The organism is Klebsiella sp. GN_Kp190, assembly GCF_040061795.1.
Taxonomy (GTDB): domain Bacteria; phylum Pseudomonadota; class Gammaproteobacteria; order Enterobacterales; family Enterobacteriaceae; genus Klebsiella; species Klebsiella michiganensis.
Map to the genome: position 1 here is coordinate 112,145 of NZ_JBEAFN010000029.1, position 57,671 is coordinate 169,815.

At 51.9% G+C, this 57,671-nt stretch carries 51 protein-coding genes (1 of these 51 cut by a window edge); 24 read left to right on the forward strand and 27 right to left on the reverse strand.

The window, feature by feature from the left end; translation table 11 throughout:
• Window positions 1-293: 293 nt before the first annotated feature.
• Window positions 294-1,202 carry a kdo(2)-lipid IV(A) palmitoleoyltransferase gene (lpxP, locus tag ABLU67_RS18345; RefSeq protein WP_040107972.1) on the reverse strand — a complete coding sequence of 303 codons (909 nt, stop codon included), beginning with the start codon at window positions 1,200-1,202 and terminating at the stop codon, window positions 294-296.
• A 202-nt stretch (window positions 1,203-1,404) separates the two neighbouring features.
• The gene (locus tag ABLU67_RS18350) at window positions 1,405-1,677 is read right to left on the reverse strand and encodes a hypothetical protein (RefSeq protein WP_016247220.1); all 273 of its coding nucleotides are present in this window, start codon (window positions 1,675-1,677) and stop codon (window positions 1,405-1,407) included.
• 409 nt (window positions 1,678-2,086) lie between these two features.
• Here ABLU67_RS18350 and ABLU67_RS18355 point away from each other — a divergent pair, with 409 nt between their 5' ends.
• Entirely contained in the window at window positions 2,087-2,320 is a 234-nt protein-coding gene (locus tag ABLU67_RS18355) for a hypothetical protein (RefSeq protein WP_004132711.1), read from the forward strand.
• A 19-nt stretch (window positions 2,321-2,339) separates the two neighbouring features.
• Here the strand turns inward: ABLU67_RS18355 and ABLU67_RS18360 are convergent, their stop codons facing one another.
• The 3 genes from ABLU67_RS18360 to cspF all read right to left on the reverse strand — a co-directional run bounded on the left by ABLU67_RS18360 (window position 2,340) and on the right by cspF (window position 11,536).
• Window positions 2,340-10,922, reverse strand: coding sequence for a glucoamylase family protein (locus ABLU67_RS18360; protein ID WP_348852440.1), 8,583 nt, complete (start codon window positions 10,920-10,922; stop codon window positions 2,340-2,342).
• Window positions 10,923-11,077: 155 nt separating this feature from the next.
• On the reverse strand, window positions 11,078-11,248 hold the full coding sequence (locus ABLU67_RS18365; protein WP_305955329.1) for a YnfU family zinc-binding protein: 171 nt from the start codon (window positions 11,246-11,248) through the stop codon (window positions 11,078-11,080).
• A 75-nt stretch (window positions 11,249-11,323) separates the two neighbouring features.
• Window positions 11,324-11,536 (reverse strand): cold shock-like protein CspF, encoded by a 213-nt coding sequence (gene cspF / locus ABLU67_RS18370; protein WP_001446195.1) that lies wholly within the window; start codon window positions 11,534-11,536, stop codon window positions 11,324-11,326.
• A 278-nt stretch (window positions 11,537-11,814) separates the two neighbouring features.
• Between cspF and ABLU67_RS18375 the strand changes: the two genes are divergently transcribed.
• The 3 genes from ABLU67_RS18375 to ABLU67_RS18385 all read left to right on the forward strand — a co-directional run bounded on the left by ABLU67_RS18375 (window position 11,815) and on the right by ABLU67_RS18385 (window position 14,355).
• Window positions 11,815-12,033 carry a cold-shock protein gene (locus tag ABLU67_RS18375; protein ID WP_012543040.1) on the forward strand — a complete coding sequence of 73 codons (219 nt, stop codon included), beginning with the start codon at window positions 11,815-11,817 and terminating at the stop codon, window positions 12,031-12,033.
• A gap of 268 nt (window positions 12,034-12,301) precedes the next feature.
• Entirely contained in the window at window positions 12,302-12,529 is a 228-nt protein-coding gene (locus tag ABLU67_RS18380; RefSeq protein ID WP_010434226.1) for a hypothetical protein, read from the forward strand.
• Window positions 12,530-13,116: 587 nt separating this feature from the next.
• Window positions 13,117-14,355 carry an IS110 family transposase gene (locus ABLU67_RS18385; protein ID WP_348852441.1) on the forward strand — a complete coding sequence of 413 codons (1,239 nt, stop codon included), beginning with the start codon at window positions 13,117-13,119 and terminating at the stop codon, window positions 14,353-14,355.
• A 70-nt stretch (window positions 14,356-14,425) separates the two neighbouring features.
• Here the strand turns inward: ABLU67_RS18385 and ABLU67_RS18390 are convergent, their stop codons facing one another.
• Window positions 14,426-15,169, reverse strand: coding sequence for an SDR family oxidoreductase (locus tag ABLU67_RS18390; protein WP_319822760.1), 744 nt, complete (start codon window positions 15,167-15,169; stop codon window positions 14,426-14,428).
• A 302-nt stretch (window positions 15,170-15,471) separates the two neighbouring features.
• Between ABLU67_RS18390 and ABLU67_RS18395 the strand changes: the two genes are divergently transcribed.
• The 9 genes from ABLU67_RS18395 (at window position 15,472) to ABLU67_RS18435 (ending at window position 20,657) form a co-directional block, all read left to right on the forward strand.
• A complete protein-coding gene (locus ABLU67_RS18395) occupies window positions 15,472-16,347 on the forward strand; it encodes a GTPase family protein (protein ID WP_348852442.1) in 876 nt (291 codons plus the stop codon).
• Between the two features lie 310 nt (window positions 16,348-16,657).
• A complete protein-coding gene (locus tag ABLU67_RS18400; protein ID WP_348852443.1) occupies window positions 16,658-17,131 on the forward strand; it encodes a hypothetical protein in 474 nt (157 codons plus the stop codon).
• 92 nt (window positions 17,132-17,223) lie between these two features.
• On the forward strand, window positions 17,224-17,697 hold the full coding sequence (locus ABLU67_RS18405; protein WP_049033293.1) for a hypothetical protein: 474 nt from the start codon (window positions 17,224-17,226) through the stop codon (window positions 17,695-17,697).
• 120 nt (window positions 17,698-17,817) lie between these two features.
• Window positions 17,818-18,639, forward strand: a complete 822-nt coding sequence (locus ABLU67_RS18410) for a DUF932 domain-containing protein (protein WP_348852444.1) — start codon at window positions 17,818-17,820, stop codon at window positions 18,637-18,639.
• A gap of 30 nt (window positions 18,640-18,669) precedes the next feature.
• A complete protein-coding gene (locus ABLU67_RS18415) occupies window positions 18,670-19,113 on the forward strand; it encodes an antirestriction protein (RefSeq protein WP_348852445.1) in 444 nt (147 codons plus the stop codon).
• Between the two features lie 12 nt (window positions 19,114-19,125).
• Complete coding sequence (gene radC / locus ABLU67_RS18420) at window positions 19,126-19,668, forward strand: DNA repair protein RadC (RefSeq protein WP_348852446.1); 543 nt, start codon at window positions 19,126-19,128, stop codon at window positions 19,666-19,668.
• Window positions 19,665-19,886 (forward strand): DUF987 family protein, encoded by a 222-nt coding sequence (locus ABLU67_RS18425; RefSeq protein WP_348852447.1) that lies wholly within the window; start codon window positions 19,665-19,667, stop codon window positions 19,884-19,886. The genes radC and ABLU67_RS18425 overlap by 4 nt, the downstream gene beginning before the upstream one ends.
• A gap of 25 nt (window positions 19,887-19,911) precedes the next feature.
• The gene (locus ABLU67_RS18430) at window positions 19,912-20,268 is read left to right on the forward strand and encodes a type IV toxin-antitoxin system YeeU family antitoxin (protein ID WP_057101183.1); all 357 of its coding nucleotides are present in this window, start codon (window positions 19,912-19,914) and stop codon (window positions 20,266-20,268) included.
• A 20-nt stretch (window positions 20,269-20,288) separates the two neighbouring features.
• A complete protein-coding gene (locus ABLU67_RS18435) occupies window positions 20,289-20,657 on the forward strand; it encodes a TA system toxin CbtA family protein (protein WP_152405753.1) in 369 nt (122 codons plus the stop codon).
• Window positions 20,658-21,612: 955 nt separating this feature from the next.
• Here the strand turns inward: ABLU67_RS18435 and ABLU67_RS18440 are convergent.
• From ABLU67_RS18440 to ABLU67_RS18450, 3 genes are all read right to left on the reverse strand, one after another.
• Window positions 21,613-24,702 carry an efflux RND transporter permease subunit gene (locus ABLU67_RS18440; RefSeq protein WP_224385128.1) on the reverse strand — a complete coding sequence of 1,030 codons (3,090 nt, stop codon included), beginning with the start codon at window positions 24,700-24,702 and terminating at the stop codon, window positions 21,613-21,615.
• On the reverse strand, window positions 24,699-25,805 hold the full coding sequence (locus tag ABLU67_RS18445; protein ID WP_110197033.1) for an efflux RND transporter periplasmic adaptor subunit: 1,107 nt from the start codon (window positions 25,803-25,805) through the stop codon (window positions 24,699-24,701). The genes ABLU67_RS18440 and ABLU67_RS18445 overlap by 4 nt, the downstream gene beginning before the upstream one ends.
• Before the next feature lie 75 nt (window positions 25,806-25,880).
• Window positions 25,881-26,495: a TetR/AcrR family transcriptional regulator gene (locus tag ABLU67_RS18450; RefSeq protein WP_101827555.1), complete on the reverse strand. Its 615-nt coding sequence runs from the start codon at window positions 26,493-26,495 to the stop codon at window positions 25,881-25,883.
• A gap of 88 nt (window positions 26,496-26,583) precedes the next feature.
• On the opposite strand from ABLU67_RS18450, the gene ABLU67_RS18455 reads away from it, so the two are divergent.
• The 3 genes from ABLU67_RS18455 to ABLU67_RS18465 all read left to right on the forward strand — a co-directional run bounded on the left by ABLU67_RS18455 (window position 26,584) and on the right by ABLU67_RS18465 (window position 29,781).
• Window positions 26,584-28,047 (forward strand): efflux transporter outer membrane subunit, encoded by a 1,464-nt coding sequence (locus tag ABLU67_RS18455; protein WP_211743968.1) that lies wholly within the window; start codon window positions 26,584-26,586, stop codon window positions 28,045-28,047.
• Window positions 28,048-28,135: 88 nt separating this feature from the next.
• Window positions 28,136-28,918, forward strand: a complete 783-nt coding sequence (locus ABLU67_RS18460; RefSeq protein WP_324725750.1) for a pyrroline-5-carboxylate reductase — start codon at window positions 28,136-28,138, stop codon at window positions 28,916-28,918.
• Between the two features lie 77 nt (window positions 28,919-28,995).
• Window positions 28,996-29,781 (forward strand): SDR family oxidoreductase, encoded by a 786-nt coding sequence (locus ABLU67_RS18465; protein WP_101827558.1) that lies wholly within the window; start codon window positions 28,996-28,998, stop codon window positions 29,779-29,781.
• 216 nt (window positions 29,782-29,997) lie between these two features.
• Here the strand turns inward: ABLU67_RS18465 and ABLU67_RS18470 are convergent, their stop codons facing one another.
• The gene (locus tag ABLU67_RS18470) at window positions 29,998-30,657 is read right to left on the reverse strand and encodes a TetR/AcrR family transcriptional regulator (protein ID WP_224385130.1); all 660 of its coding nucleotides are present in this window, start codon (window positions 30,655-30,657) and stop codon (window positions 29,998-30,000) included.
• Window positions 30,658-30,777: 120 nt separating this feature from the next.
• Between ABLU67_RS18470 and ABLU67_RS18475 the strand changes: the two genes are divergently transcribed.
• From ABLU67_RS18475 to ABLU67_RS18500, 6 genes are all read left to right on the forward strand, one after another.
• Window positions 30,778-31,671: an NAD(P)/FAD-dependent oxidoreductase gene (locus tag ABLU67_RS18475; protein ID WP_060619494.1), complete on the forward strand. Its 894-nt coding sequence runs from the start codon at window positions 30,778-30,780 to the stop codon at window positions 31,669-31,671.
• 55 nt (window positions 31,672-31,726) lie between these two features.
• Window positions 31,727-32,107: an antibiotic biosynthesis monooxygenase family protein gene (locus tag ABLU67_RS18480; RefSeq protein ID WP_110197036.1), complete on the forward strand. Its 381-nt coding sequence runs from the start codon at window positions 31,727-31,729 to the stop codon at window positions 32,105-32,107.
• Window positions 32,108-32,519: 412 nt separating this feature from the next.
• Window positions 32,520-34,370: an AAA family ATPase gene (locus ABLU67_RS18485; protein WP_224385131.1), complete on the forward strand. Its 1,851-nt coding sequence runs from the start codon at window positions 32,520-32,522 to the stop codon at window positions 34,368-34,370.
• A gap of 226 nt (window positions 34,371-34,596) precedes the next feature.
• Window positions 34,597-34,824: a hypothetical protein gene (locus ABLU67_RS18490; RefSeq protein WP_224385132.1), complete on the forward strand. Its 228-nt coding sequence runs from the start codon at window positions 34,597-34,599 to the stop codon at window positions 34,822-34,824.
• 304 nt (window positions 34,825-35,128) lie between these two features.
• Window positions 35,129-36,829, forward strand: a complete 1,701-nt coding sequence (locus ABLU67_RS18495) for a hypothetical protein (RefSeq protein ID WP_224385133.1) — start codon at window positions 35,129-35,131, stop codon at window positions 36,827-36,829.
• A gap of 18 nt (window positions 36,830-36,847) precedes the next feature.
• Window positions 36,848-38,074, forward strand: a complete 1,227-nt coding sequence (locus ABLU67_RS18500) for an MFS transporter (protein WP_224385134.1) — start codon at window positions 36,848-36,850, stop codon at window positions 38,072-38,074.
• 208 nt (window positions 38,075-38,282) lie between these two features.
• On the opposite strand, the gene ABLU67_RS18505 is transcribed toward ABLU67_RS18500, so the two are convergent.
• From ABLU67_RS18505 to nac, 9 genes are all read right to left on the reverse strand, one after another.
• Window positions 38,283-38,672 carry a hypothetical protein gene (locus tag ABLU67_RS18505; RefSeq protein WP_224385135.1) on the reverse strand — a complete coding sequence of 130 codons (390 nt, stop codon included), beginning with the start codon at window positions 38,670-38,672 and terminating at the stop codon, window positions 38,283-38,285.
• Window positions 38,673-38,817: 145 nt separating this feature from the next.
• On the reverse strand, window positions 38,818-39,243 hold the full coding sequence (locus ABLU67_RS18510; protein ID WP_224385136.1) for a hypothetical protein: 426 nt from the start codon (window positions 39,241-39,243) through the stop codon (window positions 38,818-38,820).
• A gap of 602 nt (window positions 39,244-39,845) precedes the next feature.
• Entirely contained in the window at window positions 39,846-41,456 is a 1,611-nt protein-coding gene (locus ABLU67_RS18515; protein ID WP_224385137.1) for a hypothetical protein, read from the reverse strand.
• A 1,386-nt stretch (window positions 41,457-42,842) separates the two neighbouring features.
• A complete protein-coding gene (locus ABLU67_RS18520; protein ID WP_048331620.1) occupies window positions 42,843-43,580 on the reverse strand; it encodes an amino acid ABC transporter ATP-binding protein in 738 nt (245 codons plus the stop codon).
• Window positions 43,581-43,589: 9 nt separating this feature from the next.
• The gene (locus ABLU67_RS18525) at window positions 43,590-44,351 is read right to left on the reverse strand and encodes an amino acid ABC transporter permease (protein WP_032753693.1); all 762 of its coding nucleotides are present in this window, start codon (window positions 44,349-44,351) and stop codon (window positions 43,590-43,592) included.
• Between the two features lie 5 nt (window positions 44,352-44,356).
• Complete coding sequence (locus ABLU67_RS18530) at window positions 44,357-45,052, reverse strand: amino acid ABC transporter permease (protein WP_004222853.1); 696 nt, start codon at window positions 45,050-45,052, stop codon at window positions 44,357-44,359.
• A 23-nt stretch (window positions 45,053-45,075) separates the two neighbouring features.
• The gene (locus tag ABLU67_RS18535; protein WP_224385138.1) at window positions 45,076-45,828 is read right to left on the reverse strand and encodes an SDR family oxidoreductase; all 753 of its coding nucleotides are present in this window, start codon (window positions 45,826-45,828) and stop codon (window positions 45,076-45,078) included.
• A 113-nt stretch (window positions 45,829-45,941) separates the two neighbouring features.
• Entirely contained in the window at window positions 45,942-46,373 is a 432-nt protein-coding gene (locus ABLU67_RS18540; protein WP_224385139.1) for an acetyl-CoA carboxylase biotin carboxyl carrier protein subunit, read from the reverse strand.
• A 117-nt stretch (window positions 46,374-46,490) separates the two neighbouring features.
• Window positions 46,491-47,414: a nitrogen assimilation transcriptional regulator NAC gene (nac, locus tag ABLU67_RS18545; RefSeq protein WP_004222846.1), complete on the reverse strand. Its 924-nt coding sequence runs from the start codon at window positions 47,412-47,414 to the stop codon at window positions 46,491-46,493.
• 355 nt (window positions 47,415-47,769) lie between these two features.
• Between nac and ABLU67_RS18550 the strand changes: the two genes are divergently transcribed.
• Window positions 47,770-48,972, forward strand: coding sequence for a pyridoxal phosphate-dependent aminotransferase (locus ABLU67_RS18550; protein WP_101856806.1), 1,203 nt, complete (start codon window positions 47,770-47,772; stop codon window positions 48,970-48,972).
• A 223-nt stretch (window positions 48,973-49,195) separates the two neighbouring features.
• On the opposite strand, the gene ABLU67_RS18555 is transcribed toward ABLU67_RS18550, so the two are convergent.
• Genes ABLU67_RS18555 through ABLU67_RS18570 form a run of 4 tightly spaced genes read right to left on the reverse strand, consistent with a single transcriptional unit; the run spans window position 49,196 to window position 52,509 of the window.
• Window positions 49,196-49,966: a 5-oxoprolinase subunit PxpA gene (locus tag ABLU67_RS18555; RefSeq protein ID WP_021312346.1), complete on the reverse strand. Its 771-nt coding sequence runs from the start codon at window positions 49,964-49,966 to the stop codon at window positions 49,196-49,198.
• Between the two features lie 10 nt (window positions 49,967-49,976).
• Window positions 49,977-50,963, reverse strand: a complete 987-nt coding sequence (locus ABLU67_RS18560; protein ID WP_021312347.1) for a biotin-dependent carboxyltransferase family protein — start codon at window positions 50,961-50,963, stop codon at window positions 49,977-49,979.
• Window positions 50,960-51,667 (reverse strand): 5-oxoprolinase subunit PxpB, encoded by a 708-nt coding sequence (gene pxpB / locus ABLU67_RS18565; RefSeq protein ID WP_048994187.1) that lies wholly within the window; start codon window positions 51,665-51,667, stop codon window positions 50,960-50,962. Before pxpB ends, ABLU67_RS18560 begins: the two co-directional genes overlap by 4 nt.
• A 2-nt stretch (window positions 51,668-51,669) precedes the next feature.
• Window positions 51,670-52,509, reverse strand: a complete 840-nt coding sequence (locus ABLU67_RS18570) for a transporter substrate-binding domain-containing protein (protein ID WP_004222836.1) — start codon at window positions 52,507-52,509, stop codon at window positions 51,670-51,672.
• A 297-nt stretch (window positions 52,510-52,806) separates the two neighbouring features.
• Here ABLU67_RS18570 and ABLU67_RS18575 point away from each other — a divergent pair, with 297 nt between their 5' ends.
• Window positions 52,807-53,727, forward strand: a complete 921-nt coding sequence (locus ABLU67_RS18575; RefSeq protein WP_348852448.1) for a DMT family transporter — start codon at window positions 52,807-52,809, stop codon at window positions 53,725-53,727.
• Window positions 53,728-53,787: 60 nt separating this feature from the next.
• On the opposite strand, the gene ABLU67_RS18580 is transcribed toward ABLU67_RS18575, so the two are convergent.
• From ABLU67_RS18580 to ABLU67_RS18595, 4 genes are all read right to left on the reverse strand, one after another.
• Window positions 53,788-55,059 carry a Glu/Leu/Phe/Val dehydrogenase gene (locus ABLU67_RS18580; RefSeq protein ID WP_064323859.1) on the reverse strand — a complete coding sequence of 424 codons (1,272 nt, stop codon included), beginning with the start codon at window positions 55,057-55,059 and terminating at the stop codon, window positions 53,788-53,790.
• An 80-nt stretch (window positions 55,060-55,139) separates the two neighbouring features.
• A complete protein-coding gene (gene accC / locus ABLU67_RS18585; RefSeq protein WP_064323858.1) occupies window positions 55,140-56,486 on the reverse strand; it encodes an acetyl-CoA carboxylase biotin carboxylase subunit in 1,347 nt (448 codons plus the stop codon).
• A gap of 8 nt (window positions 56,487-56,494) precedes the next feature.
• On the reverse strand, window positions 56,495-56,950 hold the full coding sequence (gene accB / locus ABLU67_RS18590) for an acetyl-CoA carboxylase biotin carboxyl carrier protein (protein WP_032414556.1): 456 nt from the start codon (window positions 56,948-56,950) through the stop codon (window positions 56,495-56,497).
• Between the two features lie 353 nt (window positions 56,951-57,303).
• Window positions 57,304-57,671 carry the 3' portion of a helix-turn-helix domain-containing protein gene (locus ABLU67_RS18595; protein ID WP_063266891.1) on the reverse strand. 1 nt of this gene lie beyond the right edge of the window, so 368 of the gene's 369 nt are visible here — the last part of the coding sequence; its start codon straddles the right edge of the window (only 2 of its three bases are visible, at window positions 57,670-57,671); its stop codon occupies window positions 57,304-57,306.

Below are 57,671 nucleotides of genomic sequence, written 5' to 3' on the forward strand. Positions count from 1 at the left end.
CGTTAGGTACAGAGCACATACTGTTAAAGATTAATATGGCGGGGTATGGACGTCGGAGCTGTGCCTGCCTTTTAGATCGTTTGCTTCTGACTCGAAGCTTACAAGCTAGCTGATCTGAAGGTCCGCTGTGAGCGAAAAACGGACCTTCAAATCCGAACAGGTTCAATTGATTAACCTTGGTTGTCAGTTACGCCATCGTTAACATGAAGCCGATCGAATAATCCCCTGTCCCATTTTTTACAAATACGCAGTGGCAAGAAAGATAGATTCTGGCTCATGACAAGTTGAGTGGTTCATTTGTATAAAGAGACTTCGCCTTCAGGACGCGTTTTGAACCTGCGATGCATCCACAGGTATTGCTCAGGGGCACGGAGAATTTCACGCTCGATGATCTTGTTCATATAAGCCGCTGCGGCGACCTTGTCCTCCCCTGGATAGCCTGACAGCGGATTGCTGATATACATGTGATAACCTTTTTTATCGCTACGTCGAATCATGCTAAGTGTGAGCAAGTCTGCACCAGCGAGTTTTGACAAAGCATACGTTCCGTTCGTCGTGGCTGCTTTTTTTACCGAGAAAAAAGGTGCAAAAACGCTTCCCTTAGACCCATAATCCTGGTCTGGTGCAAACCACACGGCTTCACCAGCTTTTAGCGCATGAACAAAACCTGATAAATTACGTCGATTAATCATAGCCTTATTTGAACGCATACGTCCTTTTGTCTGTACCCATTCCATTAATGGATCATTGTGTGGGCGATACGTTGCCATCATAGGATGGCATAACCCCATTACTCTTCCACACAATTCAAGGGACATAAAATGTATCCCGACAACCATTACCCCTCTGGTCGCACCGGTCAGGTTTTCAAGCCCTTCGACATCAAACCATTTTTTGACTCTCGCATCGCTCCAGAACCAGGCCATTCCTGTTTCCATCAGTCCCAGTCCGAGAGAAACAAAGTTTTTATTGACCATCTGGCTCCGGGCAAACGGTGTCATCTCGGGAAAGCAAAGTTCGATATTTCTACTCGCAATCCCTTCCCGGCGTTTCAGAAAGGGTCTGGATATTTTTCCAAGACCAGAGCCCAGAATATGTAAAACCGGGTAAGGAAGCTGAACGAGAAGCCACAGCAGACCCAAACCAGACCAGGTAAGCCAGTGGCGAGGATGAAGTAAATTATGAGTAAAAGTCTGTGCCATAAATTTCCTTAATGCTAATGAAGGTTATAACGCAAAAGGGTAACAATGAGGCAATTCGTCTTTAGCGATACATTTTGTTTTAGATAATTTAAATTCATCTAAATTCAGGAAAAAATATTTCCCAATGACTGGTGAATAATTTAAAGAACCAGGGGTGAATTGTAAGCCAGCAAATTTATTCTGTTATAAATCTATGGTTTTATCATTGATACTCAAGGAATTGTCTTCTTGATTCATCATCATCAAGGTACTCAAAAGAAAGAAGCCGAATTTTGGTAAGTTTATAAAACCACTCACAATCGTTTCGTTGAATAATTTCGCCTGGTTTGAAACATATCCCGGATGCCACCCGAATAATCGCATATTTACCATTACTAAACCTGACCCGGTGAATACAGAAAGGTTGGCCAGGCTGTCCGTGACAGCTGTTCGACATGATATGCCCTTCAATAAAAACAGATTTTTTAGATTTCATTATCATACCCTCGACAACAGCAGTACAGGAGGAATGTTGTCATTTTCCGACATCACTGACGTTAAGTGGCAGAAGCTGATCAGCCGCCGATACACCAGCATTCTGAAGGTCTGAACAACAGTCCGCAGGCAGGGCACTCAAGAACCGCATCTTTTCTTAGTTTACCTGCTTTCTGATCGGCTCTGTGTGCACATACCGGGCAGGCAACATGAACCGGTCTTTCTTTAAAATACCTGAGCCCATTTGTATAAGACATAAATAATTCTCTGAGGAATACAGTAATTATTATACGCTTTAATATAAAAATAACTGGCATAAGTTATGTTAAGTTGTGTCTGAATCAGGATATCAGATATTGAAAATTGAACGTCTTATTTATGATACACTACCCTTCCGTGAGAAATTTAAGATGAAATCAGAAGACACCCTTGACTGGTATCCGGCACAACTACCGCCTGTGAAAATTATTCTTGGCGAAGCCGTGCTGGCTGTGGGTAAACAGGGCCGACCGATTAATACCCGCACCTTGCTGGAATACCTTCAGGTCATGCAGGACAAACAAAAAAGGCGGGATGACAAAATCGCCATGCAGACTGCGATTGATGTTCTCAGGGATAATCAGCGCATTAACGGCAGACGTTAATGCACCTCCGGGATCAGTGTCAGTTCTGCATGATCTCAACCGTATGGTTTTGTCCATCATCCTTCAGCGGTATTCTGTCATCAGGGAGGAGAACACCATCCAGCGTCACGCAATATTCTGCATCGCCGCGTGAAACACTAATCTGATAATGGCTTTCACCATATTGATATGCCATAGAAAAAGACGACCACTCATCCGGTAACCTGGCATGAACACTAAAGTCAGTGCCGGAACGTTTTATCCCCAGTAATTCCTCGGTAAGTAAACGCCAGGCCCAGCCTGCGGAACCGGTATACCAGCTCCACCCTGCACGTCCGGTATGGGGAGCGACGCTGTAGACATCAGCACTCATGACATAAGGCTCAGCTTTATAAATCCCGACAGAGTCCGCATTCAGGGTATGATTGATAGGGTTGAGCATTGACCAGAGTTGCCAGGCTCGTTCGGCATTCCCCATTCGGGCAAAGGCCATCACGGCCCAGATGGCGCCATGCGTATACTGCCCTCCGTTTTCCCGCACGCCGGGCAGGTACCCCTGTATGTAGCCCGGATTTGGACCGTGTCCGTCGAAAGGAGGCGTTAACAGTTTGATCAGCCCTCCTTCGTTATCCACAAGGTGCTTATCCAGCGCCTGCATGGCCTTTGCGCACCGTCCCGGGCTCGCGGCGCCGGACAATACAGACCAGCTCTGCGCAATCGCATCAATCCGGCAGTCCTGTGAGGTTTTCGATCCCAGGGGAGTACCATCGTCAAAATACCCGCGCCGGTACCATTCCCCATCCCAGGCGTGGGCTTCGAGATTACTTTGCAGGCGCAGAGCCTGTGAACGGCACATCGCGGCGACGCTTTCATCCAGCCTGCGCTCCGCCAGAGCTGCAAACCGCTGCAAAATGTCGTAGAGGAAGAAGCCCAGCCAGACGCTTTCACCTTTGCCTTCGATACCCACCCGGTTCATCCCGTCATTCCAGTCACCAGCCCCCATCAGCGGCAGGCCATGCTCCCCGAAGCGAAGTCCATAGTGAATAGCTTTGACGCAGTGTAACCAGAGTGTCTCTTCGGTGCCGCTGATGACCGGCGTGTCATAGACAGACTCTTCACCAGGCTGAAGCGAGCGTCCCTCCAGATAAGGAATGCGTATTTCCAGTGCATCCATATCCCCCGTCGTTTCAACATAGTGGCAAACAGCAAGCGGCAGCCAAAGATAGTCATCGGAACAGCGGGTACGCACACCGTTGCCGTGTGGCGGGTGCCACCAGTGCTGCACATCCCCCTCGATAAACTGCCGTGATGCACAGAGTATTATCTGTTCACGCATCCGGTCAGGAGCAGCGTGGCTCAGAGCCAGCGTATCCTGCAGCTGATCGCGAAAACCAAATGCACCGCCAGACTGATAGTAGCCACTCCGGGCCATAAGACGGCAGGCGACCGTCTGATACAACAGCCAGCCATTAACCAGTAAATTTACGGACGTGTCGGGGGTGTTAACTACGATTTTATCGAGAACATTGTGCCAGTGATTATGAATCCGGTTCAGCTCCTGGCGGACCGTATCCTCGTTCATGTAGCGGGCCAGCGTCTCCTGAGCACAAACATCATTCTCCTCTGCGCCGAGGATAAAAATAAACGTCCTCTGGTCCCCGTCAATTAATGTAACCGCCGATTGCACCGCTCCGCAGGGATCCAGACCGGCCCCCGTCTTACCAGAAAGCTTTTGCAGTTTCATGGCCGAAGGGGCGTGAAGGGAACCATTACGGCCAATAAACTCCCGGCGGTCCCCTGTCAGAGAACAGTCATTACCGCTGACGGCAAAAAATGCAGTTCGGCCGCCACCATTATCACCATAAAAGTTATTCGCAAGCACCCCGCAGCCGCCGGGCGTTCTGGCCACATATGTCACAATGTGAGGGGCTGAGCGCGTTCGTGTTTCTCCGAGCGTCCACTCTACATAGCCTGTGACGGAAAGTTGACGTGTCCGTCCCGAAGAGTTACTGAGCGTCAGGAGCACCAGTTTAACCGGATCTTCTTCAGCAACCAGGACCGTCAACTCGCTGTCTATACCACTCTCACGATGGGCAAAAACGCTGTAGCCAAAACCATGGCGGGTCAGGTAATCACCGTGTCCGCGAACAGGTAAAGCCGTCGGCGACCAGCACTCCCCGCTCTCTTCATCGCGCAGGTAAAATGCCTCGCCGCTGCGATCGCTCACCGGATCGTTCTCCCACGGCGTCAACCGGTATTCATGGGCATTCTCATACCAGGTATAGGCCTGCCCTGCCTCTGAGATCACACTGCCAAAACGAGAATTTGCCAGTATGTTCGACCAGGGAGCCGGTGTAAGCGCATTTTCCCGAAGCACGATCTGATACTCCCGCCCATCCTGAGAAAATCCACCGTACCCATTGAAATGGCATAACTGACTGGTATCAGGGCTCCAGTCCGTATGTTGATTACGCTCGCGCACAGCACGCGGAATGAATGCCCTTGCCGGCGATTTCAGGGTATGAATACGCTGGTTAAGCTGCTCATTAATACCCCCTGCGCGGTCATCAAGATAAAGACAGGCCACACTCATCAAAAGCAACTTATCCTCAGCGGAGAGATGCTCACCGTTCCGGACAAAAAGCCCGCCCTTTTTATCCAGCAGACTGGCTTCAGACCCGGCATAAATTAACTCCATAATCTGATTTTGTAATCCCTGCTGGTAGCCGCCGGGGCTGTTATTCAGGATAACCAAATCAACATCCAGCCCTTTCTGTCTCCAGTAACGGTGTGCCTGAATCAGTGTGGTCACTGAGGTGATACTTTCCTCGCTGGTTATACTCAGCAGCACTATCGGCAGATCCCCTGAAATTGCCCAGCCCCACAGTCCGGACTGGCCACGCCGGTTGCGGCCGATTGCCTGGCCTTCGGCGCGCAGCTCCTGGACAGGGTAAAGCACAGCGCTGGCGAGACTATTGAACAACGTGGCATCATCTTCACTGGCGTTCATCTGGCGCAATACCACCAGACTGTGAGACCAGGCCAGTTCAAAGACGCGATCGGCGATAGGGTAATCGCGATATTTCTCCAGCAACGCCAGGCTCTGCTGACGGGTCTCGCTGATGCCATAAATGATATCAATCGTAACCGGCTGCCCTGGCTGCAGAATGATGGCGTTGCGAATTGCCAGTATCGGATCCAGCACCGAGCCCGACGTGTTGCCTAGCATCCCTCCCGTCTCTATTGCCTGTGCATTCGCAGGGTTTCTGCCACGTCCAATAAACCTTGCCCTGTCCGTTTCAAACGACACGTTATGTCGGTTATCGCCGTGCACCACCATCATGTGAAACAGGCAAGGGCCCGGTTCATCCGGTGAGCGCGGGCGCCGGTGGCAAAGAATAGCGTCACGCTCAGGAGCCAGCTCAGTCTGAATAAACAAATTGCTGAATGCCGGGTGTGCCAGATCGCTGGCATCAGGTGCCAGTACCACTTCAGCATAGGTTGTCAGCTCCAGAGAGCGAGGCTTACGACCACGATGAATCAGTGTGAGCCGTCGCAATTCAACATCATCCTCCGGAGAGATTACCACCTGAGTTTTGACGCTGAGTCCCCCTAAGCTGCGTCTGAATTCTGCCCCCGCATCGGTGAACAACACTTCCTCGTCCTGTCCGCTGGTGTAGCCTGTTGGTTGCCAGGTATTGCTCCACACATCTCCCGTCTGGGTATCGCGGATGTAGCAGAATGCTCCCCAGTTATCACGGGTGGTATCACTGCGCCAGCGCGTTAGTGCAATATCATTCCAGCGACTGTAACCGCCGCCGCCCGCGGTCAACATCAGATGATAATGGCCGTTGGACAGCAGTTGAATATCCGGGGCGGGGGTATCCACGCTATAGAAAATACGGGGTTCATAGCGAACGGGTTTGACCCTGCCCTCATGAGATTCAAAATGACGGCGAGGACTGTACAGATCGACCGCATCCGGCACGCGCTCCTGTAACAGCAGACTCGCTGACCGGAATACCGTGCTGGACATAAAGCGTTCAGTCATGGGGGCGTCAAGCAGCACATGAGCCAGCGCCTGAAATGCCATACCCTGGTGATGCGCCATCCAGGACTGTACCACCGCATAGAGCTGACCGGTTGCAAGACGTGAGGGGGTATAGTCCAGCGCTTCATAAAAACCGTATTCTCCGCGTGCACCATTTTTTTGCAGCCTGAACAGGTTCTCACAGGCTCTCTGTGGGGAAACCATCAGCGCCAGCAGCGTGGCGTAAGGAGCGACAACCATGTCATCGGCAAGTCCCCTGCGCAGACCGAGCCCCGGTACGCCAAATGCCTGATACTGATAATTATGCTGAACATCAAAAGCATGATAGCCAGACTCTGAAACACCCCATGGTACCCCGCGTTCTTTCCCCCAGTGAATCTGGCGCATAACCGCCGACTGACTCATTTCATCGAGCAGGCTGCCGGGCCAGGTGGGCATCACCAGATTCGGCATCAGATATTCAAACATGGATCCGCTCCATGACATCAGGGCAGTTTCATTATCAATCGTGGTAAACAATCGACCCAGCGCGTACCAGCTTTTAAGAGGCAGCTGATTAGTCGCAATGGCAAGAAAACTGGTCAGGCGGATTTCAGACGGCAGGAGATCGTAGTGGCTCTTGTCAGGCATATTGGTGTCACAGTTATAACCGACGCTGAGCAGACTGGTTGCTTCACTGTACAGAAAGGCGAAATCCATCCGGACATGCTCATCCAGCCGCTGTTCCAGCTCGGTGATAATATTGAGTCGCATTCGGGCCTGCTCCGCCACTGACGCCGGAGGCGTTCCTGTACCGGTTAATGTCGGACGGGCAAGCTCGCTCAGCGTCGGCAGCTTCTGTTCATTCCAGGATGCAGGCAACCAGCCAAGCAACAGAGACCACTCATGGCAAAGCTGAACCAGTTGATGCTCCAGATGTCCAGCCCAGCGCATCTGAAGAGGAGATCCCTGATGACATGCGCTGGTCAGATGGTTGCACTGGGTGCGCATGCTTTTCAGTTCGCTGAAAAGCGCCTGCGGAGAGAGCGACACCGCGTTCAGGCAATGCTTGCGCAGTAGTCTCAGGCTGTCAGGTGGGTTCTTACCCCACTGTTTTTCCAGAATATCCAGCGTATCGTTCAGTCCTGCCAGTATCTGTTGGTTGCTTAAAACAGGCTGATGACGCATGGCGGACAGGCCTGCACGCAGGGTCAATAAATGCCCGGCCATATTGCCGCTGTCGACGCTGGAGATATAGCGTGGACTTAGGGGGACCAGCGTACGGGTGTCATACCAGTTGTAGAGATGGCCCCGGTAGTGCTCCATTTTATCCATCGTGTCGAGCGTGAGCGACACGCGCCGGAGCACCTCTCCGCCAGGCAGGTAGCCAAAGTCCCATGCCGTCAGGTTAGCCATAAGTGAAAGACCAATATTGGTAGGAGAAGTTCGGTGTGCCACCGTCGGTTGTGGTATTTCCTGATAATTATCAGGCGGAAGCCAGTTCTCTTTTGCTGTGGCAAATGTTTCAAAAAAAGCCCAGATTTCACGGCTTGTCTGGCGCAACAGCTGTTTTTGTTCCTGATTAGGCGAAAAAACCTTTCGCACGGGCTGGCGACTCAGCCAGCTCATCAGCAGCGGTGCCACACACCATACCAAACCGATCGGTAACGCAATCCCCAGCAACTGTGGGGCAAATTGTCCGGTCAGTATTGTCAGCGCCACGCCACCGGCAGCGTTCAGCCACATCGCCTGATAAAAACGTGCAACAGTGGGTCTGGCCTGACTGCTGTCCTGGCTGTGGCTGACCCACTGGCTGAGGTGACGCCTGCTTATCCCCAGTCGCCATAGCGTCACGGCGATCGCTTTCAGCGAATATCCGGCTTCGTGCGGCAGTATCGCAAAATTAAGGCTGATACCTGACAGACGCTTTAGCGCGCCCGCCCCCACCAGTAAAAGATGCGGCTTCACGCGGCGACGCAGAGGTTTATGCAGAAGGTCGTGGCTAATGCAGAGGATGGATGGCAACAACCATATCAGCAACAGTATGCCCAGCCAGTAAACCGGATTGGGTACCCAAAGCAGAGTGAAGAACAGCAATACCAGTAAGGAGGGGGCGACCAGACTGCGACGTAGATTATCGAGTAATTTCCAGTAAGAAAGCGCGGTCAGCGGATTCCTGACCCGGGTTCCATCGGCTTTTCTGACGCGTGGTTTTAGCCAGTTAAGCAGTTGCCAGTCACCCCGGATCCAGCGTGAACGTCGTGCAACATCCGACAGATAATTATTAGGGTACTGTTCGTACAGTAACACCTCACTCAGCAGACCCGAACGTGCATAGCATCCTTCAAGCAGATCGTGGCTGAGTACCAGATTTTCCGGGCAGATGTTCGTAGTGGCCTGCATAAAAATATCAACATCGTAAATCCCTTTGCCCACAAACGAGCCTTCCCCAAAGAGATCCTGATAAATATCCGAAGACATCATCGAATAAGGGTTATTGCCCGGTACGCTGCTGCGCAGGGCTGCGTAACGCCCCTGACCGTTACGTGGTATCTCCTCCGCAAGACCGGGCTGTAAAATACCGAATCCTTTGACAACCCTCTGGCGTACCGGATCATACTCAGGCGTATTCAGCGGATGCGCCATCGTCGCGACGAGTTTGTGTGCCGTATCGCGCGGGAGCACCGTATCGCTGTCCAGGGTAATGACGTATTTTATGTGACCCGGTAAAAGGTGGGCAGGCATCTCTGCAACGCTGACGAATTGCGTTCCGGGATGGCGCAACCAGCTGTTCAGTAACGCCAGTTTTCCCCGCTTGCGTTCATAGCCCATCCACGCTCCTTCCGAGGGGTTCCATTCAGGCTGGCGATGTAACAGATAAAAACGTGGTCGGCCGGAGGGGTAGCGGCGATTAAGCGCCTGCGTATCGGCGATAGCCTGTCTGAGCAGCGCGTGACTTTCCGGCGAGGGTTCATTTTCAGAATCAGCAAAATCAGTGAGCAGCGCGAACCTGAGATTTTCGTTTTCATTCCCCAACCAGCAGACTTCAAGACTGGTGAGGAGCTGGCTGAAACTTTCGTGGCTGGTCAACATGCAGGGAATGACTAACATGGTGGCACTGTCAGCGGGAATACCGGCTGAAAAATCCATCCCCGGCAAGGGGCGAGGAACGCGAAAACGGGTGGTTGCATCACTGAGCAAATCGCTCATTAACTGAGTTAATGCGATAATCAGAGGTAATATCACCGCGATCAATAGCCAGTCTGCGCCCTGCATGGCGGTTTCGTGCAATATTGCTGCGGTTGCTGCGGTTGTCAGCAACGCCAGGCTTCCAAGCCATGACAGCAGGGTTATTCTGTTGAAACTGTGCCGCAAGCGTATGAGCCTTGAGGCGTCTGCCAGGAGATGAATATCCAGCGCCTGTCGACCTTCGCCCGCAAGATAATAACCAACATGATGTTCCGGTGTATCAGGCGCTTTTTCCTCTGATAACGCCAGCGCCTTCTCAGCAACCTCAGGCTCGCTGAGACCGCTGTCTCTGGCCAGAACCTCAACTACGTGCCGGTAATGATCCCGGGTATTGAAATGCATCCGGGAATAGATGCCGGCAGGATCATTGCGTAATGCCTGTTCGACAACGCTTATCGTTTCGGCGAAATCAGCCCAGTCCGTTTCACTCAATAAACGCAGGCCCGCGATGCTGTTACTGACGGACAGCTGGCTGGCGGCAAGCTGCTGATTGAAACTATGTATGAGAACGTCAGTGGTGATCCCCTGTTCCCGAAGGCACTGATCAACCCAGGTCAGAGGTAACGACAGCGCGTTGCCATGCCCCTGCAGGCGCCGCACCAGCTCTGCGACAAACGCACTGGTTAACGGAGGTCGGGAGCGCGCCATATCGGCAACCACCATGATTAAATCACCAGGCGCACTCTCTGCGCATTCGACAATCCTTGTTATCCACGTATCAGCAAGGTTTCTGTCCTGCTGCGCTTTTATCACTTCCATACTGATACGACGAAGATTTTCAATCAGCGCAAGGCGCAGCATTCCCGGTAACGCCCAGACTTCACCCAGCGTCAACGGCGTCACCTGTTGATAGGCAGTGAGATAGCTGGTCAGGCTGGCGGCATCCCAGCGGCCATCGCCGTGAGCAATGGCCTCTGATGCAATATGATAAATTCGTGGGCAATTCAACGGCGATACCAGCGACGGAAGACCTTTGCCAAAGCTTTTCGGCAGATGCTGGCGGACAGTGCGGATTTGTTCCTCAATCAGATAATAATTGTCCAGCAGCCATTCACCGGCGGGCATGATACTGGTCTTTTTACCCGCGTTAAGCTCATAGCAGTTTTGGGTAATGACGGCCTCATTGTCGCCAAGCCGTTTCAGAAGATAATAAGGATGCCTATCCGGTGATACTTTATGAGTCCGCGCCAGCTTCTGGCCGTAGCGTTCCATCTGGACGGTCGAAAAGAGTTCTGACCGCGGCGAGCTTTCACCGGCAGGATCGTTCGCCGAAAACGTTATGTTTTCGGCAGCATTAATCAGAATACGGGAGCGGTTAAACCACGCTCTGGGGATCATTTTCATAGCATTGCTCTGATGCGACGTTAGCGCGCAGGAGCAGTTGCGAAATCAGTTCAGAAACGTTCTCTCAGGATGGGCGTCAGGCATCAGGGATTTAACAGCTGCCGGAATCTAACATAAGTATAGGACATGAGCTCTGTTCTGCGATTTTGGTCGAGCTAGCGTCGGGAGATAAACAGAGCCTTACATCCGGGGCAAAGCATGGTTTGGTTGAGCCGGATTTTTGACAACGGTTGTACTGATTTTAAGCCACAAACAGGACAGGCAGCAGTGGCAGTAGACGCACTGCTGAAGAATTTCATTGCGTAATTGATAACAGACATAACCATTAACCTTTCAATGAATGAGCTTCACCGTACCACATGTGGTTAAGTTTTAATCTATCTATTTTGACATACTGAAAATCAGGAAAGATAAATGTTCGCAGCCACAGGCCCCCTGAGACCGTTTATCCGGCAAAACTCTATGCGGCTTCCAGGGATGAGTAATTCTGATTCGCGAGAGTTAACGGCTGAAATGTGAAGCAGAACGTCTTTTCGTCCATCAGATGGGATGATGAGGCCTTTACCACTAAGAATATCAAAGCTTTTGACAATTCCTGTCATTTTATGGGACAAGTCAATTCCTTATTGAAAACACGTAAAGACTATACATTGAAAATGGCATTCAGCCACTTTTATTTTCCCTACAGGACCTCTGGACGGCTAAAAGATAATTTGCTTATATCGATTCCCTGTGCCTTAATGAATCCCATCAGTTCGATGTACTAATGAAAGTTAGAAATTTTCCGGGCAGTTCTCATTACCAGGCGCTATCGTTGATATCCCCTCTTTTGAGTCCATACGTTTAATCTTATACGTTTACTATCAATACAATCATGTATAACGGAGTCAGTATGACCTCTAGAATTATGGGCCTGGTTAAATGGTTTAACGAAGACAAAGGTTTTGGCTTCATCTCTCCTCTTGATGGCAGCAAAGATATCTTTGTCCATTTGTCTGCACTTAATGGCGACAACTTTAAAACTTTATTTGAAGGTCAGAAAGTTGAATTCGCCATTCACCGCGGAGACAAGGGTCCTGCTGCTGCAAACGTAACACTTTGCGATAAATAAATCATTGTGGGTCTGCGATAACGATGAAGGATTATTCCTGAGTAGACAGATCCATAACTTAAATCAGATGAAAGTCGTTTATTCTTAATATCTGATCAGCATATTTTTCAAAATTATGAGTATGCTAAGCGATGTGATGAAGTGCAGTACTACTGCATAAAAAGTCTAAAAGCACAAGCTAACCACATGTTAAATAAGAAGTGCGTAATGGCTTTGGGCTTAATGGCATCTGCCAGTTAATATCCACGAGAGAACAGGGTAATAGAATATGATTAAAGTCCTTGTTTTCTTTAATGCTGAATCCTGTAAAGTCATGACCGTTCTGGAAGGTATCTCCTCTATCAGGCAGGAATATCCAAACGGTGAAGAAACACATCTTCGGATTATGTCTGCAGGTTTTCCTTCCTTAACTGGCGATCATGGCATTGTTTACGTGGCTACTGACAGGGAGTTAACGTCACAGGAGATACTTGATGCGGCCAGGAAATATTTATAGCATTTTTTTCATGCTCTCTGCTTCACGTTTAATTGCAAGCTTATCCTATTTATCAGAATCGAACAAAAAATGAGTTAAAAACATTTATGGCCTGCTAACAACAGGCTTTTTTTTACATTTAACTTTTAGAACCTTCCTCTGAAAAGAGAGAATAATTCACTTTCCTCGGACAAAATGCAGGCTCTCTCGCCCTACCATCTTGCTTTTTGTGCGAAATCTTCCTAAGCGGCAGGGCTAATTAACTTATCGACTCTTCTGCTTTAAGTTCATCAAGTATGACTGATGCAACAAGATATAAAGATGTCCACTTGTGGCACAGAGCGGGCTAACTCACCGAGCATAAAGTCCGCTGTGAGCGAGGTATAGTCATTCGCACCCTGAGAATTACACTTTTAAGTGATTCAGGGTATGCGCTTACTGGTTACGAATATTGAGCGAGAATCACGTGATGATCGCCGCTTTTCTTTCGAGCCAGTAGGTGCTCCACGTTCGCTAACGAATACTCAGGGCATGCAGATAAACTGCTGGCTATATTTCTTTCGAAGAGCGTGGAATGCATACCAATCCCCGATAAAAAGGAGTTGGTGATGACTGCGGTTAATCAATTTGCTGTGCACGTTGGTCTGGACTGGGCAGATAAAAAGCACGATGTCTGTGTTCAGTTTAAAAACGGTGAACGCACATTCCATGTGATTGAGCATACGCCGGAAGCGCTTGATGTCTGGCTTACCGAGTTACACCAGAAGGTAAAAGGCAGGATCGCTATCGCCGTTGAGCTGAAGAAAGGTCCCGTGGTGTATGCTCTTCAGAAATATCCATTTATCACCGTTTTCCCCGTCCACGCTTTGTCTCTGGCTCGTTACCGGCAAGCCTTCTCGCCCAGCGGCGCTAAAGATGATCCGCAGGATGCTGAGCTGGCATTAGAGTTAATGCTGCGTTATCCCCAAAAGATAAAAGCCATTGAACCCGACAATGCCGATATCCGGTTACTCCAGCAACTGGTTGAGCAGCGCCGTCAGCTGGTTGAAGATAAACGCCGTTTTGTGAACCGGATAATCAACACACTTAAACAGTATTATCCTCAGCCACTGGAGTGGTTCTCACATCGGGGTAGCTTACTATTGTGTGAGCTGATTATCCGGTGGCCCAGTCTGCAACAACTGAAACGAGCGAGGCGCGACACGATCCGCAACTTTCTGAATGCCAAAGGTGGCCGCGCAATGGCTCTTACCGAGCAACGTGTTGCGAGTATTGATAACGCGATCCCATTGACTACAGACCCGAGCGTTATAGAGGCTAATGCTTTGATGGCAACAGCACTGGCGACACAAATTAAAGTCGTGAGTGAAATCATCAAAACCTATGACGAACGAATCGAAGCGTTGTTTGATACATTGCCAGATGCGGAGCTGTTCAAATCACTTCCGGGCATGGGGCCGTGTATGGGCCCACGAATGCTTGCTGCACTTGGTGATAACCGTGGCCGGTTTAACAGCGCTGAAGAAATTCAAAACTACGCAGGTATTGCACCGGTGACAGAACGAAGTGGCCAGAAATCCTGGATTCACTGGCGATGGCAGTGTGCCAAGTTCGTCAGGCAGACCTTTGTTGAATGGGCTGCCAAGATGGTTAATTCATCATACTGGGCCAAACTGTATTATCAGGGCCTCAGAGAGAAGGGCAAATCTCATCAGTCTGCGATCCGGGCACTGGCGTTCAAATGGATAAGGATCATTTACCGCTGCTGGAAGGCCAGAACCCAGTACGATGAAGCAAAATATTTGCTGGCTCTCGAAGCGCGACACTCGCCCTTGCTGAAGCCATAAAAAGCTTGTCGAATGTCTCAGGGCGTGAAGCGGACGTTGGCTACACTGTTAAACGTCTCCAGATTCAGCTTCAGACTCCCAGTTTTTCGCGAGTTGGGCCTTCAAAGTAGATGCTCCTGATATGGCAACTACGCGGCTGAGTCAGCACAAAGCGAATTGTTTCCCAGACTGAACGCCCATTCATCAGACGTTCCCCCATTTTGGTCTGGCTATCGACAAAAGTATCTAACCCTGTCAGCTCGAAATCCGGGGGATACAACCCAGTTACACGTATATTTTCTTCGGACAACTGGTACGAGAGTTTAGTTGTAAACCCGCTAAGCCCGTGTTTACTGGCAAAAAAAGCGGGGTGCGCAATTGAATCTGTAAAATTAGGAACCCCACATGAAGATATAATTGAGACGATATCCGCGCTTTGTGAACGTCTTAACCCAGGTAGCAATGCCTGAGTCAGTAGAATAGAACCTGTCAGTCCTGAACTGACGGTATTGATAATTTCTGTGTCTGGTTGATCGTCTAACGTTCCTGAAAGCCACTGAGCAGCATTGAGGATTAAAATGTCTATGGGCTTGTCTGAAGTTAACAACTGTGCAGAAAACTGAGAAAGGGATTCAGGCTGGGTTAAATCACAGAGATGCCCTTTCGCCATTCCGCCCTCAGCCGTGATGACACTGCAAGTTTTTTGAATATCATCAGCGCGCCTCGCGCAAAAATCCACCTCGACGCCTTCTCGCGCCAGCCACACGCTCAGCGCCTGACCAAATCCCGCGCCGCCACCGGTAATTACAGCTCTTTTACCTCTCAGCATCTTCATCCATCCTTATTAATGACTATGGGGGATGTAGATATACATGAGGAAGTAGATTGACATCTTTCAGTTAGTGCCATTTTTTGACGATAGGGAAAAGTTGTACTGCAATATTTCCATAGCGCTCCAGTGGACATGCAACGTCCGCTCCTGGTACTAAACGGGCGTCGTTCAATTTTTGTACTGCACAATTTCCTTTACATGTTAATCTAAATTCCCAAATAATTTCAGACAGATATTATCTCAGTGAATCCCTGCCTTCCTGACTGGAACGCGGGGTTTTTAATTTTTCACGCTGAGACTACTGTATGAATAAACCTGATGGCCTTCAGGCCTTTGAACAACCGCTCGCGTCGCTTCCGCGCACGCTTCGCCAGCTTATTCTTGAACGTATCCAGAACCTGACCCATTACGAGCCGGTGATTGGCATCATGGGCAAAAGTGGTGCTGGTAAATCCTCTCTCTGTAACGAACTTTTCCGGGGCGAGGTGTCCCCGGTGAGTGACGTGAACGCCTGTACTCGCGACGTACTGCGCTTCCGATTGCGCAGCGGTCGTCACAGTCTGGTGATTGTCGATTTACCGGGGGTAGGTGAAAACGGGCGGCGGGATCAAGAATACCGTGCCCTGTACCGTCGAATCCTGCCGGAGTTGGACCTGGTGCTGTGGGTCATTAAGGCTGATGATCGGGCACTGACCGTGGACGAGCAGTTCTGGCACGGTGTGATGCAACCTTGCAAGCAAAAGGTACTGTTTGTGATTAACCAGGCCGACAAAATCGAACCCTCTCATGAATGGGATACCCTCACCAGCAAACCTTCACCGCGCCAACAGGGAAATCTTAAAGCGAAGCAGGCTGCAATTATGGCAATGTTTAAACCGCATCATCCGGTCTGTGTGGTGTCCGCCAGCACTGGATGGGGTATTGAGGATATGGTGGCAACCATGATGCGATGTCTGCCTGACTGCGCCACCAGCCCGGTGGTGACACAACTGCAAGGGAGACTCTGCACAGCGCCGGTAAAGTCGCAGGCCCGTGACAGTTTCGGTGAAGCTGTGAGCCGGGTTTTTGATACGGCTGAGTCATCGTCGTTCCTGCCTGCATCGCTGAAAACGGTGATTCGTACCGTGCGTGATGTGGTGGTGTCCGTCGCCCGTGCCGTCTGGGACTGGATTTTCTTCTGAAACCAGACTTTATACTCCTCCCGGTCAACCGTGGGCATGAGCCTCATTCACAGACCCACTTCTTTTAATCAGAATACCCCGTTTCCACCGCTTCGTGGCACTGGATACCTGAGTCCCTGTTCTGTCACACATTTTCCCCGAAAGGGATGACAACCCTTACCTTTATTAATAGAATGTAACGATCGATATCTATTTTATCGATCGTTATTATCGATCGATAACTAAATGCATCTGCTCAGTCTGCAGCGCGTCAGGTACGCAGTTGCGGGCGCTGACTCCGGATTTTCTGAAATGGCTAAGGAATGAAAAAATGAAAATGAGGTTTGCAGTTCTTGCACTGGTCTTCAGCGTCAGTCTCAGTACCGCGGCCCGGGAACGAGCCGATATTCCGGTGAATACCATCTGGTCATTTAAGGACCCTGGTGGTCGGGTTTTATGGGATGTCTGTGGCGGAAAACAAAGCTCCTGTACCATCGTGTTGGCGGCAACGAACAGGGTAGCCATCGTTAATCGTAAATCCACTAACGGCTGCGCCCTGGGGGATTTTTACGTGGTGGGCAAACCCGAAAAAGCCTGGAACCAGTACGACACGGGGACCTGCAGCAGCAATGCTTACTTCAGTCAGGGGACCATGAACAACGGGCAGTACCGGACTATCGATGTCCGTCTCAACGGGGAACTGGTAAAACGATTCCCGGTGGAATACTGGTCGCTGGTGAAATCCTTTTCGGGTAGCAACCGGCCAAAATGGAAGGACAAGACGACAGACAGACAAGAGCGTTGATGAAGTGAAATAAGGTCGCCCGGGTTCCCGGAGTGCTTCAGCGCGCCCTGACGGATGCCCCTCCCTCTGATATTAATGAAAGGAAATCACTTATGCGTTTATCTCATGCCGCCCTGGCGGTCGTTATGCTGGCCTCAGCCTCCGTTGCACAGGCCATCCCCAATATGTGGAGCAGCGGCTTCGCTCAGGGGGTGACCGAATACATCATCACCAGTCCGGAGAAAGTGGTCTTTAATCTTAACTGCACTACCAGCCCCGATGAGCAGAATGTGCTGCAGCACAGCGTATACCTGACCCTGCCCGACGGTACCTTGCTGAATTCTCACGATGACGGAACCGACATCACCGTGGTGATGGATGACAGCCAGTATCCGTTACCGTCATCCCTGGGCTGGCGAAACGGTGATAATGCCTGGGTGTCATTTATTGACGCACTGGGGCAGGCAGCAAATTTCGATGTTTATGTCAGCGATAAAAAAGTAGGCACTTTCAGTCCGGGTCTGAAGAATACGCAAAAAGAGCTGTCTGACCTCAGTGAGTGCCGGACCACACACTACAGCGATTAATTATTCACACTTCAAACCTCTCCAGCCCGCTACGCACCAACACCAGATAGCAACAGGCCATGCTCCTTCGGGAACATGGCCTTTTTTGTTTTTATTTCATTATCAGATAAGGAGTTAGCCATGCGATTAGCCAGCCGTTTTGGCCGAATAAATCAGATACGCCGTGACCGGCCTCTGACCCATGAAGAGCTGATGAGCCATGTCCCCAGCGTGTTCGGGAGTGACAAGCATGAATCACGCTCAGACCGTTATACCTACATCCCGACCATCACCATCCTCGAAAGCCTGCAGCGTGAAGGTTTTGAGCCGTTCTTTGCCTGCCAGACGAAGGTTCGGGACCAGAGTAAGCGGGAGCACACCAAACACATGCTGCGTCTGCGTCGTGCCGGACAACTGACCGGCCATCAGGTACCGGAAATCATTCTGCTTAACAGCCATGACGGCTCCTCAAGCTACCAGATGCTACCGGGGTTGTTTCGCGGCGTCTGTACCAACGGCCTGGTCTGCGGCCAGTCATTCGGAGAAGTGCGGGTACCGCATAAAGGCAATGTCGTCGAGAAGGTAATTGAAGGGGCTTACGAAGTGCTCGGGGTCTTTGACCGGGTGGATGAGAAACGCGATGCAATGCAGTCGCTGGCGCTGCCAGCCCCGGCCCGTCACGCGCTGGCAAATGCCGCAATGAAGTATCGATTTGGTGAGGACCACCAGCCGGTCACGGTATCGCAGTTGCTGACCCCACGTCGCCGGGAGGACTACAGCGACGACCTGTGGACAGTCTACCAGCGCGTGCAGGAGAACCTGATGAAAGGTGGTCTGTCAGGGCGAACTGCACAGGGGAAAAGCAGCCGCACCCGTGCCGTTACCGGTATTGATGGCGATGTGAAGCTCAATCGCGCCCTGTGGGTGATGGCAGAAAACATGCTCGATTTTTTCGGACGTTAAACAACCGTTCCGGCATAAGGAGATAGTTTAATGGATACACACAACCCTGAGTTCGCTGAGCAGGCAGCAATTACTGCCTCGGTGGTCCCTGACGAGCTACGCATCGGCTTCTGGCCGCAGCACTTTGGCTCCATCCCACAATGGATAACCCTTGAGCCCCAAATCTTTGCCTGGATGGATCGACTGTGTACTGATTATCACGGTGGTATCTGGAACTTCTCAACGCTCAGCAACGGCGGCGCTTTTATGGCTCCTGAGACAGAGAGCGTTGAGAAGTGGACATTATTCAACAGCATGAACGGTAACGGCGCGGAACTTACTGGCGAAGCTGCGGGGATAGTCGCCTGTCTGATAGCTTACAGCCACCACGCCTGCCGCACCGAGTGTGACGCGATGACTGAACACTATTATCGCTTACGCGACTACGCGATAAACCATCCGGAATGCAGCGCCATTATGCATCTCATCGACTGAGGAGACCCGAACATGAGTACCGCATTATCCCCGGTGTCATCACAGCCTGAACTCTTTCCACTGGCGATTATGGTCCAGCATGGTTGTTTGCTCCCCGCGACCTCCGGATTAACCCCCTATGCCCTGCGCACCATTCGTCGTGCCATCAACCTGCTGGAAAAATATCTTCGTCAGCCCGGCATATCCTTTACCTCCAGTACTGCTGCTCGTGACTGGCTTCGGTTACAGCTGGCAGGACAAGAACGGGAAGTGTTTATGGTTCTCTATCTCGATAATCAGCATCGTTTACTGGAGAGCGAAACGCTATTTGCTGGTTCGATCAACCATGTACAGGTCCATCCCCGTGAGGTAGTGAAGTCAGCGCTTCGCTTCAATGCTGCAGCTGTCGTACTGGCGCATAACCATCCATCCGGCGATCCGGAGCCCAGCAAAGCCGATCGCCATATGACTGACAAACTGAAGGAGGTGCTGGGATTGGTTGATGTGAAAACGCTCGATCATCTGGTTGTCGGTCAGGATGGAATTGTGTCGTTTGCGGAGCGAGGCTGGATATGAAAATCATCAGTAAGCGCCAGGCCATGGCTCTATATTGGCAACATCCTGGCTCCCGACTGTTTCGCTTCTGTACCGGTAAATATAAATGGTCTGGCAGTATCTGCCATTATGCTGGCCGGGAAGTTCAGGACATACGCGGCGTTCTGCCCGTGTTTGCTGAGCGCCGTCATGATCGCAATGGTCCCTATATCATTCTTCGAAGCGTCACTCTCAATTAATCCTTCCCTTTAATCAGGAACAATAATGAGCATTCACTCAGACTCCGGTACCAAGCCGGAGAATCCCGCCAGCCAGCCGTGGGGACTTAAACGCGCTATTACACCCTGTTTTGGAGCTCGTCTGGTACAGGAAGGCAGCCGGGTGCATTTTCTCGCTGACCGCGCCGGGTTTAATGGTGCTTTCAGCGACGAGGATGCGTTGAGCCTCGACCAGGCATTTCCATTAATACTCAAACAACTGGAACTAATGCTCATCAGTGGCGAGCTCAATCCCCGCTATCAACACAGCGTCATGCTTTACCACAACGGACTCACCTGCGAAGCCGATACGCTTGGTAGTTGTGGCTACGTATACATCGCCGTTTATCCCACTCAACGTTAATTATTTTCACGAGAGAAAAAATGAAATTTCTACCTGCAACAAATATGCGGGCGGCGAAGCCATGCCTGACGCCCGTGACTATCTGGCAAATGTTACTTACTCGTCTGCTTGAACAGCACTATGGTCTGATGCTAAGCGACACACCTTTTAATGATGAAACCGTTATAAAGGAGCATATCGATGCCGGTATCACTCTGGCTAATGCCGTTAACTTTCTGGTAGAGAAATATGAGTTAGTTCGTATCGATCGCAATGGATTTACCTCTCAGGTACAAGCACCATATTTGACTGCGACAGACATTCTTCAAGCCAGGAAAGCGTGCGGGCTGATGAGCCGGTGTTCTTACAGGGAGGTAAGTAATATTGTTCTTAGCCGATCACGGTTGTGAGGGGATGGAAATCTGCGAAGGTTTCCACGATATGTGAAGAATTTGATGAGATTAACGACTCGATGAAAGTCTCATCGAGTCGCATGAAAAACAAAGTGGGGGCACAAAAGGGGGCATTTATAAAGATGAAACAAGAAAATAGTTATATTTATCAAAGGATATATGTGGTGTGTTATGTTCCTATTATCGCACCATCTAAATCAAATAGTTACATAATCCACTGTCTTTAAAAACCTGTTTGGGGTTACGCCTGGGTTACTTTTACCCCCGCAACCAACGCACTTAAGCTCACTTTTCTTATCGCTGAACCAGTGCATCAAAACTGCCATACACTGTTCTGGATAGAGACCCCCACGATGCGATGTTTAAAAAGACTGTAGCTTCGATATGAAGTGTCTTATGGCATGCATACGCTTTTTATATCTTCAGCCTTAAAAATAAAATAAAACACTTTAATATCAATGCATTAACAGAATAAAACCTCAAAAAAATCCGTTAAACATGTTAAGAATTGTTAAGGTTAAAATCGAGTTTTTATCGCAGGTAACGCCCTCTCTCGTATTTCTCACAAGAGAGTTTGGGATTTCGAAGGGTTGTCATGAAAATTAATGGTCGATCAGGTTGAAGCTCAATCTGAGCACAAATAAGCTGCGCCAATGAGCTCCTTAACGCTTCCGGTCATGTCATCAGAGTGATACAGAATCACTCTGGCCTCCTCTATCGCGTCTTTGAAATGACTATTGCCGATGAAACAGCATCATGTTCTTTAGGTATATTGTCCCAGGAACAAGGCGGAGTGAATGGTCGTTATGATTCAGAGGACTGATAATTCCGCAGCCGATGACGATTATTCGCTTGTGACTGCCAGACGCTACAATTACCCCTCATCATTTCTGTCGATGTATTCAGGGTCGCCGGAGCGAAGCCTGGCGACCCTGTCTGATTTAAGAGAACGTCACTCCGAAGCCTGGTGTTCTAAGTCCTTAGGCTTCTCTGGACGTATTCTGAACCAGATGGCATACATGGCGGGCAGGAACACCAGCGTAATAATAGTGCCGCCAAGCGTCCCCCCAATCAGGGTATAGGCCAGTGTTCCCCAGAATACCGAGTGCGTCAGCGGGATAAACGCCAGAATGGCGGCCAGTGCCGTGAGTAGCACTGGCCGGGCTCGTTGTACCGTCGCCTCCACCACTGCATGGAAGGGCACCAGCCCTTCCTGTTCGTTGTGATGGATCTGCCCTATCAGGATCAGGGTGTTACGCATCAGTATCCCCGACAGCGCAATTAAGCCTACCAGCGCATTGATACCAAACGGCTGGTTGAAGAGCAGCAGGGTTGGCACCACCCCAATCAGCCCCAGCGGCGCGGTGAGGAAGACCATCACCATTGCCGACATCGACCGCACCTGCAGGATGATAATCAACAGGGTCAGGGCAATCATGATGGGGAACAGCGGTGCCATCGCTTTGGTGGCTTTGCCGGACTCTTCAATCGACCCCGCCTGTTCAATGCGGTATCCGGCCGGAAGCGTATCGATGACCGGCTGCAGCTTCTTCATAATCGCCGTGGAGACATCCGGCGGCTGCAGATTGTCGGCGATATCTCCCCTTACGGTTATGGTCGGCGTGCGATCGCGACGGCGCAGCACAGGATCTTCCATCTGCACTTCTGCCTCCCCAATCTGAGACAGCGGAATGCGCTGACCGGCAGACCCCACCAGGGTAAAGCCCGCGATTTTTTCCGGGTCAAGCCGGATATTTCCCGCAGCCCGCCCCATGACCTGCACCGAACGGATATCCTCACGCACAGAGGTGATTGGAATCCCTGAAAGCAGGAACTGCAGCTGCTGCGCGACCGAATTTGATGTCAGCCCCACCGCCTGCAGGCGATCCTGATTAAGCGTGAAGTGCAGCACCGGTACCCGCGGCCCCCAGTCGGTGTTGACGGTTCTCATCATCGGGCTGGACTGCATTACCTTTTCGACCTTATCTGCGATTTCGCGCAGCGTGGCGGGATCCGGCCCCATGACGCGATAAGCCACCGGATAGGGTGAATACGGGCCAAACACCAGCTGGGTCACGCGCACACGAGCCTCCGGAGCCAGGCCGTCAGCTGCCGCTTCGCGCAGCCGGAACTTGAGCGCCTCGCGCGCATCCTGACTGTCCGTCAGCACGACAATTTTCGCAAACGACGGATCGGGCAGCTCGGGTGCCATAGCCAGATAAAAACGCGGCGACCCCTGCCCGATGTAGGACGTGACGATTTTTGCCTCTTTCTGCTTTCTCAACCAGGCCTCGATTTTCGCCGTTGTGGCGCTGGTCACCTCAATCGAGGTGCCGTAAGGCATCTGCACTTCAACCAGCACTTCCGGACGGTCGGACGTCGGGAAAAACTGCTTTTTCACCAGCCCCATGCCGAGTACCGCCACCGTAAAGACGGCAATCACGGTACCCGCCACTGTCCATTTTCGCGCGATAACGCGGGTCAGCACCCGGCGAAAGCGGTTGTAATGGCGGGTGTTATAGATGGCCGCATGGCCACCCTCCACCGTTTTGATTTTCGGCAGCATTTTCACGCCCAGATAAGGCGTGAACACCACCGCAACAACCCATGAAGCAATCAGGGCAATACCGACAATCCAGAACATATTGCTGGTATATTCACCCGCGGTGGACTGGGCAAAACCGTTGGGCATGAAACCGACGGCGGTGACCAGCGTGCCGGCCAGCATCGGCGCCGCCGTGTGGCTCCAGGCATAGGCGGAGGCTTTGATGCGGTCATAGCCTTCCTCCATTTTCACCACCATCATCTCAATGGCGATGATGGCATCATCGACCAGCAAACCAAGCGCCAGGATCAATGAACCCAGCGTGATACGGTCGAAGTTTTTGCCGGACGCTTCCATGATGACAAAAACAACAGCCAGGGTCAGTGGCACCGCAGCGGCCACCACCACCCCCACGCGCCAGCCCATGCTGAGAAAACAAACCACCATCACGACAAGCAGGGCAGCAAAGAATTTCATCATGAACTCATCAACGGCGGAGCTAATGTTGACGGACTGATCGGTAACTTTTGTCAGTGTCATGCCAAGCGGCATGCCCTCGTTGATTTTGGCCGTTTCCTCATCCAGAGCCCTGCCCAAATCCAGGCCATTCCAGCCCTCCCGCATCACGATCCCCAGCAGCAGTGCCGGTTCCCCCTGATTGCGGACCAGGAAGGTGGCAGGATCTTCATAACCACGTTCAACGGTGGCCACATCAGAAAGCTGCAGGGTCCTGCCCTGAACGACGACGGGCGTTGCACGGATCTTCTCCAGTTCGTCGAAGGCACCGTCAAGGCGGATAAAGACCTGCGGCCCTCTGGTGTCAATTGAACCGGCGGGCGTCAGTACGTTCTGGCTGTTGAGGGCGGAGAATATATCCTGGGGCGAAATGCCGAGCGTGGCCAGCCGGTCATGTGAGAACGATACAAAGATACGTTCTGCCTGCTCCCCGATAATATTGACCTTCTTAACTCCCGGCACGTGCAGAAGACGCTGACGCAGGGACTCTGCATCGCGGACCAGCCGCCGCTGCGGCTCTCCTTTCGCCTTCAGTGCAAATAGCGCAAAGGTCACATCGGAGAATTCATCATTGACCATTGGCCCGATAACACCTGCCGGCAGGTTTCTGGCCTCATCACCGAGCTTCTTACGCGCCTGATAAAATTCTTCCTGCACCTGGGAAGGAGGAGTACTGTCCTGCAGGGACAACATGGTAAAAGCCAGACCGGGACGGGTGTAAGTTTCGCTGCGGTCGTACCACCTGAGTTCCTGCATCCGCTTTTCAAGCGGTTCGGCAACCTGATCCTGCATTTCCTGCGCTGTGGCACCCGGCCAGGCAGTAATAATGGTCATCTGCTTGACCGTAAAGGGGGGATCTTCAGCCCGCCCCAGTTCGAAAAACGACAGAATGCCCGCGACCGTAATCAGGATAATCAGGAACTGCGTGATTGAGCGCTCACGCACGGCAAGCGCTGAAAGATTGAATCTTCCCTCACTCATGGCCGGCTCCCGGCGACGCGGGTGTCGCCCTGGTCAGTGCGTACGACCTCACCGTCGTGCAGCAGATGTGCCCCCAGAGCAACCACCTGTTCGCCGGGTCTGAGGCTACCGGTTATCTTTGCTGCCTCGTCCCCCAGCCCCAGCACTTTCACGGGCCGCCATGACACTCTGGCGGGCTTACCAGAAATCTCCCAGACACCCGGCCCTTTGCCCGGATCGTAGAGGGAGGCTAAAGGCACCTGCATCACCTGGCCCGAAAATTTATCGTCAGCAAGATGCATCGTCACGGTGGATCCCAGCGGCGCGTTCGCCAGGGTCCCCTCAAGCACATATCTCGCCTCAAAGGTGCGTGTGACCGGATCAGCCGCATCGGAAAGAATGCGTAATCTCGCCGGGACCGGCTGTTTACCGGAACCGTACAGTATTGCTCCGGCCTCACTTCCAACAGCCGGGCGTAACGTCTCGGGCAGCTGTACGATGGCCTCGCGCTGACCGGCCCTGGCCAGACGGACCACCGGTTGACCGGCACTGACGACCTGACCGGGTTCAGCCAGCGTCTCCATGACCACACCATCGGCATCGGCCAGCAGCACGGCGTAGCCCGTCGCATTTTGCGCCACATTCGCCTGAGCCTGAGCTGCGCTGAGTTCAGCTCTGGCTGTATCGGCGGCGGCCTTTATCTGATCGTAAGCTGATGCCGACACCGCCCCTGCTGCAACCAGTCCGCGGTAACGTACCTCATCCGCGGTGGCTTGTTTTGCGCGGGCCCGCGCAGCCGCGACGGCCTGTTGCTGAGCCTGTGCCTGCAGGCTCAGGTCAACCGGATCAAGACGCATCAATGGCTGGCCCCGTTTAACGGTCTGGCCGGTATCCACCAGACGTTCCAGGATTTTGCCCTGCACCCTGAAACCGAGGTCGCTCTGAATCCGGGCGACAACAACGCCGGTAAAGGCGCGGGAGGCATCCACAGCGCTCACTACGGTTGCAGACCTGACCAGAGGAGGCTGAGTGCGGGGATCGTCTGTGCCGGAAGCGTCACCGCAGGCTGTGAGGGCAAGCGGCAACAGGCAAACGGCAAGAGGAGCAGATTGAAGCCTGAGCATGGAGTTCCTTAATCATTTTAACAGGACAGTAACTCCATCATCTTTCAGGTGACCAGTTAAGTCAATGGTCACATTTCAGGGCGATAAACTTCTGAGTATTAGCGAGGACAACAGTACGGCCGCAGAGGCTGCGGTATCGAGGTTATACTGCAGCTGTAACGGGCAGATGTAAGGCTGCATAACCAGGCTGATGGCATCAGTGGTTTCATCCAGCGGGGTTTTGCGTTCAAACTCCCCTGCCTGCCGGCCTTCCTGGATGATGTGCTGGATCAGCTGACGCAGCTGTTCCTGATAGACGACGGCGGAAGACCAGCGTTCCCGGGAAGCAACGACCGCAATGTCATAAAGCCGGCGATCGTGAAAAAACAGATCGCTACCGGCTTCGGTCAGTGTTTTGAGTAAACGCCTCAGCTTTTCTGACGCCGTAGGCGCATCGGCAATCGCGTGATTAACGATCTCAGCGATTTTCGCCAGCCTGTTGGCACAGATAACCTCTCCAATGGCCTGTTTTGAATCGAAAAATTTATAGATATAGGCTTTAGAAAAACCAATGGCTTTTCCCAGATCGGACACGGTGGTTTTCTCATAGCCAAAATGCCCGAAGTGCTCCGTGGCCGCTTCCACAATCTGATCGCGGACGCTGTGGTCCACAGGTCCCCGCAGGGTTTGTGCATTTGTGTGTTTTGTCATGTTTCCAGCTTAGCTCAGTAGACCCCGATTGACAACTTGTGACCATTTGGTAATGTAGTCACATATCAGAATTGACTCAAGGGACATCATGTTTCTCCTGCGTACTCTTGCACTGGCTGTAACGGCCGGCTTACTGGCGGGTTGTGCCGTCGGGCCGGATTATCAACGCCCGGACGCACCACTCGCGAAACGCTATCAGGCGCAGTCAGCCATCCAGCAGAGAAGCGCCTCCCGGAGTGCCAGTTTTGCCGTCTGGTGGGAAGGCTTCGACGACCCTCTGTTAAGTCAGCTCGTTTCCGACGCCCTGGCCCAGAATCTCGATCTCGCCCGGGCGACTGCCCGCATGCAACAGGCCCGTGCCGGACTGGGCGCGGCGACCGCTGCGCTGTTACCGTCGGGGAACGTCAGCGGACAGGCCGCCCGCGCCTATCAGTCGACTGAAACCCCTCTGGGTCAGGTTCTCAGCACAACGCCGGATTATAATCGCTACGGCAACAGCTACGAAACCGATCTGAATGCCAGCTGGGAGATTGATATTTTCGGCGGGCTGCGACGCGAACGTCAGGCTGCCCAGGCGGACTATCAGGCCTCCGAAGCAGGCGTCGTCGCGACCCGGCTGGCCGTCGCCGCGCAGACCGCCGATATCTATATCACCCTGCGCGGATTACAGACCCGCCTGGCCATCGCGGAGAAACAGGTCAGCACACAGCAGGCACTGCTGGAAAAGGTCCGCCTCCTTCACGACAAAGGACTGGCGCCCGGCTATCAGGTGCGTCAGACCGAAGGGGCGCTGGCTCAGGTTCAGGCCACGGTGCCGGTACTCCGGACGGGGCTTGATGCCGCGATGAATGCACTGGATGTCATGCTCGGCACACCTCCCGGCACCCACCGCGCTCAGCTGACGGTACCGAGCCCCATTCCGCAGGCGCCACAGATCGCCTCGACGGGTACCCCTGCCGACCTCCTGCGCCGAAGGCCTGATATTATCGTGGCGGAGCGCCATCTGGCCGCCTCCAGTGCCCGTATTGGTGTCGCCATCAGCGAGTATTATCCGAAGTTTTCACTCAGTGCATTACTCGGCAGCGCCACGGCCGTGTCGGGCGACAACCTGTTCTCCGCCGGTGCCAGCCAGTCAGCCGGCGTGCTGGGCCTGCGCTGGCGACTCTTCGATTTTGGCCGCATCAATGCCCAGATAGACCAAGCAAAGGGCCAGGAAGCTGAAGCTCTTGCTGCCTATCGCCTGACGGTATTACGCGCCACCGAAGATGTCGAAAATGCCTTTTCAGCCCTGCTCAACCGGGAAGCACAGACTGCAACACTGACTGAAGGCGAATCCGCCCTTGCCAGCGCCCGCGAATCGTCTTTTATCGCCTGGCAGCAGGGAACAGCCAGCCTGATTGACGTCCTTCACAACGATGAAACCCTGTTGCAGGCTTCTGATGCCAGAGCGCAGGCCCGGACTGAATCCGCGCGGGCAGCAGTGGCGGCGTTCAGGGCGCTCGGAGGAGGCTGGCTGCCACCGGAAACCGCGATGAATACGCATACGCCATAAGGCAGGATTTTCACCTTTCAGTCTGTAAAGGTGATGCCTCTTTTACCGTTGATAACACGACAGAACCGTGCTGAAAGGCGGAGGACTGATGAAACGAACAGGTATTCTGGAAGTGGACGCGTTAACGGAAAAACTGGTTCGGGGATTGTTTCTTGCCGCGCCTGATGCACAGGTTTTTCTGGTACCGGGAAACAACGAGCGGGCGCGTAATCTGGCAGGGGAATACCCCTGCTGGACCCTGGATACGTATCAGGACCTCATTGATGAGGCTGACGTGATTATAACTGGTGGGGAGCGTCACGCCCTGCACGGTATTGCCGGTCAGGTGCAGTTGCACAGCACGCAAACACTGGTATCTCTGGTGCCAGGGCTCTCTATTACGTACCTGCAAAAACTGTTCGGACACCCAGTGTGCGTCAGACTGATGCTGACTTTCGCCGCTGAAATCAATCAGTCGAGCGTGATCCTGACGGAGGCTGACAAAGAGATCCAGACCTTATTTTCTCTGCTGGGACGACTGACCGTCTTGTCAGACGAATCAGATTTCGATCTGGCAACGGTACATCTCTGCATGACCAGTGGCTTCTATTTCCTCGCGGAGGGATTACAGTGCTGGCTGACCGGGAAAGGCATGGCGGATGACACGGCCCGGCAACTAGTGCTTAACGGGCTTAAAGACTGCACTGAATATGCCGGTTATCACACGTCCCTGAACCTGGGGGTTTTAGGGGGGGATATATCATCTGCGGTCCCCTTTATGTTGCACGGGATTGAAGTTCTTGCCCGGATGCAGGCACTCACCCCCTGGCGTGCAGCGTCAGATGAGATGTTATCCGTCATTCAGCAAATACCGGACGATGAAAAGCAGTAGATACAGGCCTGGCACATTAACCAGATGATACCGGCAACCACTGTCAGCATACTTTATGAATAACCAGGGGTATAAACATGTCAGCGAAAAATAACACATGGGTGCTTATTACGGGAGCCTCTGGCGGCTTTGGTGAAGAGTTCGCTCGTCAGTATGCCGCACAGGGGAAATCGCTTATCCTGGTGGCGCGGCAATTCAGTAAGCTTGACGCTCTTGCCCGGGAATTACGCCAGCACTTTAAGGTTGATGTGATGGTGGAACAGGTGGACCTTTCCGTGATGTCTGAGGTCAGCGACTTACACCATCGTCTGCAGGAGCTCGACATTCAGGTCGATATATTAATCAACAATGCGGGCTACGGTTTACAGGGGCGCTTTCTGGAGCAATCCCTTGATGAGGCGCTGGATATGATCAGTCTGGATATTTCCAGCCTGACAGCCATGACCCGTCTTTTTGCCGCCGATATGCGTATCCGGGGTAAAGGACATATTCTGATGGTCGCCAGTCTGTTGTCCTGGCAGGGGGTAAAGAATTTTGCCGTTTACTCCGCCGCAAAAGCGTACGTACTCCGGTTTTCAGACGCCCTGCACCGCGAGCTGAAAGACGAGGGGATCGTCGTCACCGCACTGTGTCCGGGCATCTCCGACACCGGTTTTGCGGAAGCTGCCAGACAGAAACTGACCCCCGCGTTAAAAGGGGTGATGATGAAACCAGAACCGGTGGTACAGGCCGGTATACGAGCTCTCGAAGCCGGGCGAATGAGCGTTGTACCCGGTCTGGGAAACAAGGCGATTACCGTGCTGACCTGGGCCACCCCCCGCTGGTTACATCAGGCCATCATGGCCCGTGTGATGGGGGTGTAAAAAACACGGTATTTAACTGACGGAGAGACCGCCGGACCAGTCTGTCTGCTCCCACTTAATAATAACTATAGAAGTAAGCCACTGAATTGGGGGGGACCTCTCCCCCTTTTTTACCGAATGAAGTCGCTCTCTCATGCTAACCATTCGGCCACTGATGAGAAAGATGACTTAGACGTTACGTTGCGATCAGGACGCAGTCAGGAATACAGGCCGAGATCACGCCCGCGATAGCTCCCCCGGAATGCCGCCGTGTGCGGCGATGAACATGGCGACGGCCGACCGACAATAAGATTCTATTTCGTTGTCGTTCTCTGCTCTGGCCTCATCGAAGCGCGCAATCATCAGAAGATCAGAGCCTTTGAAAAGTGCGGAGAACAAACGTGCTGACTGGTGAGGATCGGGCACGTTAAGAAGCGACTTTGCGTGCAGCTGATGCAAAAAGGCCTCGACTTGGGCGATGACATGAGCGGGGCCGGCTTCGTAATGGAGCTTGCTTAACGACGCTTGATTCTTCTTATCGGCCATAACCATGGCTTCGACACTACGAACGTCTGGTCTCAACAGCGTACGAAGCAGGAGTGCTCCTACCGCTATCAGCTGCTCTTCAACCGAACCCTCAACACCCTCCGGAAGAGCTTGCGGCGAAAACGACTGACTGCAGCCGGCCACGATGGCCGCACTGAACAGCGCCTCTTTGTTATCGAAGTGCCGATAGATGCTGAGCTTGGATATCCTCGCTCGCTGGGCGATTTTGTCCAGGGTCGAGGCCTGAAATCCCAATTCCAAAAAGAGTTCGGATGCGGCGTCAACGATAGTTTGGCGAAGCGCCTCGTTGACAGGCCGGCCCCGCCGGGTCTGGCTGTTTTTATTGGTCACGAAATACAGTCCTTGACAGTATCATAATTACCAAATTAGGATACCACGCAGTTTCATAAATATGCAAGGTGCGCCAGCCCTGGCTCATCTTCCTCCATCCACAACACGGAGCCCATCACCATGAATGACGTCATTATCATCGGCGGCAGCTTTGCCGGTCTTGCCGCCGCCCTGCAGCTTGGCCGTGCCCGCCGCATGGTCACGGTCCTCGACACTGACCGGCCGCGCAATCGCTTTGCCGGCCTTTCACATGGTGTGCTCGGCCACGATCACAAGCCGCCGCTGGACATCCTGGTCGAGGCACGCCAGCAGCTGGCGCGCTATCCTACGATCAGACGGGTCAATGCGCGGGCCGAGAGCGTAACTGGTACCATCGACGATTTCTGCGTCGTCACTGACGACAACGAAAGCCTGAGGGCGCGCCGCCTGATCCTGAGCTATGGCATCACTGACCAGATGCCTGATATTCCTGGCTTTGCCGAAGGCTGGGGTACATCCGTCATCCCCTGCCCCTATTGCGACGGATTTGAAGTCGCCGACCAGCACTGGGGCCTCGTCTGGTCCGGGCCACAGTCCCACAACCAGGTCAGGCTCTTTCACGACTGGACAGACAGGTTGACCGTCTTCGGCAATGGTCACGACATCCCCCCCGACATACGTGCCGATCTGACGGCCCGCCAGGTACCTCTCGTTGATGGCCGGATCACTGAAATCGCAAGTCACGGGAGCCATGGTGCCACCATCAAAATCGATACCGGCCCCGATGTCGCAGTCGATATCCTGTTCGCACATCCGCGAACCAGGCCGTCCGCAAGCCTTCATGACACACTGGGCCTCGCCACGGTCAATACGCCAACCGGCATCGCCCTCAAGACCGATGAGCGCCGTGAAACCAGCATGCCAGGCATTTACGCCGCTGGCGACCTCGCCAACCCGGGAATGCCCTCGGTCACTACGGCAACATGGCAAGGCGCGATGGCGGGTATCTTCGCCCAGCAGTCGATGCTCGCTTGAGTGAAAACGGCATCGATCAACCCACTTCAATTTCACAACAGACAGGAGCTCCGCCATGACCGCCATAAAACCATTCAAACCTCTGGACGAGAAATTTCCGTTTGACCGCCAACTCGGTATCGCGGCCGCGCCTCTTGTGCTCATCAACCTGTTTACAGTCGTCGAGCCCGCAGACGAAGCGGGCTTCCTGGACGCTTTCAGGGCGGCTGCCGGGGTCATTACGAAGCAACCAGGCTTCATTTCCATGCAACTACATCGGGCGATCGGCGATAGTCCGACTTACCTGAACTATGTGGTGTGGGAGTCAACTGAGGCGGTCCGCGCCGCCTTCACCGATCCCGCGTTCCTCGCGAAACTTCCGGCATATCCCTCATCCGTCGTGGCCAGCCCGCACCTGTTCCAGAAGGTCGCCGTCCCCGACTTCTGCACGGCCTGACGCCGAAAATATGTCAAAGCGCGACGGCCGGTATCTCCGTCTGGCAGTGGATGCTGAGCTGAGAAACATGACATCTGAGTAATTGATTTTCTGACGAGATATCGCTGTCAAGCCAAAAAGAAACGATCCTCTCTGGCTCAACAATGACATTACTAATGAGACTGACTTTCATCGTCCGCTCATGACACGGAGCGGACAAGCTAACTGAGCCAAAGGTCCGCCATGAGCGATGAGCTGATGTTGATTAGTTCATCCACACGTAGAATAGTTGGTTCAGTGAAGGACCTGTTCAATCAGTTCACATAAAGATTGCTTCATCAGATCGCTTAGTAGTGTTGGTTTTGCTATAAATATCCTATGGAGAAGGTAGGATAGGCCGAAATGAACTGACCTTTTTAATAGGGTGATACTAATGAAACTTATAAAGCAAGTTGAAATTGCATATTTTCGTTCTATTTATAAAGATGATTTAAATAATTGTTCCGGGACTAATATTATTTTTGGAAGAAACGATGCTGGAAAAAGCAACGTTTTGCGAGCACTAAATTTATTTTTTAGAAATGAAACAAATCCAAATCAAGCTTTTCGTTTTGAGCGTGATTTCTCACATGCTCGCCGCTCTGAAGCAACACCAGAAAATGATATAAGAAAGTTTGTTTATGTAAAGATTTGGTTCACAACCCCAATAAACTGGAGAGCATCGTTAGGAGACTCATTTTGGGTTAAGAAACAATGGAGCATTACTAATCAAGAGGAACCAAAGTTTTACTCCTCAATAACTCAACCTAATCTACAGCAATACTTAACTAGGTTTCTTAACAAAATACAATTTCATTACATACCTGCAATAAAAGACAGAAAAATATTTGAAGGCCTCCAAGCGGAAATTTATAAAGTTATTTCTGAACATGCTGAATTTTCTGGTTCATTAACTAATTTCACCGAAGCCCTAAGAAATAGAACTCAAGAATTAACCCAAGGTCTTTTAACATCTCTTAAAATCAATAGTTCTGTTTCTACACCCAGAGATCTTACTGACTTATTTAAATCTTTGGATTTTGAAGTTACTTCAGAGGAAGGTGATTCATACAGTTTGACTTTACAACGCGGCGATGGTATTCAGGTTAGACATATTCCTCAGATTCTTTCATTTCTCTCAGACAATAGTTCAAAGGAATACCATATATGGGGTTTTGAAGAACCTGAAAATTCATTAGAGCTTGCAAATGCCATTGAAGAAGCTAAAGTATTTTTAGAGCTAGGAAAAGCTAAGAACAAACAAATATTCTTAACTAGCCACAGTCCCGCATTTTTTTCACTCAAAGATGATGGGGTTAGCAAGTATTTTGTTTCTAAAACACATCAACATATGGGGCGTTTGAACTCTGTTGTAAAAGAATTATCTAAAGATTCAACACAACTTCCAAGTGAGTTAATGGGTGAGACACCGCATCTTCCAGTGATTAGTAGTTACCTAGAGCAGGCTCATGCAGAGATAGAAAAGTCAAAAGAGTTGAGCGCTTCATTAGAACAAAAGTTATTACAGCATAATGCATCAATCGTTTTTGTTGAAGGTGCCACAGATGCAGCTGTATTCGCAAAGGCTTGGGAGCTATTTGTCGGAGGTGAGATGCCTTTCACTTTCGAATCTGGAGGAGGCACAACTAAAATGGAGGCTCTTGCACGTAACGGTAAAATTATCCGAACATTAGCGCCTGGGCGAGCTGTTTTTGCATTAGTTGATAATGATAAAGAAGGTCGTGAGCTTTATAAAAATAAAAAATTAGGTGATGGCGCAGTTTGGATACAAGACAATTCTAATAAAGTTTATTGGTGTCGATTGCCATTTATTAATGAACTGCGACAACTGATGACAGATTGTAGAGTGGAAAAATCTTTTTGGCCAGGATGTTTGGAGAATATATTCTCGGCAGAGGTTAAGCATAGAGCATCAGAAGCAGGTTTTTTGACAGTTACAAAAACACCACATAATGAATTTTTCCCCGATAACTTTGGGAAAATTGTTGATTATATAAATGAAAGAGATGATTATTTACATTACCACATCCTAACCCTAATTCCTGAAAGCAAAGATACATTTGCTGAATGGGTAGTACAACAAGCAGATCAAGAACCAGAATTGTTAGAACCTCTGCGTCATACAATAATGGGACTTCGGGACAAATTGAACTCCATTGCTGAAGTTGAGGCTCAACCTGAAGAAGTGATGCCAGCAGAAGAACAAGCAAACCCTATTCCTTAATTTATTTACGTAGAGACGACTAAATTTCTTAGGCTAAGGTCCGCTTTTGGCACCGAGCGGACAATGGACTAAGCGTTGTTTTGCCCAATCCTCCATCCCCCCCCACTCAAACTCACTGGTATGGTTCATCCTCAGCATAGCGTCGATGGCATTTTTTCATTTCCAAAATTTCGATCGTGACAGGAAAAATGTGTCTGCGAAATAATCGTATAAAGAGAATAAAATCATGAACACATTAAACGAACTGGATCGTGTAACAGCCGCCACTGAGACGGTGCTCGTTCGCTGGCTGACGAATGGCTGTGTTGTGGACTGGATAGTTTACCAGGCTTGCTACCGCAAACTGGGTCGAATGGCGGTTGATCTGTCTCGCCTGACGGTGATATCCGAGGCCGCGCTTGAAGAGATGAGCCGGCTGGCCATTGATGGTCCGGTTACTGCAGTGCTGAGATAAAAGCAGAGGGTATTTTCCCCGGTTCAGAGTCGAGGATAACAATGGCAATATTAAACCCATCGCTTTCGATAGTTGACCCCGCATTATCCTGACAACCTTTATTTTTTAATTTCAAAAACACATCAAAAGATAATTTATCAATTTCAAATTTAATAATAACGGCATGGGATTAAATTTATTGCACCAGGGCTGATACATTTGCTTCCCATCGGTGCAAGAACTCCGAAAAACGCGGTCCAAATCCTTTTTTTAATGGCACCATTTTTGCTTTATCTATTTTTCACGAAATGGAGAGGTAATAAATATGGAACCTGTATTAAGTCATTTTACGACCAGTCATGACGAATATCATACTGATGAAACTGCTTCAACATTTTGCATACTGCAGACACTCCCTGAACACATCCCGTCAAAAGAAAACCATATTGTCCCTGGCGAAATAATTGACGAATGGATAAGTAAAAAATATGGTGCTCTGATTGATCAACTGACAGACAGAATCTCAAACAAAGCACTCAGGAATCTTTTGAGGGCTGATAAGGACAATCCCTGTGATTTTCGCGAGATTATTACTGAAGTCATGACATCCCGGCTAATCAGAAGAGGAACTCTAAGTACAAAGGCTCGCGCACAACGGGTGGAAGATATTCAGACTGACTCATCTGGACGGGTGACATTCTCCATATTATTGTTACCTTTCCGGACACCGTCACCACTCAAACATGACTCTTTATTGCCGGACCTTGGGGAATACTTCACCCTGAGTATACTCTATGCTCTGGCTGACAGCTGCCGACAGGTCCAGCTAAGTCTGTTTAACCTGGCTCATTCCATATCCGATGCACTCAAAGCGCAGGGTAATGATGCCAGGTCACTGTTACGGCAAGTCGGAGAACCTTCATCCGGTAGACGTGGTGAGACGATGGCTCGTATTGAAGAGGCTTTAAAGCATCGTTATTCCGGAAAAGAGTATATTCGCCGGCGAAAGTTTATCCGCTCGATACTGCAGAATGATACATGCCTGAGTTATGAATGCCCGGAACATCTCTCCTCATTTTTACTCCTGCTTTCAGATTCTGAAATGACTCCGGTACAGTTCAGGCATTGGATACAGGCGGACATTACGCCGGTACATATTTATGCTATCCAGGATGAATATCGTTATCCGTGCTTCGATATGCTTGAGCGAAAAATGATACGGGACTATCGCACCGATCTTCTGGCATTTATGAATACAGTCAATATGGATAGTCATTTACTGTCCCTTATCCGCTATGAAGATATCCAGAATAACTTATCATGGAAAACCCGGTATTTTAATGATCTTGAATACTCCGCCAAACTTAGTACTTTGATGGCATGTATCAGTGAATATGAAGGTTTGTATGAAGCAGAAGGAAGGGCGGCTTTTCTTACAACGTTACGGGAGCTGGATCCCCGTCTCCAGCAGCTTTTTGAACCGCTTCTCTTTGCTCTTCCCTACCCACTCCTTGAAACATATGCCCGGGAGCAGTCGCTTGATTACGATGAGTTTTACTGTCAGTTCATGAAAAATATCTATACCCCCCGGAAAGAAGATGATGAGTTATTGAGACGGGTGATCCTGAATCAGGTGCTGCAGGCTGTTGCCAGATACGTTGCAGCTTATGAAAGCAATACGGCAGGTAAAAATACAACCGGCTTCGATGATGTGCGATCCCTTTTCCCGGACACCCTGCGTATGTCGATACACCGTAAAGATGAGAAACACGGGCATTATTCTGTACAGATATCACCTTCTTCTTCCCGGGTCCCCTGGCATGGTGTGGCTGTTCTTGAACCAACACAAAACGGGTTTCTGCTGGATATACGTCTGGAAAGAGAGGTTCGCGCAGCCGGGTATACCGGAGTCAGTCCATCCGGACGTGAGCCGTCCCCCCTTTTTTTTGTCCCTCCCGGCATCAGCCTGGAAGAGTTAACGCAGCGTTTAACCGATGATTCTTTCGCTTTACTGTCGTTAAGTTAATCCCTATAGGAGGGCACCATGCGATATATACCTGGCAGGATCCCCGTGATACTAGCGGTCAGTAATCTGTTTTTTACCTGTGCCGTGTCTGTTGATCTGACTATTGCCACCCTGGTGGGCTATCAGCTGGCGCCGTCTGATCAACTGGCGACGGTTCCGTTTGCACTCATCACAGTCGCCGGCGCGTTCTCGAGTCTGTTTGCGGCCGGCATGATTGGTCGCGGAAACGAAAAACTCGCGTTTATTCTGGGCTCTTTATGCGGTACCGCGGGCGGATTTTTGTCTTTTCTCGCTGTGCAGAACGGCAGTTTTTTACTCTTTTGCACCGGCTGCTTTCTTGTGGGTGTTTATCAGGCTTTCAGCCAGTACTATCGTCTGGTTGCTGCCGATCACTCCCCGCCTGAAGTGAAAGGGCAGTCAATCTCCCTGGTCATGATTGGCGGCGTTGTGGCCGCTATCCTGGGGCCGTTACTGACGATTGTTGCACGGGATATCCCCGGACTTCCTCGCTTTGCCGGTGTTTATCTCGTTGTGGCAGGACTGGGGATTCTGTCTGCACTTAACCTGGCTCTGTTCCTCGATCGTTCAAAAAGAGATGTCCCCTCCTCCAACACCCGGGCGATCACGGGAGTATCGCCAACCAGTCGGGAATTAATGAAACGTCCGGATTATCGTACGGCCTGGTTTCACCTGGTTGTTGGCTCCTTCGTTATGCTTTTTCTAATGACGGCGGCCCCCCTCTCCGTTACGCACCACCACTCGATGAATGATGGTGCACTGGTCATTCAGCTGCATCTGCTGGGGATGTATGTCCCTTCACTGTTTACCGGCCTTCTGATACGAAAACTGGGACTCACCGTTCTGCTGTATGCGGGGATTGCGCTCAACATATCTTCTGTCGTGATAAACCTGACCGGGGAAACGATGCTGGCATACAGCTTAAGTCTGCTTCTGGTGGGGGTCGGATGGAACTTTATGTTTGTTGGCGGCTCGACGCTGCTCAGTCTGTCCTACCGTGATAATGAACGAAAAAAGGCGCAGGGCCTGGCCGAAACCAGCCGCTTTATTTTCTCCGCGATAGCCACATCCGGAGCGGGCGTGATGTTGGCCCTGCTGGGATGGAAGCTGCTGGGTCTGATAATGATACCGATTTTACTAATATGTCTGGTTTCTACCTGGCAGTACAGCCAGGCGATGAGGAAAGCAAGTGTGACCGCCTCAGATCCTGCAGAAGACGGTTCATGAACCCCGCTTAGTCCTGATATTGTGAATAGCCCCCCACCCGCAAGGAAGGGGGCGAATCAGGAAGTTCGGGTCAAATCGGGGTCGATGATCCGGGTGCGGCTAATCAGACGAGTTGACGAGAAGCTTTGAGCGAGGAGCGGAAGTTCGCAACTCCCACAACTACGTGACTAACATTGAGGTGTCGTAATCAACGGAGAGCAGTTCAAAGTCATTTTAGCTGCTTCAAGGGATAAGAGTTCGTGGTACTGGAACCGTCACTGTAGAGCTCGGTAATAATTATTTTTTTACCATCAATAGTATATTTAACTGTACTGTCCGCAGGATCATCCCGCCAGCGACCGGTGCTGTTAGGATTGTCAGATGCCCACATAACTTGATCACCTATAAGTTTGCACTTGATTGCCCAACGGGTGCCATCGTTCTGTCGGATATAATGTACGTAGGCAATACCTGATTCGACTTTATCCAACTGCATAATCTTATGGTCACGGCCAAACATCGCAGCAGAAGCAGCCTTGCAAACCTGACCTACAGTGACTTCAGAAGCCTGTACCGGCGCAATAAACACCAGCGGAAAAAGAAGTAATATTTTCTTCATACGGTTCACACATTTTGTTTACTTTCAGGGAAAACGCTAAATATATAATTCGGCAATTTAAAGCGTTTCTTGACGCTAATTTAGCGTTGCGATGGCAGGACTGTTTAAGTTAGTCCCTAGCGTAATCTCAAGCTCTGCCTGAATGTCAGCTTGGCTCCTGCTGTGCGTTCTCAGCGTGGTAGGCAAACAAAATATCAGGCATGAGACCAGTTTTCTCTATCGTTGTCAGCACGGACTGAGTAGATACTTCAGCGATAACCTTCATTGCCTCATCACGGATTTCAACATACGCAGGGTTATCTCGGGGCACAAATGTCTCAAGAAGGTGGCCAATCGCATTACCGTTAACAGAGAGGCTGAATGTGCCGGCGGTACGATCCAAATTCCAGATATAAATGAGAGGACCTAGCCCAATATTCTCACAATCATCTTCATTACGGATCCCCGGAAGATAGACGGGCATAGACAGCTTTTCATCACTCAGCGTCAGTGCAATAAACTGTTTTGCCGTGATTGAGGAACCTTGCCCGGGCTCAGTTTCAGGTCTTTGCTTTCTAAAGAATCCGAACATGCCTTTTCCTTGTTAGTGGTGAATCAGAAAGATAATTAGCAATCCTACAGTACTAAGTGCTCAGGTCAATGGAATGACCCGTTCCACGTTGAACCATACAGATTGTTGTTAGCCACTTCCGCACCTGGACACAGAATAAACTCATGCTCAGAAAGGTCCGTAGCGAGCGAGGAGCGGATGTTGCTAACATCTATCTGCATCAATCTGTGAGGAGCAGGTCAGTTCGTTCTTTTGCCTGTCGGCACTACAAAACTGTACATAGTACAGCTTATATAGGTTGGAATGGGCAGAATCTTTCTGGTGAATGCTTGTCTGAGTAATTATTTATGTAAAAATTAATATTGGTTAGTTTAGGTTTTGTATTTTCCATTTAGTAGGTAAGTAACTCAGCAAAAGGTATTCTTCATTACGATTTATCAACGTTTGAAAGGCCTACTTAAAGTAGATCATTCATTTTTACAGACATCCTTCAGGGGGCCCGGACAGTTCAACATTTATCCTTTGCTTCATGTTCTCCAAAGTGTGCCATTAGTCAGGCTTTGAGTTCTGGCTTCCTTTCTGCATCTCGGACCTCTGTTTGAGAGCTGTAATCCTCCAGATCTTCATTGTCTTCCTTCAATTGCATAAGCCTGTATTAGTCTCCAAAGTAATCGCCCCATAGGTAATCGATATATATCACTGTGTGCACCTCCCCCCGTACCCAGTGAGTTGTATTCCGTTATCCCGTTTGAAGTGTCAATATAATCAATTACTCTCGGGCCAACATTGGAGTTAAGCGGGTCTGCACATTCATCAGAAGTTTCACCAAGGTTGCATAATTTAAATATTCCATTTTCTATTTTAGAAGAAGTATCTGAGGCCGTCATACAGTGAAATGCTCCAGAGTAGATAGACTGTGTACAAGCTTTTTCATAACTTTTATATCCACCAGCAGGGTCTGTCCATTTCGCAATAGTAACTGCCGAATCGAATTGCGAAGCTGTAAGTACTATTTTTGTATTAGTCAATCTAGCATAATCTCTATATGGAGCACCCTCTGCACCTAATTTAGGAAAGAACCTGTTTATACTCATAGCTCCCTGCAATGAAACAGCTAAACTGACTGGGCTCGTAACAATTTTTTCATTTTTGATAAACGGACTACTAAATAGTGCACGAGTCATTGCCCGAGCGCCAAAACTATGACCTATAGCAATAACAGGTAGTTTGACCCCTGATTCGCTCATGCTTTCTGGTATAGTTTTATTGATAATCTTATTAAGCCAGATTATACCCAGTTCGTCTGCATCGTTTGCTTTGTTAGGATAGCTACTTACATTAAATATCCCAGTTGACCAGTATGAAGGCCACGTTATACCAATTATGAGAGGTCTAAATATATTTTTATTTTCACTTTCCCTTGGACCTATAACCACTGATCTTGGAACTATCATAGTGTTTAGTTTGGCTGAAGGATTTTCTGCATTCTCTTTTGTTTGCTCAAGAGATGCAGTGATTATATTACCTGCAATGTCATTGAAATTTCTAACTGCTTCGCTTTGTGATGTATTCCACCCCATGACAATGATCAGTATGTGGCTATAGGCTCCTGTTTTAAGATCGTATTTTAGATTGTCTTTAAGTGCATTCAACCCTGCATCGCTATTTTTATAAAATGAGTGTAATTCAGCATCTTTTGCATCTTTAATAGCACTGGAAATTTTGCATGCTTCCCATCCATTTATTTTCGTTAGATCTATACCAGATTCATTCGCCAAATGCTTTGAAATGTATGAGTTATAAACAAAACAATAATTATTAGTAATGTAAGGGGTGGTTAAATTCCCTTTTATTACATTAAAGTCATTTTTTATGATGTGGGAAATAAACATGGCCTTTCTATCGTGTTTTGTGAATCTATTTATCTGATGTCTGGTATTATTGCTGTCATTTGTCTCGCTATTAATATAGGCATCATTTTTTAATAGATTTTCATCATTTTTTTGTTTTGGCCCACCAATAATGTCTTTAGGCGATTTCTCAATGCCGACAATATAGCCGGGGTTGTGAAGTAGCACTCCTGATGGATAATATAACATTGAATGAAAACTTCTGGTGGTTGAACTATCTAAATCAAGTGTTTTTTCATACGGTGCTATTACTGTATCAGAGCTACTACAGTTTAGGGTCGCACTACTACAAAACACTAAAGTAAAAAACTTTGATAATTTCATATATTTTCACTCTTACAATCGCTGTGAATTTAATATTTAGATATAGTAATTCAAAAAGGTTTGGTGTCATTTAAATTACCGAATGTAATATGGAAGACTCTCCTTCATTTTATGTAAATCAATGATTAAGGGAGAATTGTAATTTACATACGCTATTGGTATAGTAAAGCATATACAATTACCACTCTTTCATCAAATTAATAGCAGGCATCAACCCCACCAACATTAAATATATTTAAATAACTAAAAACCCCGTATTGATCTATTGCTTTATTCTATTTTATGTTAATTCATTAGTTATATACTCTAGAAGATATACAACTGAACTCATTTTTCATCTTTTAATTTACTGTTTCTCATTGGGGGACGGTGTTGCGTATTCTATAATACTTGAATAGTTATACTTTTTAATGCTTATTATCAGACATAACTGTCGACAAAGAGATGTTTTACAGATTTTAATTATCCTTATAATAGGTAATTTGCTTAGCGTCTAATCTTGTAAGATGTCTGAGTCTAGTCGACCGAGCGTTGTCCATAACTACCTCGACACATAACTTGTTGCGTCAGGTTCGGGGGAGTAAAGCAGCGTATAGAAGCGCTTTATTTCCTTTATCGTTTATGCTGATTCTGGTGGGTACAGTGTCAGGATTAATTTCGAACAAGGTCACTGGCACGCAAATGAATTGCCTGTCATGGCATTTAAAAACCTGCAAAGGTCATCCCCAGCCTCTTCAATCGTTGGAAAGCCTACAGAATCGATACACCCGGATTTTCGGTCTTTAAGAAGGGCAATGAATGGTAGCGTTGGGTCTTGTCCTGTAAGGCTTCTGAATCTTACCTTATCAACACGCCATCGATACATTGCCCCATGTCGTTGTACTCCCCTGATTCCAGTACGCGTGTTGGTTGTTGCTTTAATCGAGATAGACATGACAGCTTACCTATGTGTGGACTTGAAGATATAATGCCGTAAGTGAGTGATCTGCTCCCCACAGATTGATGCATATAGATGTTAGTAACGTCCGCTTCACGCCCTGAGACATTCGACAAGCTTTTTACGGCATTAGTAAGGGAGATTTTCACTCTTCCAGTGCCAGAAAGTATCTCGCTTCGTCGTACCGGGTTTTGGTCTTCCAGCAACGGTAAATGATCCTTATCCATTTGAATGCCTGAGCCCGGATGAATGCTATCGGAACGACCGTCGAGAATCTGTATCTGCGACACCTCGAAAATGGATGCCTGCCGATGGTCTCTTGAACAGGCAAGAAAGCCGGTAGAAATGTACAATACAACTGCCACGACAATACAAAACGCCCGATGAAGTTCATCAGGCGTTATAAGGCTGAAAAATTCTTACCTGTTCTTTTATTAGTGAATTTACTCCTAGTGGAGCAGTAGATCATTGAGGAAACGTCGCGCGCGCGGATGTTGCGGCGCGGTAAAGAATTTATCCGGAGCAGACTTTTCCAGTATTTGTCCCTGATCCATAAACCAGATCGTATCGGCTACGTCACGCGCAAAGTTCATTTCATGAGTAACGCACATCATGGTCATCCCTTCCTGCGCCAGCCCGCGCATCACGCTCAGCACCTCGCCGACCATCTCCGGGTCGAGTGCAGATGTCGGTTCGTCAAACAGCATGACAGGCGGCTTCATCGCCAGCGCCCGGGCGATAGCCACCCGCTGCTGCTGGCCGCCGGAAAGCTGTGCCGGATAAACGTCTGCCTTGTGCGATAGTCCCACCCTTTCCAGCAGCTCCCCGGCATGACGTCGGGCTTCCGAACGCTTCTCGCCGAGAACTTTCACTGGCGACATCATGATATTTTCCAGCACCGAAACGTGCGGAAACAGATTGAAACTCTGGAAGACAAAGCCGATTCTCGTACGCAGCTGGTTCAGCCTGGTGCTCGAGCCATGAATATCGACGCCGTCAAACAGGATCTGTCCCTTTTCGATGGGCTCAAGACGGTTGACCGTCCGGATTAACGTCGATTTGCCGGATCCGGAAGGACCGCACACCACCACCACTTCACCGCTTTTTATTTCGGCGCTGACGTCGGTCAGGGCCTGATATTCCCCGTACCATTTATTCACCTGATTGAACAGAATCATTGGTCGCATGGTTGCTCCTTATTGAGTTTGTGATGGTGACGGGTCGAGAACCAGCGGCGTGACCGGCTTTCCCATAGCGGACTGTGCACGTTGCCTCCTGCTGGCAATACGCAGCTCCAGGCGATTGGCCAGCCACGTCAGGCTAAAATTAATGATGTAGTAGCTCAGCGCTACGATGGCAAAGACCTGGAACGGTTTTGTCAGCAGCTGATTACTGACCTGGTTGGCCGCATAGGTTAGCTCCGGAACGTTAATAACGTAGCCGAGGGTACTATCTTTGATAATCGACACCAGTTGACTGACCAGACTTGGCAGCGCGTTGTACAACGCCTGCGGTAGAATCACCAGGCGCAGAGCCCGCACATGCCCCATTCCCAGCGCACGGGAGGCTTCATATTGCCCTGAAGGCAGCGCCTGGATCCCGCCGCGCACAATTTCAGCGATGTAGGTGCTCTCGTAGATAACCAGCGTACACAGCATCGTGCTGAAGCCGCTAATATTGTGGCCAATCAGCAGCGGCACGCAGAAATAGGTCCAGAACACCACCATCATCAGAGGGATACCGCGTAGCAGATAGATCCAGCAGGTAACCGGCCAGCTCAGCCAGCGCCACGGAGAGAGGCGAGCGAGGCACAACAGCACGCCGACCGGGAAGGCGAACAGCACTGCCAGCAGCGACACCAGCAACGTACACAGCACACCGCCCAGCGGACCATCAGGATATTGCCCCATCAGCAACAACAGGCCGTTATCACGCAGAATCGTGAAAAAATCAAACATACATATTACCTCGCATACGCGCGCTGAAAGCGACGGGCCAGCAGCGCCCCCATCCCCATCAGCAACAAAGAGAAGGCCAGGTAGCCTACCGTCGCTACCATATAAGCTTCAAAGGTACGGAAGGTCTGGTTTTCAATATCGCGCGTTACGTAAGTCAACTCGGTGACGCCAATGACCATTGCAAGGCTGGTATTTTTAAACAGCAGCACGGTGTGATTAATCACCGATGGCAACGCATTACGGATCCCTTGTGGCAGAATCACCAGCCACATGGCGCGCAAATATCCCATTCCCAGCGCCCTCGCCGCTTCATTCTGGCCTTCGGGGATGGCACGCAGACCGCTGCGGATGTCTTCAGAGAAATAGGCCGCCTGGCACAATCCCAGAGCGACCAGCGAGAACAGAAACTCCGCATTCATCTCGTTGACCCACATCTGCAATGACTCAGGCAGCAGCGTCGGGATCGCGAAATACCACATCATCAGCTGAATAAGCGTCGGTACATTGCGGTGGTAGGATACATACGCCGCGACCAAAAGCTGCGCGAAGCGCTTGTTGCTCAGACGGATCATCACCAGCACCAGCGCAATAAACATGGCCAGCAGCCATGCACCCAACGCCAGTTCAAGAGTGACGACGGTGCCATCAATAATCATCTGGCCGTAGTGGCCAGTCATCACGTTACTGAAGTCGAGTGCCATATATCCTCCTCGTTTGCCGTCATTCAGGACTCACGGTCACCGGGACGCATCGTGGATAGCCCACCGGGTACCTGCAGTGTCGGCGTGATCTCAATATTGCCGATGTTGACTGCCACCGGCGCGGCGAGCGCAAAGGCCACGCAGTCGGCGATATCTTTTGCTTCCGGCAGCTCGAAACCATCGATAAAGCGACGGCGGGCGTCTTCGTGATCGCCGGATACGTTACCGAATATCTCCGTCGCCACCCGCCCGGGGCAAATTTCGGTAATTCGCACCCGCTTGCCATAACAATCGACGCGCAGCTGACGCGACAGCGCATGAACGCCTGCTTTAGTGGCGTGATAGATGGAGTTGCCATTGAAGTTATAAATCGCAGCGATGGAGGTAATATTAATGACGTGACCGCAGTCGCGCGCCACCATTCCCGGTACCAACAGACGACACAGGTGCAGCACGGCACGCAGGTTGACATCCACCTGGGTGTTGACCCAGTCGGCCTCGGCATTGAGAATCGATCCCGGATGAGAAACGCCGGCGTTGTTCACCAGAATATCGACCTGCAGACCCTGGCACAGTGCGGTCAGCGCCGATAGATCGCCGACGTCGACGGCGTGGGGAATGCAGCCAGTTCTGTCCGCCAGGGCGGCAAGCTGTTCATGGCGACGCGCGACCGCATGGACCTCAATGCCTTCCTGACAAAGGCGTTCGACAATCGCTTCCCCCATCCCAGCGGAAGCGCCGGTCACCAGGGCCACTTTATAATCTGAAAATGGCATATGAGCCTCTCCTGTTGCGGCAGACCGATCTGCCTTTGACGTTGTTTTTCTGACTGTATGCAGTTATGTCCAACGGGGATAAGACATAAATAGTTTGGCCCGATAAGGGGTCCTTATAACTTCGCGGAAGCGGCATCCGTGGGCAGCAGCAGCGCGATCTCGCTGCCGTACTCCAGCCGGCTCCCCGCCGGTGCCATAAGGCTTTTGAGCGTCCCGGCCACCGGGCTGCGCACCGGCAAATAGAGCGGCCCGACCTGCACCAGCGCGAGGATATCGTTCGGCGCAACGTGCTGCCCCTCGCTAACGAACGCCTCCCCATGGCTGGGGTGGCTCAGCAACAGGCGTCCCGGCATCGGGGAACACACCGATAGTGGGCGGGTTTCGGCCGCCAGCGGCGGCGGTTCGGCCATCGTTTTGCCACTGGGGTAGCGCAGGCGAACCGACCAGTCCGCGCCGCGCCACTCAAGCTCCCGCAGTCCGGCGTTATGCATCTTCTGCGCCAGCTGGCGCACGTCCTCAAAAGCTATCAGTTCTTTTTCCATCATGATTCCATCGCGCAAGGGTCAGAGCACGGCTGTGCCGCGCGCCAGAGTAGTGACTCTAGCGCGGGGATCGGAAGGGTTGATAAGAGGGTTTCGCTTTGAGGCAATAAGGGGGACTTATTATCCCACCAGGGTTAGCGGCCGGTTGTCCTCAGTCCGCTGCGCCATCAGGGAGAGCAAAATCCCCTTCACTGCCTCCGCGGGCTGCGAAAGCGGCAGATGGTCGGACATACAGAACGAGAGCGAGGTGAGTACATTGGGTTCGACAATTCTCGCCATCCAGGCATTGGCGGGCTGGAGCATGGTGCGCGCCGCGGACTCCGGCATGATGGTGCCGCCGAGATCCGCCGCCAGCGCGGCGTTAAGCGTGGTCAGCGATTCAATCTCGCACTTCACCCGGTAGCTCAGTCCGGCCAGGGTAAAGGCGTCGTCCGCGGCTTTACGCATAATGTTATAAATCCGCGGTAGAAACAGATCGTAGCGGGCGACCTCCGCCAGGGAGATTTCGCGCCGGGACTCCCCCAGCGCGTGCGGACAGACGAAAAAAAGTTCTTCTTTCATCAGCGGTAGAAAACGCAATCCATGAATGTCACGGTCACCATAGATAACCGCCATATCCATCCGACCGCTCATAATCAATTCGCTGAGGGTGGTGCCAAAATTTTCATTGAAATAGAGCACAATCCCGGGATGCTGGCGCTGGACTTCTGTCAGCAGCGGGATCGCCAGCAGTTGGGCAGCTGTGCCCGGCGCCAGCCCGACAGAAACCTGACCGCTCAGGGCCTGGCCTGCACCGTCGATGGCGCTCTGCGCCTGCTCGCATTGGCGCAGAATCGCCTGAGCGTGGGTATAGAGAATTTTTCCGGCGTTGGTTGGCGTGACCCCTCGTTTGGTACGAATTAATAGCTGCTGATCGACTTCGCCTTCCAGAGTCGCCAGCTGCTGGCTGAGCGCCGGCTGAGCGATATGCAGAATGTCAGCGGCCTGCGTCAGGCTCCCGACGTCGACGATTTTAATGAAATATTTCAGGCGGCGAAGATTCATAGTAGCAGTCCCACATCAATACGTATCTCTGATGGCAAGCAAGATCGGTGCCATAGCCTAAGAGCACCACAGGCAGCCAATAGCGCCGCCATTTTCAGGCATCCCACGCTTCAACGCCGTTGCCTTTGCACCGTCGGAGTGCAGCGGCATATACCTGTTTGTCAACGGAATGCCAGGAGGACGATTTCCTTCGGTCATCGCATTGCGTTATGTCCCCACAACAAAGCGCTATTAGCTTGCCACCTTCGCCCCCCTCTATGCTGGCTGATGTGTATTAACCTCCTTCGCCGCACACGGTGGATTATTCTGCGCCGCGTGTGGGTTTGCTGACCTTAGAACCAGGAACCGCAGCCTCATGCCTGATATAGCCGATCGTCTCAAAAATGTTACCGTCTCCGCCTCCGTCGCCATGACGCAAAAAGCACGCGATCTCGCCGCGCAGGGAATCGATGTCGTTGGTCTGTCTACCGGCGAACCGGACTTTCCCACCCCGCCCCACGTGATCGATGCCGCCTATGCCGCAGCATGCGCCGGGGATACCCGCTACCCGCCGACGGACGGCACGCCAGCATTGCGTGCGGCCATCCAGCGCAAGTTTCTGCGCGACAATGAGCTACGCTACGATATCAGCCAGATCCTGACCGCTGGTGGCGCCCGACAGATTATCTTCAACGCTATGATGGCGACCATTAACCCCGGCGATGAGGTACTCATCCCCATGCCATCCTGGATTAGCTATGCCGACATCGTTAAATTCGCTGGCGGCACACCGGTGCCAGTACCCTGTCATGAAGAGTACGGTTTTAAACCACTGCCGCAGGACGTCGAAGCAGCGATCACGCCGAAGACCAAATGGCTGCTGCTGAATTATCCCAGCAATCCGACTGGATCGGTCGCCACCCATGCCGAACTCCTGGCACTCGGTGAGACGCTGTTGCGTCATCCGCATATCTGGATCATGACCGACGATATTTATGAGCATCTGTTGTATGACGGCGTGAAATTCTGGACCCTGGCACAGGTGGAGCCCCGGCTGTACGATCGCGTATTGACAGTGAACGGCGTCTCGAAAGCCTATTCAATGACCGGCTGGCGGCTGGGTTTTTGCGGTGGCCCATTGACGCTGATTAAGGCGATGAGCAACGTCAATACGCAAAACAGCGGCGGCGTGACGACCCTGGCACAAGCGGGGTCCGTCGCCGCATTGGATGGCCCGCAGGATCTGCTGGCAGAACGGGCGGAAATCTATCGCCAGCGCCGCGATTACGTGCTTGAGCGTCTTGCCGGTATTCCCGGTCTGCGATGCCATAAGCCGCAGGGGGCCTTCTATCTTTTCGTCAACATCAAGGCGTTTATCGGAAAAACCAGCGCCAGCGGCCATTTTATCGCCAGCGACGCCGATTTTGTAATGGCGCTGATTGAGGAGCAGCACGTGGTGACGGTACAGGGGGCAGCCTACGGCATGAGCCCCTACTTCCGCCTTTCTTACGCCACCAGTATGGAACGCCTGCAAACCGGTTGCGATCGCCTCGCGGCCTTCTGCGCGGGTTGCCGTTAAGCTGTAGCGCGCAAATTGTGCGCGCTAAGCAGAGTGAAATGCCTGCCTGGCGTCTGACCCGGCAGGCATTTTTTATTGTTCCAGAGGGGCGCCGGGATGGATTCATACCTGGCGGGATGGCCAATGGGTTTTGACTGACCGGGGGTCCGAGAGCGCATAGCGTAAAGGGAGAACAGGTAGTGGTCAGGGGCGCGATTTGCCCCCCTCGTGACGGGAAAAGGCTTTACTGCGCCAGCACCTCCGCCGCGGATGCTACCGTCGCACCGCAGGCTTCAATCTCACTACGAACCAGCGTCGCCAGCGCCAGCGAGCCCGGGGTATCGCTATGGACCAGGATCGAACGCGCACGTATCGACAGCGTATTGCCGCTAAAAGTGGTCACAGTTCCCTGCTGGAGAAACTGACGTACTCTGGCGCGCACCGCCGCTTCTTCTTTGATTAGCGAACCGGCAATACCGCGCGGGACAAGTTGTCCGCGATCGTCGTAGGCCCGGTCGGCGAGAAACAGCGTCAGCGTCGGCAATCCGGCAGCCTGCGCCGCTCGTTCAATGATAGTATCCGGCTGGCAGAAGATAATCAGTTGCGAATCGATCCGGGCGACGGCCTGCATCACCTGCAGCGCCAGCGCATCGTCACGGTTAATCATATTGCCCATTGCCGCGTGAAAACTCAGGTGAACTACCCGGGTCCCCTCGGCGCGGGCAATGGCAGAGAGCGCGCCAAGCTGATATACCACCTGCTGGCAGATCTCATCGGCAGAGAACGCCATCTCTTTGCGCCCGAAGCCCTGGCGATCCGGCAGACCGGGGTGGGCTCCAATCCCCACGCCGCGCACTTTCGCCAGGCGTACCATCCGCGTCATGATCGCCGGATCCCCCGCGTGAAAACCGCAGGCGATGTTGGCAGAAGAGACCTTATCCATTAGCGCTGAATCATCACATAGCTGATAGACGCCAAAACCTTCTCCCATATCAGAGTTCACATCAATTTTCATGCTGAGTTCCTTATAAACCAACGACCTTGACCAGCGGCGCTATGCTGACGCGCAAACGCTGCAGCCAACGTTCAATTTCCTGCCGCACGGCGATGGCGGTAGACGTATCGGCCTGTACCAGTTGAATTGACTGCCCCGCCTGGAGCTGGCCCAGACGCCAGAGATCTTCTTCAATCACGCAGGCAATTTTGGGATAGCCTCCCGCGGTGTTGGCATCGCTTAACTGGATAATCGGTTCGCCGGCCGGCGGAACCTGTACGATGCCCGGTATCAGGCCATAGGAGCGCATTTCAACCGTTTCGGCTGGTAGGATAGGCTCTCCCGCCAGGCGATAGCCGGTTCGGTTGCTGTGCTGCGAAATTTTCCACGCCTGGCTCCAGAACCGCGATGCATCAGCGGCAAACAACGGATACTCGCCAGCGGGTATAGCTCGGATCTGGACATCGCCCTGTGCGTTGCGCGGGAAAAAGGCGTTTAAGGCCACTTCCGGCGGCTCAATGCCAATCCCGGAATCCGGGAGTGGCGCCCCCTGCCAGGGACCACAGGACAGCACGTCGCCGCGCTGTAGTTGCCGCCCCTCGAGTCCGCCGAAACCGCCACGCAGGGCGGTACTGCGCGAGCCCAGAACCAGAGGGACATCAATACCCCCTGCCACGCATAAGTAGCCGCGTGCGCCGCGACGGGGAAAACGCAACTCAAGCACCTGGCCTTTACGTACCGCGCAGCCCCACCAGGCCGGTAGTTCATCGCCGTCGAGCCTTGCCCGGCAATCGGCGCCGGTGAGCGCGATCCAGCTGTCCGCCAGGAAACGCACGCGAAAGGGAAACATCTGAACTTCGATGGCCGCCGCATTCTCCTCGTTTCCCAGCAGGGTGTTACCGGCGCGCAGTGCCAGCGGATCCATCACCCCACTCACTGAGACGCCAAGATGACGCCACGCCGGACGGCCTAAATCCTGAATCGTATTTAGCGATCCGCTTTGTTCAATCTCAATCACAGTTCGACTCTCTCAGGCAGAAAACGGATGATATCGCCTGGCGCCATCAATGCAGGAATGGCGGCGTGGGGGTTGAATACCTCAATTTCCGCGTAGCCGATTGCATTCCAGCCGTTCGGTCCGGTCAACACCGACACCCCCGCCTGTGGACCGCCAATAGTGACCGTCCCTTTGAGCATATTCAGCGAAGGCACCTTTTTACGCGGCGTCGCCAGACGCGGATCCAGACCATGGAGATAGCCAAACCCCGGCGCACTGCCAAGCGCGACCACGGTATAGACCCCCTGCGAATGCCGACGAATAACTTCCCGGGCGGAAAAACCAGTATGCCGACATACCGCCTCCAGATCGCTGGCGTGTTCGCCACCGTAGCACACCGGGATATCAATCTGCCGCCCTTCGAGGTTGAGCGCCTGCGCGGACAGCCAGTACTCGTGTAACCGGCGCTCCACTGCCGTCGGTTCCTCCGGCGTGTCATGGAGCAATACCAGTAAATTGGTCACGCCGGGGATCAGGGATTCCACCGCCGGCCACTGTTGCAGGTTCTGCGCCATAGACCAGATACGGCGCTGTGCAGGAAGGTCAAAGGCACCCGGCGCTTCGATAAGCCAGGCCCGGCTGCCCATCATGGAAATCCGCGCCGGAGCGCTGGCATGAATTTCAACGCGGCGCTCGGGTAACAACGTTTTCGATGTCGGCGTCATACTTATTCCAGCGGTTCGAACGTAAGGCTGGACAACGGTTGTACCCGTTCTTCGCGGACCATTTTGTATTCGGTATTCGGTCCAATCCAGGTATTCCAGATCTTGTCGATCGTCCCGTCGTCATCCATCACCTTCAGGCTTTCATTGACGCTGGCTAGCAGTTGCGGTTCGCCCTGCTTCATCCCCACGCCTATAGGCTCTAGCGCCATCGGCTCTTTAATCATCGCCAGATTAATGCCGTCCTTTTTTGCCTGACCGATCATTTTGATACCGGTCATAGTGTTGGTGACGAAACCCAGCACCTTATTCTGTTCAAGGGCAAGGAACGCCGACGCCGCGTCCTGGAAGGTAACCGGTTTGCCGCCCTTCAGTACGATGGATTGTTCAGAGGTGGTGCCCTTGGTGGCGCTGATACGCTTGCCTTTAAAATCGGCAAGGGTTTTATCGGCATTCGCCTCTTTTACCAACAGCATCTCTTTCGCGACGTAGTAAGGGTCACTGAACTGAATCTGGCGGCCACGTGTTTTGGTATAGGCAAGGTTGGCGATCAGCACGTCGGCTCGCCCTGTGGCGATGATAGCAATACGCGCTTCCACGGAAGTAGGAACCAGCTGAGCCTTGACTCCCATCTGTTTTGCCAGCGCATGACAGAGTTCAACGTCCATCCCGACCAACTGGCGGGTTTTTGGATCCGGGGCAGAAAATGGCGGCACATCAGAATAGACCGCGCACTTCAGCTCACCGCGCGCATGAATATCCGCCAGCATGTCGGCGCGCGCGGCCCCGGACACTGCTACCAGCGTCAGAACCAGCGCTAAACCCGCATTTCGCTTCAGTTTCATTATTATTTTCCTCGGTCTGGATAAAAGAGTACCGACACCCGGTAAAAGGTTTCCCGTTTCGCCGGTATGGCTAACCACTTATCGCGACTATATCGACATTGTTTCGGTGATGGGTAAGAGGGAAACGCTGTTGCGAGATAGGTGATTTATATGACGGCGCCGGCGCGCGGAGATAAGCAAAAGTTATCCTCACAGAACAAAATTATCTTATCTGCCTGCCCCGAGCGCCCTCTACTGTTACGCCATGCGCGACACCCACGCCGCGTCCCTCCGCGACCGTTAACCAAAGGTAGTCACATGAATGCCCGACTTGGGATTTATCTAAAAATACTCTCCGCGCTATGCACTACATTAATGCTGGCCTGCGTCAAAGGATTGCAGGGGGCGATTCCCACCGGCGAGGTGATCTTCTTTCGCTCTTTTATTGCTATGTTTCCCCTGCTTATCTGGTTAAAAATTCAGGGCAACGTGCTGGCCAGTATCAAGACCAAAAATATTTTCGGCCATCTGATTCGCGGCTTTTCCGGTACCGGTGGGATGTACTTCAACTATCTGGCGCTGGTATCGATTTCTCTCGCCGACGCCACCGCACTGAGCTACGCTGCTCCGCTCTTCACCGTCATCATGGCGGCCCTGCTGCTGAAAGAGCGGGTACGTTTTTCCCGTTGGCTGGGGGTTATCGTCGGTTTTTCGGGCATTCTGTTTATGCTCTCCGCCAGTTTAACCGCCAGCGGTTCGCTGTTCGCTGGCGGCCATCTGCAGTCCGGGATGGCTCTCGGCGTCGCGTTCGCCCTGCTTGCCGCTCTTTGCACCGCCACCTCCAACATTCAGATCCGTTTTCTCAACGGCATTGAAAAACCTGGCGCCATCGTCTTTTACTTCTCGCTGATGACCACCCTGATTGGTCTGGCAACCAGCCTCTTCGGCTGGGTACGTCCTACGCCGGGTCAGTTGCTGTTGCTGGTGGGCTGCGGCTTCTTCGGCGGCATGGCACAGATTCTGGTCACGCTGAGCCTGCGGTTTACCGACGCTTCGCTACTGGCGCCGTTTGACTACACCACGCTGGTCTGGTCGATGGTCATCGGTTATCTGTTCTTAAACAGCCTGCCCGGTTCTTCAACGCTGATCGGCGCGGGGATCGTAGCGCTGGCGGGGATATTCACCCTGTGGTGTGACCAGCGGCAACGGCGGGCGCATATCGCGCGCGCCTCTTCCTGACGCTTTCTGACTCTAGCTATAGCCCCGCGCCGGCAACGCAGGGCTTTTTATCGCCACGCCTCAGGAATACAGCCCGCGGTCTTTACTTGCCTGTAGGATCCGTTCGCAGGCCAGGGCCCAGGCGGCGGTACGCAGGGGGATTGCCAGCGCCTGTGCTTTTTGCCAGACGCTTTCGATAGCGTGGCGCATAATGGTATCCAGCCGAGCGTCGATCTCCTCTTCGCTCCAGAAAAGGCTGGAGAGATCCTGCACCCACTCGAAATAGCTGACCGTTACCCCGCCGGCGTTGGCAATAACGTCTGGAACCAGCACGATCCCCCGCCCAGCCAGCACGTCGTCAGCCTCCGGCAGCGTAGGACCATTGGCTCCCTCCAGAATGAGTCGGCAGCGCAGCCCAGCCGCGAGTTCCGCGCTAATTTGCCCCTCCAGGGCTGCCGGAATCAGTATCTCGTACTCGAGACGCCAGAAAGCCTCTTCCGTCACGTTATCGGCACCGGGGAAGCCAGCTATTGTGCCGTGCTCCTGTTGCCACGTCTGCAGTGCCGGGATATCGAGCCCGTTATGCTGATACAGCGTCGCACGATGATCCTGTACAGCCACCACCCGCGCGCCAGCAGCATGAAACAGCCCGGCGCTGACGCTACCCACATTGCCAAAACCCTGCACCGCAACCCGGCTTTGCGCCACGGGGAGTCCCATTTTTTCCGCAATGTGACAGCCGGTGATAAACACTCCGCGCCCGGTCGCCTGTACCCGCCCCAGCGATCCGCCGAGGTGGACCGGTTTCCCCGTCACCACGCCGGTCGCGGCTGTTCCGGCGTTGCGTGACCAGGTATCCATCATCCAGGCCATGACCTGGGCGTTAGTGCCGACGTCCGGCGCCGGAATATCCTGCCGTGGGCCGATTACTCTGCTGATTTCACAAGTGTAGCGCCGGGTCAAACGCTCCAGCTCTCTGTCGGATAGCGTCGACGGGTCGACGCGCACACCGCCTTTCGCCCCGCCGAACGGCAGATTGAGCGCCGCGCATTTCACGGTCATCCACGCCGCCAGCGCCATCACCTCCTGCAGGCTGACGTCGGGGTGATAGCGCACGCCCCCTTTGCCGGGTCCGCGAGAGAGATTATGCTGAACCCGAAAGCCTTCAAAATGGCGAATCGTCCCGTCATCCATTTCCAGAGGAACATCGACAATCAGCGCCCTTTCCGGGTGGCGCAGAGTATTGGCCCAGCGATTGAGATCGCCGGGCAGCGGCAGAACGCGTTCCACCTGGGAGAGATATATAGCCCAGGCACAATGGCTCTCACCCGTCACATAAGAGAGTGCAGACACAACTTACCTCCGGTTTTCCTGTAGTGATATTGATAGCGATAAATGAAGAAAGCCGCCCGGAGGCGGCTTTGGGGCTAAGTTCAGCGATTGAGCTCCAGTTTCTTTTCCAGATAATGGATGTTGCAGCCGCCAGCGCGAAAATGGTCATCCGCCATGATCCGCCGCTGTAGTTCAGCGTTGGTTTTGATGCCGTCGATCACCAGTTCGCTCAGAGCATGTTCCATTCTCGCAATGGCCTCATTCCGGCTATCGCCGATGACGATCAATTTGCCAATCATTGAGTCGTAGTACGGTGGGACGCAGTAACCTGCGTAAATATGAGATTCCCAGCGTACGCCGAAGCCACCTGGCGCATGAAAACGGGTAATTTTGCCGGGGCTGGGCATGAAGGTGTGCGGGTCTTCGGCGTTAATACGGCATTCAATTGCATGACCGCGTACGCTCACCTGCTGCTGGCTGATGGAGAGAGGCAATCCGGAGGCAATCCTCAACTGCTCTTTAATCAGGTCAATGCCGGTGATCATTTCCGTCACCGGATGCTCCACCTGAATGCGGGTATTCATTTCGATAAAATAAAACTCACCCTGCTGATAGAGAAATTCAAAGGTGCCGGCACCGCGATAGCCGATGTCCAGACAGGCTTTGGCACAGCGCTCGCCGATAGCCTGGCGGATTTCCGCGGTGATCCCCGGCGCAGGGGCCTCCTCCACCACCTTCTGGTGGCGACGCTGCATTGAGCAATCGCGTTCGGCAAGATATATCGCCTGCCCTTGCCCATCGGCAAGAATCTGGATTTCGATATGGCGTGGATTCTCCAGATACTTTTCCATGTAGACCATATCATTGTTGAACGCCGCCTTTGCCTCGGCGCGCGTCATGTCAATGGCCTGCGCCAGCTCTTTCTCTTCGCGAACAACCCGCATCCCGCGCCCGCCGCCGCCTCCGGAGGCTTTGACGATAATCGGGTAACCGATCCCGGCTGCCAGCCGGCGATTCTTCTCATGGTTATCGTCCAGCGGGCCATCGGAACCCGGTACGCACGGCACTCCGGCTTGCTTCATTGCCTGAATAGCCGAGACCTTATCCCCCATCAGACGAATGGTTTCCGCTTTCGGGCCGATAAACACAAATCCTGAGCGTTCCACCTGTTCGGCAAAATCCGCATTTTCTGCCAGAAAACCGTAACCGGGATGAATGGCCGCCGCGCCCGTCACTTCAGCAGCCGAAATGACTGCCGGAATATTGAGATAGCTTTTAGCGGATGACGGTGGACCAATACAGACGCTTTCATCGGCCAGCAGCACGTGTTTTAACTCGCGGTCGGCAGTAGAGTGAACAGCTACCGAGCGGATGTTAAGCTCCCGGCAGGCGCGCAGAATACGCAGCGCGATTTCGCCGCGATTGGCAATCACGATTTTGTCCAGCATGAGATCCCCTATTCAATCACTATCAGCGGCTGGTCGAATTCAACCGGTTGACCATCAGTAGCCAGAATCGCTTTAACGATCCCGCTGTTCTCTGCCGAGATCTGATTCATCATCTTCATCGCTTCGACGATGCACAGGGTATCGCCAATATTAACCTGCTGACCCACAGCCACAAATGGCGCCGCACCGGGTCCCGGTGAGAGATAAAAGGTTCCTACCATCGGGGACAGCGTGATGTGTTCCGTCGCTGGGTCAGACGCGATAGCCCTGGCCTGTGCGGCCTGAATCGGAATATCCAACTGCGGCTGGACGACGGCCGCGGATACGGCGGACGACCCAACCGCCGTGGGGCTGGAGATGGCGCGGCTGATACGCACGGAGCTTGCCCCTTCGGCAATTTCCAGTTCGCCAATGCCGGAGGCTTCAACCAGAGCGATCAATTTTTCAATGCTGGCAATATCCATAATTTTCGGGTTCCGCAGAAATAGGAAATGATGTACCCGATTGCGCAATCAGCGGTGATGCAGTTATAGCAGAGCTGGTGGGCGATATTTCATAGGAAGTTCAGGTGGTGGGATAAGAAAATATGAGGGTCAAACTGGTTACGGACGAACCTCTTGCTATCTGGATTATCATCTGAAGTAGAGGATCGCCTGTAAAACGGAAAGTCTCAAACGGTAAGGCCGTTTTTAAACAAAGCGAAGCTGACAGGCTGCTTTAAGCGAACAGCGAACAGTGAACGTCGGTTTTCACGAAACAAGTTTCGAACATCATTTCAGGAAATATAAACAATCCGGGATATACCGGCCTGATAATCTCAACCAGACTCAAGGCCAAGAGTTTCCCTACGCAGCAGGGCCCATTCAATCAATGCCGCCATAGATGGACCCAGCGCTGTTCCTAGTTCCGTGAGGGAATATTCAACACGAGGCGGGACTTCAGGATAAAGCGTCCGTAGTACAATCCCATCCTTTTCCAGTTGCTTAAGCTGCTGTATGAGCATCTTTTGATTTACACCCTCTATCCTACGTTCAAGCTCAGAAAAGCGCAGTGGAACTTTAGCGGCGAAAAGCTGGCATAAAATTATTGTCTTCCATTTACCTTCAATAATCTTCAGTGCTTCGCTGGTAACCTGCGCCCATACGAGTCGTTGTTCAGGTTCATCACAACGCCAATCTCTTTCCA

Bases quoted from the DNA above. Each gene is read 5' to 3' on its own strand.
- lpxP (WP_040107972.1), bottom strand. From the start codon at position 1,202: ATGGCACAGACTTTTACTCATAATTTACTTCATCCTCGCCACTGGCTT.
- ABLU67_RS18350 (WP_016247220.1), bottom strand. From the start codon at position 1,677: ATGAAATCTAAAAAATCTGTTTTTATTGAAGGGCATATCATGTCGAAC.
- ABLU67_RS18355 (WP_004132711.1), top strand. From the start codon at position 2,087: ATGAAATCAGAAGACACCCTTGACTGGTATCCGGCACAACTACCGCCT.
- ABLU67_RS18360 (WP_348852440.1), bottom strand. From the start codon at position 10,922: ATGAAAATGATCCCCAGAGCGTGGTTTAACCGCTCCCGTATTCTGATT.
- ABLU67_RS18365 (WP_305955329.1), bottom strand. From the start codon at position 11,248: ATGGTTATGTCTGTTATCAATTACGCAATGAAATTCTTCAGCAGTGCG.
- ABLU67_RS18375 (WP_012543040.1), top strand. From the start codon at position 11,815: ATGACCTCTAGAATTATGGGCCTGGTTAAATGGTTTAACGAAGACAAA.
- ABLU67_RS18380 (WP_010434226.1), top strand. From the start codon at position 12,302: ATGATTAAAGTCCTTGTTTTCTTTAATGCTGAATCCTGTAAAGTCATG.
- ABLU67_RS18385 (WP_348852441.1), top strand. From the start codon at position 13,117: ATGACTGCGGTTAATCAATTTGCTGTGCACGTTGGTCTGGACTGGGCA.
- ABLU67_RS18390 (WP_319822760.1), bottom strand. From the start codon at position 15,169: ATGAAGATGCTGAGAGGTAAAAGAGCTGTAATTACCGGTGGCGGCGCG.
- ABLU67_RS18395 (WP_348852442.1), top strand. From the start codon at position 15,472: ATGAATAAACCTGATGGCCTTCAGGCCTTTGAACAACCGCTCGCGTCG.
- ABLU67_RS18400 (WP_348852443.1), top strand. From the start codon at position 16,658: ATGAAAATGAGGTTTGCAGTTCTTGCACTGGTCTTCAGCGTCAGTCTC.
- ABLU67_RS18405 (WP_049033293.1), top strand. From the start codon at position 17,224: ATGCGTTTATCTCATGCCGCCCTGGCGGTCGTTATGCTGGCCTCAGCC.
- ABLU67_RS18410 (WP_348852444.1), top strand. From the start codon at position 17,818: ATGCGATTAGCCAGCCGTTTTGGCCGAATAAATCAGATACGCCGTGAC.
- ABLU67_RS18415 (WP_348852445.1), top strand. From the start codon at position 18,670: ATGGATACACACAACCCTGAGTTCGCTGAGCAGGCAGCAATTACTGCC.
- radC (WP_348852446.1), top strand. From the start codon at position 19,126: ATGAGTACCGCATTATCCCCGGTGTCATCACAGCCTGAACTCTTTCCA.
- ABLU67_RS18425 (WP_348852447.1), top strand. From the start codon at position 19,665: ATGAAAATCATCAGTAAGCGCCAGGCCATGGCTCTATATTGGCAACAT.
- ABLU67_RS18430 (WP_057101183.1), top strand. From the start codon at position 19,912: ATGAGCATTCACTCAGACTCCGGTACCAAGCCGGAGAATCCCGCCAGC.
- ABLU67_RS18435 (WP_152405753.1), top strand. From the start codon at position 20,289: ATGAAATTTCTACCTGCAACAAATATGCGGGCGGCGAAGCCATGCCTG.
- ABLU67_RS18440 (WP_224385128.1), bottom strand. From the start codon at position 24,702: ATGAGTGAGGGAAGATTCAATCTTTCAGCGCTTGCCGTGCGTGAGCGC.
- ABLU67_RS18445 (WP_110197033.1), bottom strand. From the start codon at position 25,805: ATGCTCAGGCTTCAATCTGCTCCTCTTGCCGTTTGCCTGTTGCCGCTT.
- ABLU67_RS18450 (WP_101827555.1), bottom strand. From the start codon at position 26,495: ATGACAAAACACACAAATGCACAAACCCTGCGGGGACCTGTGGACCAC.
- ABLU67_RS18455 (WP_211743968.1), top strand. From the start codon at position 26,584: ATGTTTCTCCTGCGTACTCTTGCACTGGCTGTAACGGCCGGCTTACTG.
- ABLU67_RS18460 (WP_324725750.1), top strand. From the start codon at position 28,136: ATGAAACGAACAGGTATTCTGGAAGTGGACGCGTTAACGGAAAAACTG.
- ABLU67_RS18465 (WP_101827558.1), top strand. From the start codon at position 28,996: ATGTCAGCGAAAAATAACACATGGGTGCTTATTACGGGAGCCTCTGGC.
- ABLU67_RS18475 (WP_060619494.1), top strand. From the start codon at position 30,778: ATGAATGACGTCATTATCATCGGCGGCAGCTTTGCCGGTCTTGCCGCC.
- ABLU67_RS18480 (WP_110197036.1), top strand. From the start codon at position 31,727: ATGACCGCCATAAAACCATTCAAACCTCTGGACGAGAAATTTCCGTTT.
- ABLU67_RS18485 (WP_224385131.1), top strand. From the start codon at position 32,520: ATGAAACTTATAAAGCAAGTTGAAATTGCATATTTTCGTTCTATTTAT.
- ABLU67_RS18490 (WP_224385132.1), top strand. From the start codon at position 34,597: ATGAACACATTAAACGAACTGGATCGTGTAACAGCCGCCACTGAGACG.
- ABLU67_RS18495 (WP_224385133.1), top strand. From the start codon at position 35,129: ATGGAACCTGTATTAAGTCATTTTACGACCAGTCATGACGAATATCAT.
- ABLU67_RS18500 (WP_224385134.1), top strand. From the start codon at position 36,848: ATGCGATATATACCTGGCAGGATCCCCGTGATACTAGCGGTCAGTAAT.
- ABLU67_RS18505 (WP_224385135.1), bottom strand. From the start codon at position 38,672: ATGAAGAAAATATTACTTCTTTTTCCGCTGGTGTTTATTGCGCCGGTA.
- ABLU67_RS18510 (WP_224385136.1), bottom strand. From the start codon at position 39,243: ATGTTCGGATTCTTTAGAAAGCAAAGACCTGAAACTGAGCCCGGGCAA.
- ABLU67_RS18515 (WP_224385137.1), bottom strand. From the start codon at position 41,456: ATGAAATTATCAAAGTTTTTTACTTTAGTGTTTTGTAGTAGTGCGACC.
- ABLU67_RS18520 (WP_048331620.1), bottom strand. From the start codon at position 43,580: ATGCGACCAATGATTCTGTTCAATCAGGTGAATAAATGGTACGGGGAA.
- ABLU67_RS18525 (WP_032753693.1), bottom strand. From the start codon at position 44,351: ATGTTTGATTTTTTCACGATTCTGCGTGATAACGGCCTGTTGTTGCTG.
- ABLU67_RS18530 (WP_004222853.1), bottom strand. From the start codon at position 45,052: ATGGCACTCGACTTCAGTAACGTGATGACTGGCCACTACGGCCAGATG.
- ABLU67_RS18535 (WP_224385138.1), bottom strand. From the start codon at position 45,828: ATGCCATTTTCAGATTATAAAGTGGCCCTGGTGACCGGCGCTTCCGCT.
- ABLU67_RS18540 (WP_224385139.1), bottom strand. From the start codon at position 46,373: ATGATGGAAAAAGAACTGATAGCTTTTGAGGACGTGCGCCAGCTGGCG.
- nac (WP_004222846.1), bottom strand. From the start codon at position 47,414: ATGAATCTTCGCCGCCTGAAATATTTCATTAAAATCGTCGACGTCGGG.
- ABLU67_RS18550 (WP_101856806.1), top strand. From the start codon at position 47,770: ATGCCTGATATAGCCGATCGTCTCAAAAATGTTACCGTCTCCGCCTCC.
- ABLU67_RS18555 (WP_021312346.1), bottom strand. From the start codon at position 49,966: ATGAAAATTGATGTGAACTCTGATATGGGAGAAGGTTTTGGCGTCTAT.
- pxpB (WP_048994187.1), bottom strand. From the start codon at position 51,667: ATGACGCCGACATCGAAAACGTTGTTACCCGAGCGCCGCGTTGAAATT.
- ABLU67_RS18570 (WP_004222836.1), bottom strand. From the start codon at position 52,509: ATGAAACTGAAGCGAAATGCGGGTTTAGCGCTGGTTCTGACGCTGGTA.
- ABLU67_RS18575 (WP_348852448.1), top strand. From the start codon at position 52,807: ATGAATGCCCGACTTGGGATTTATCTAAAAATACTCTCCGCGCTATGC.
- accC (WP_064323858.1), bottom strand. From the start codon at position 56,486: ATGCTGGACAAAATCGTGATTGCCAATCGCGGCGAAATCGCGCTGCGT.
- accB (WP_032414556.1), bottom strand. From the start codon at position 56,950: ATGGATATTGCCAGCATTGAAAAATTGATCGCTCTGGTTGAAGCCTCC.